Origin of the sequence: Paraburkholderia fungorum (assembly GCF_902833645.1) — a bacterium.
In the GTDB taxonomy this organism is placed as follows: domain Bacteria; phylum Pseudomonadota; class Gammaproteobacteria; order Burkholderiales; family Burkholderiaceae; genus Paraburkholderia; species Paraburkholderia fungorum.
Genome location: NZ_CADFGE010000002.1, coordinates 459536 through 515867, shown reverse-complemented (window position 1 = coordinate 515867; position 56332 = coordinate 459536). Strand labels below are relative to the sequence as shown.

57 protein-coding genes (2 of these 57 cut by a window edge) are annotated in these 56332 nt (G+C 61.6%); 22 read left to right on the top strand and 35 right to left on the bottom strand.

What is annotated here, in order from left to right; translation table 11 throughout:
* Positions 1–1167, top strand: partial view of an acetyl/propionyl/methylcrotonyl-CoA carboxylase subunit alpha gene (locus HWX91_RS09035; RefSeq protein WP_028194800.1) — the 3' portion only. Its footprint begins 867 nt before the window's first position; 1167 of the gene's 2034 nt are visible here — the last part of the coding sequence; the start codon falls outside the window, past its left edge; it ends in the stop codon at positions 1165–1167.
* 26 nt (positions 1168–1193) lie between these two features.
* On the opposite strand, the gene HWX91_RS09030 is transcribed toward HWX91_RS09035, so the two are convergent.
* Both HWX91_RS09030 and HWX91_RS09025 read right to left on the bottom strand, forming a co-directional pair.
* Positions 1194–1985 (bottom strand): phosphate/phosphite/phosphonate ABC transporter substrate-binding protein, encoded by a 792-nt coding sequence (locus HWX91_RS09030; RefSeq protein WP_028194799.1) that lies wholly within the window; start codon positions 1983–1985, stop codon positions 1194–1196.
* Positions 1986–2003: 18 nt separating this feature from the next.
* The gene (locus HWX91_RS09025; RefSeq protein ID WP_028194798.1) at positions 2004–2282 is read right to left on the bottom strand and encodes a DUF1488 family protein; all 279 of its coding nucleotides are present in this window, start codon (positions 2280–2282) and stop codon (positions 2004–2006) included.
* Between the two features lie 583 nt (positions 2283–2865).
* Here HWX91_RS09025 and HWX91_RS09020 point away from each other — a divergent pair.
* Together HWX91_RS09020 and HWX91_RS09015 are read left to right on the top strand one after the other, a co-directional pair.
* Positions 2866–4167, top strand: a complete 1302-nt coding sequence (locus HWX91_RS09020; protein WP_028194797.1) for an NAD(P)/FAD-dependent oxidoreductase — start codon at positions 2866–2868, stop codon at positions 4165–4167.
* Positions 4168–4209: 42 nt separating this feature from the next.
* Positions 4210–4578 (top strand): cupin domain-containing protein, encoded by a 369-nt coding sequence (locus HWX91_RS09015; protein WP_028194796.1) that lies wholly within the window; start codon positions 4210–4212, stop codon positions 4576–4578.
* 244 nt (positions 4579–4822) lie between these two features.
* Here HWX91_RS09015 and HWX91_RS09010 read toward each other — a convergent pair whose 3' ends face one another.
* Positions 4823–5701 carry a LysR family transcriptional regulator gene (locus HWX91_RS09010; RefSeq protein ID WP_028194795.1) on the bottom strand — a complete coding sequence of 293 codons (879 nt, stop codon included), beginning with the start codon at positions 5699–5701 and terminating at the stop codon, positions 4823–4825.
* A 116-nt stretch (positions 5702–5817) separates the two neighbouring features.
* Here HWX91_RS09010 and HWX91_RS09005 point away from each other — a divergent pair, with 116 nt between their 5' ends.
* Positions 5818–6429, top strand: a complete 612-nt coding sequence (locus HWX91_RS09005; RefSeq protein WP_028194794.1) for an NIPSNAP family protein — start codon at positions 5818–5820, stop codon at positions 6427–6429.
* 42 nt (positions 6430–6471) lie between these two features.
* On the opposite strand, the gene HWX91_RS09000 is transcribed toward HWX91_RS09005, so the two are convergent.
* Genes HWX91_RS09000 through HWX91_RS08990 form a run of 3 tightly spaced genes read right to left on the bottom strand, consistent with a single transcriptional unit; the run spans position 6472 to position 10028 of the window.
* The gene (locus HWX91_RS09000) at positions 6472–7950 is read right to left on the bottom strand and encodes an MFS transporter (protein WP_244144032.1); all 1479 of its coding nucleotides are present in this window, start codon (positions 7948–7950) and stop codon (positions 6472–6474) included.
* A gap of 28 nt (positions 7951–7978) precedes the next feature.
* Complete coding sequence (aroE, locus tag HWX91_RS08995; RefSeq protein WP_244144031.1) at positions 7979–8803, bottom strand: shikimate dehydrogenase; 825 nt, start codon at positions 8801–8803, stop codon at positions 7979–7981.
* Positions 8804–8837: 34 nt separating this feature from the next.
* The gene (locus HWX91_RS08990) at positions 8838–10028 is read right to left on the bottom strand and encodes a YncE family protein (protein WP_028194792.1); all 1191 of its coding nucleotides are present in this window, start codon (positions 10026–10028) and stop codon (positions 8838–8840) included.
* Positions 10029–10227: 199 nt separating this feature from the next.
* On the opposite strand from HWX91_RS08990, the gene HWX91_RS08985 reads away from it, so the two are divergent.
* A complete protein-coding gene (locus HWX91_RS08985) occupies positions 10228–11121 on the top strand; it encodes a LysR family transcriptional regulator (protein ID WP_028194791.1) in 894 nt (297 codons plus the stop codon).
* A gap of 99 nt (positions 11122–11220) precedes the next feature.
* Here HWX91_RS08985 and HWX91_RS08980 read toward each other — a convergent pair whose 3' ends face one another.
* From HWX91_RS08980 to HWX91_RS08960, 5 genes are all read right to left on the bottom strand, one after another.
* Complete coding sequence (locus tag HWX91_RS08980; RefSeq protein ID WP_042274028.1) at positions 11221–12411, bottom strand: mannitol dehydrogenase family protein; 1191 nt, start codon at positions 12409–12411, stop codon at positions 11221–11223.
* A gap of 2 nt (positions 12412–12413) precedes the next feature.
* Positions 12414–13424, bottom strand: a complete 1011-nt coding sequence (locus HWX91_RS08975; protein WP_028194790.1) for a zinc-binding alcohol dehydrogenase family protein — start codon at positions 13422–13424, stop codon at positions 12414–12416.
* Between the two features lie 110 nt (positions 13425–13534).
* Positions 13535–14479 carry an ABC transporter substrate-binding protein gene (locus tag HWX91_RS08970; protein WP_028194789.1) on the bottom strand — a complete coding sequence of 315 codons (945 nt, stop codon included), beginning with the start codon at positions 14477–14479 and terminating at the stop codon, positions 13535–13537.
* An 81-nt stretch (positions 14480–14560) separates the two neighbouring features.
* Positions 14561–15577: an ABC transporter permease gene (locus HWX91_RS08965; RefSeq protein WP_028194788.1), complete on the bottom strand. Its 1017-nt coding sequence runs from the start codon at positions 15575–15577 to the stop codon at positions 14561–14563.
* Positions 15574–17082 carry a sugar ABC transporter ATP-binding protein gene (locus HWX91_RS08960; RefSeq protein ID WP_235430053.1) on the bottom strand — a complete coding sequence of 503 codons (1509 nt, stop codon included), beginning with the start codon at positions 17080–17082 and terminating at the stop codon, positions 15574–15576. Before HWX91_RS08960 ends, HWX91_RS08965 begins: the two co-directional genes overlap by 4 nt.
* 558 nt (positions 17083–17640) lie before the next feature.
* On the opposite strand from HWX91_RS08960, the gene HWX91_RS08955 reads away from it, so the two are divergent.
* Positions 17641–18339 (top strand): FadR/GntR family transcriptional regulator, encoded by a 699-nt coding sequence (locus HWX91_RS08955; RefSeq protein ID WP_028194786.1) that lies wholly within the window; start codon positions 17641–17643, stop codon positions 18337–18339.
* An 82-nt stretch (positions 18340–18421) separates the two neighbouring features.
* Here the strand turns inward: HWX91_RS08955 and HWX91_RS08950 are convergent, their stop codons facing one another.
* From HWX91_RS08950 to HWX91_RS08915, 8 genes are all read right to left on the bottom strand, one after another.
* Positions 18422–19063, bottom strand: a complete 642-nt coding sequence (locus HWX91_RS08950; protein ID WP_028194785.1) for a DUF1109 domain-containing protein — start codon at positions 19061–19063, stop codon at positions 18422–18424.
* 91 nt (positions 19064–19154) lie between these two features.
* Positions 19155–19934, bottom strand: coding sequence for an HvfC/BufC N-terminal domain-containing protein (locus tag HWX91_RS08945; protein ID WP_028194784.1), 780 nt, complete (start codon positions 19932–19934; stop codon positions 19155–19157).
* On the bottom strand, positions 19924–20847 hold the full coding sequence (bufB, locus tag HWX91_RS08940; RefSeq protein WP_042274024.1) for an MNIO family bufferin maturase: 924 nt from the start codon (positions 20845–20847) through the stop codon (positions 19924–19926). The genes HWX91_RS08945 and bufB overlap by 11 nt, the downstream gene beginning before the upstream one ends.
* A 32-nt stretch (positions 20848–20879) precedes the next feature.
* Positions 20880–21191, bottom strand: a complete 312-nt coding sequence (locus HWX91_RS08935) for a BufA1 family periplasmic bufferin-type metallophore (protein WP_028194783.1) — start codon at positions 21189–21191, stop codon at positions 20880–20882.
* Between the two features lie 159 nt (positions 21192–21350).
* Positions 21351–21992 (bottom strand): DUF1109 domain-containing protein, encoded by a 642-nt coding sequence (locus HWX91_RS08930; RefSeq protein WP_028194782.1) that lies wholly within the window; start codon positions 21990–21992, stop codon positions 21351–21353.
* Positions 21989–22534 carry a sigma-70 family RNA polymerase sigma factor gene (locus tag HWX91_RS08925; RefSeq protein ID WP_035519577.1) on the bottom strand — a complete coding sequence of 182 codons (546 nt, stop codon included), beginning with the start codon at positions 22532–22534 and terminating at the stop codon, positions 21989–21991. The genes HWX91_RS08930 and HWX91_RS08925 overlap by 4 nt, the downstream gene beginning before the upstream one ends.
* A gap of 16 nt (positions 22535–22550) precedes the next feature.
* Positions 22551–22709, bottom strand: a complete 159-nt coding sequence (locus HWX91_RS08920) for a hypothetical protein (RefSeq protein ID WP_176035675.1) — start codon at positions 22707–22709, stop codon at positions 22551–22553.
* An 82-nt stretch (positions 22710–22791) separates the two neighbouring features.
* On the bottom strand, positions 22792–23493 hold the full coding sequence (locus HWX91_RS08915) for a glutathione S-transferase family protein (protein WP_028194780.1): 702 nt from the start codon (positions 23491–23493) through the stop codon (positions 22792–22794).
* A 172-nt stretch (positions 23494–23665) separates the two neighbouring features.
* Here HWX91_RS08915 and HWX91_RS08910 point away from each other — a divergent pair, with 172 nt between their 5' ends.
* Positions 23666–24259 (top strand): TetR/AcrR family transcriptional regulator, encoded by a 594-nt coding sequence (locus tag HWX91_RS08910; RefSeq protein ID WP_028194779.1) that lies wholly within the window; start codon positions 23666–23668, stop codon positions 24257–24259.
* Between the two features lie 85 nt (positions 24260–24344).
* Here the strand turns inward: HWX91_RS08910 and HWX91_RS08905 are convergent, their stop codons facing one another.
* Entirely contained in the window at positions 24345–25118 is a 774-nt protein-coding gene (locus HWX91_RS08905) for a YkgJ family cysteine cluster protein (protein WP_028194778.1), read from the bottom strand.
* A gap of 288 nt (positions 25119–25406) precedes the next feature.
* Between HWX91_RS08905 and HWX91_RS08900 the strand changes: the two genes are divergently transcribed.
* Both HWX91_RS08900 and HWX91_RS08895 read left to right on the top strand, forming a co-directional pair.
* Complete coding sequence (locus HWX91_RS08900) at positions 25407–25796, top strand: thioredoxin family protein (protein WP_028194777.1); 390 nt, start codon at positions 25407–25409, stop codon at positions 25794–25796.
* Positions 25796–26524, top strand: coding sequence for a cytochrome c biogenesis CcdA family protein (locus tag HWX91_RS08895; RefSeq protein WP_028194776.1), 729 nt, complete (start codon positions 25796–25798; stop codon positions 26522–26524). Before HWX91_RS08900 ends, HWX91_RS08895 begins: the two co-directional genes overlap by 1 nt.
* Positions 26525–26646: 122 nt before the next feature.
* On the opposite strand, the gene HWX91_RS08890 is transcribed toward HWX91_RS08895, so the two are convergent.
* Entirely contained in the window at positions 26647–28845 is a 2199-nt protein-coding gene (locus HWX91_RS08890; protein WP_052660632.1) for a protein-disulfide reductase DsbD family protein, read from the bottom strand.
* 77 nt (positions 28846–28922) lie between these two features.
* Entirely contained in the window at positions 28923–29543 is a 621-nt protein-coding gene (locus tag HWX91_RS08885; protein WP_244144030.1) for a DUF1223 domain-containing protein, read from the bottom strand.
* Positions 29544–29896: 353 nt separating this feature from the next.
* Between HWX91_RS08885 and HWX91_RS08880 the strand changes: the two genes are divergently transcribed.
* The 5 genes from HWX91_RS08880 to HWX91_RS08860 all read left to right on the top strand — a co-directional run bounded on the left by HWX91_RS08880 (position 29897) and on the right by HWX91_RS08860 (position 33454).
* Positions 29897–30577 carry a peroxiredoxin-like family protein gene (locus HWX91_RS08880; protein ID WP_028194774.1) on the top strand — a complete coding sequence of 227 codons (681 nt, stop codon included), beginning with the start codon at positions 29897–29899 and terminating at the stop codon, positions 30575–30577.
* Positions 30578–30677: 100 nt separating this feature from the next.
* Positions 30678–31250, top strand: coding sequence for a sigma-70 family RNA polymerase sigma factor (locus HWX91_RS08875; RefSeq protein WP_028194773.1), 573 nt, complete (start codon positions 30678–30680; stop codon positions 31248–31250).
* Positions 31247–31888: a DUF1109 domain-containing protein gene (locus HWX91_RS08870; RefSeq protein ID WP_028194772.1), complete on the top strand. Its 642-nt coding sequence runs from the start codon at positions 31247–31249 to the stop codon at positions 31886–31888. The genes HWX91_RS08875 and HWX91_RS08870 overlap by 4 nt, the downstream gene beginning before the upstream one ends.
* Before the next feature lie 270 nt (positions 31889–32158).
* Entirely contained in the window at positions 32159–32407 is a 249-nt protein-coding gene (locus HWX91_RS08865; protein ID WP_081832943.1) for a DUF4148 domain-containing protein, read from the top strand.
* A gap of 162 nt (positions 32408–32569) precedes the next feature.
* Positions 32570–33454 (top strand): patatin-like phospholipase family protein, encoded by an 885-nt coding sequence (locus tag HWX91_RS08860; protein WP_042274023.1) that lies wholly within the window; start codon positions 32570–32572, stop codon positions 33452–33454.
* 93 nt (positions 33455–33547) lie between these two features.
* On the opposite strand, the gene HWX91_RS08855 is transcribed toward HWX91_RS08860, so the two are convergent.
* Both HWX91_RS08855 and HWX91_RS08850 read right to left on the bottom strand, forming a co-directional pair.
* Positions 33548–34051, bottom strand: a complete 504-nt coding sequence (locus HWX91_RS08855) for a DoxX family protein (RefSeq protein WP_102857546.1) — start codon at positions 34049–34051, stop codon at positions 33548–33550.
* Between the two features lie 227 nt (positions 34052–34278).
* Positions 34279–34590, bottom strand: coding sequence for a BufA1 family periplasmic bufferin-type metallophore (locus HWX91_RS08850; protein WP_028194768.1), 312 nt, complete (start codon positions 34588–34590; stop codon positions 34279–34281).
* A 678-nt stretch (positions 34591–35268) separates the two neighbouring features.
* On the opposite strand from HWX91_RS08850, the gene HWX91_RS08845 reads away from it, so the two are divergent.
* Positions 35269–37299: an FAD-dependent oxidoreductase gene (locus tag HWX91_RS08845; protein WP_244144029.1), complete on the top strand. Its 2031-nt coding sequence runs from the start codon at positions 35269–35271 to the stop codon at positions 37297–37299.
* 405 nt (positions 37300–37704) lie between these two features.
* Here HWX91_RS08845 and HWX91_RS08840 read toward each other — a convergent pair whose 3' ends face one another.
* Complete coding sequence (locus HWX91_RS08840) at positions 37705–39015, bottom strand: MFS transporter (RefSeq protein WP_028194766.1); 1311 nt, start codon at positions 39013–39015, stop codon at positions 37705–37707.
* 381 nt (positions 39016–39396) lie between these two features.
* On the opposite strand from HWX91_RS08840, the gene HWX91_RS08835 reads away from it, so the two are divergent.
* Positions 39397–39846, top strand: a complete 450-nt coding sequence (locus HWX91_RS08835; protein ID WP_028194765.1) for a MarR family winged helix-turn-helix transcriptional regulator — start codon at positions 39397–39399, stop codon at positions 39844–39846.
* Between the two features lie 32 nt (positions 39847–39878).
* Here HWX91_RS08835 and HWX91_RS08830 read toward each other — a convergent pair whose 3' ends face one another.
* Genes HWX91_RS08830 through HWX91_RS08810 form a run of 5 tightly spaced genes read right to left on the bottom strand, consistent with a single transcriptional unit; the run spans position 39879 to position 45513 of the window.
* Entirely contained in the window at positions 39879–42158 is a 2280-nt protein-coding gene (locus HWX91_RS08830; RefSeq protein WP_028194764.1) for a xanthine dehydrogenase family protein molybdopterin-binding subunit, read from the bottom strand.
* A 35-nt stretch (positions 42159–42193) separates the two neighbouring features.
* Positions 42194–42838: an isochorismatase family protein gene (locus tag HWX91_RS08825; RefSeq protein ID WP_028194763.1), complete on the bottom strand. Its 645-nt coding sequence runs from the start codon at positions 42836–42838 to the stop codon at positions 42194–42196.
* An 11-nt stretch (positions 42839–42849) separates the two neighbouring features.
* Positions 42850–43890, bottom strand: coding sequence for a 2,5-dihydroxypyridine 5,6-dioxygenase NicX family protein (locus HWX91_RS08820; protein ID WP_028194762.1), 1041 nt, complete (start codon positions 43888–43890; stop codon positions 42850–42852).
* A 19-nt stretch (positions 43891–43909) separates the two neighbouring features.
* A complete protein-coding gene (locus HWX91_RS08815; RefSeq protein ID WP_028194761.1) occupies positions 43910–44737 on the bottom strand; it encodes an alpha/beta fold hydrolase in 828 nt (275 codons plus the stop codon).
* Positions 44738–44760: 23 nt separating this feature from the next.
* Positions 44761–45513: a maleate cis-trans isomerase family protein gene (locus HWX91_RS08810; protein WP_028194760.1), complete on the bottom strand. Its 753-nt coding sequence runs from the start codon at positions 45511–45513 to the stop codon at positions 44761–44763.
* A gap of 297 nt (positions 45514–45810) precedes the next feature.
* On the opposite strand from HWX91_RS08810, the gene HWX91_RS08805 reads away from it, so the two are divergent.
* The 5 genes from HWX91_RS08805 to HWX91_RS08785 all read left to right on the top strand — a co-directional run bounded on the left by HWX91_RS08805 (position 45811) and on the right by HWX91_RS08785 (position 51181).
* Positions 45811–46962, top strand: a complete 1152-nt coding sequence (locus HWX91_RS08805) for an FAD-dependent monooxygenase (protein ID WP_028194759.1) — start codon at positions 45811–45813, stop codon at positions 46960–46962.
* A gap of 109 nt (positions 46963–47071) precedes the next feature.
* Positions 47072–47587 carry a (2Fe-2S)-binding protein gene (locus HWX91_RS08800; RefSeq protein ID WP_028194758.1) on the top strand — a complete coding sequence of 172 codons (516 nt, stop codon included), beginning with the start codon at positions 47072–47074 and terminating at the stop codon, positions 47585–47587.
* A gap of 133 nt (positions 47588–47720) precedes the next feature.
* Positions 47721–50030 carry a c-type cytochrome gene (locus HWX91_RS08795; protein ID WP_375792411.1) on the top strand — a complete coding sequence of 770 codons (2310 nt, stop codon included), beginning with the start codon at positions 47721–47723 and terminating at the stop codon, positions 50028–50030.
* Positions 50031–50430: 400 nt separating this feature from the next.
* Complete coding sequence (locus tag HWX91_RS08790; RefSeq protein ID WP_127837997.1) at positions 50431–50634, top strand: helix-turn-helix domain-containing protein; 204 nt, start codon at positions 50431–50433, stop codon at positions 50632–50634.
* A 46-nt stretch (positions 50635–50680) separates the two neighbouring features.
* Positions 50681–51181 (top strand): terminase gpP N-terminus-related DNA-binding protein, encoded by a 501-nt coding sequence (locus HWX91_RS08785; RefSeq protein WP_127837998.1) that lies wholly within the window; start codon positions 50681–50683, stop codon positions 51179–51181.
* 728 nt (positions 51182–51909) lie between these two features.
* Here HWX91_RS08785 and HWX91_RS08780 read toward each other — a convergent pair.
* Complete coding sequence (locus HWX91_RS08780) at positions 51910–52464, bottom strand: low affinity iron permease family protein (RefSeq protein ID WP_030100372.1); 555 nt, start codon at positions 52462–52464, stop codon at positions 51910–51912.
* 189 nt (positions 52465–52653) lie between these two features.
* On the opposite strand from HWX91_RS08780, the gene HWX91_RS08775 reads away from it, so the two are divergent.
* Positions 52654–53553, top strand: a complete 900-nt coding sequence (locus HWX91_RS08775) for a YihY/virulence factor BrkB family protein (RefSeq protein ID WP_028194757.1) — start codon at positions 52654–52656, stop codon at positions 53551–53553.
* Between the two features lie 52 nt (positions 53554–53605).
* On the opposite strand, the gene HWX91_RS41280 is transcribed toward HWX91_RS08775, so the two are convergent.
* From HWX91_RS41280 to HWX91_RS08760, 4 genes are all read right to left on the bottom strand, one after another.
* Positions 53606–53794, bottom strand: coding sequence for a hypothetical protein (locus tag HWX91_RS41280; protein WP_375792412.1), 189 nt, complete (start codon positions 53792–53794; stop codon positions 53606–53608).
* Positions 53740–54252 (bottom strand): integrase arm-type DNA-binding domain-containing protein, encoded by a 513-nt coding sequence (locus tag HWX91_RS08770; protein WP_028194756.1) that lies wholly within the window; start codon positions 54250–54252, stop codon positions 53740–53742. The genes HWX91_RS41280 and HWX91_RS08770 overlap by 55 nt, the downstream gene beginning before the upstream one ends.
* A 19-nt stretch (positions 54253–54271) precedes the next feature.
* Positions 54272–55360, bottom strand: coding sequence for a fatty acid desaturase (locus HWX91_RS08765; protein WP_028194755.1), 1089 nt, complete (start codon positions 55358–55360; stop codon positions 54272–54274).
* A 189-nt stretch (positions 55361–55549) separates the two neighbouring features.
* On the bottom strand, positions 55550–56332 hold the 3' portion of the coding sequence (locus HWX91_RS08760; protein ID WP_042274017.1) for a CDP-diacylglycerol diphosphatase. 54 nt of this gene lie beyond the right edge of the window; the window shows 783 of its 837 coding nt (coding positions 55–837); its start codon lies off the right edge, out of view; its stop codon occupies positions 55550–55552.

Here is a 56332-nt window from a genome sequence, read left to right as displayed (position 1 = left end):
AACACGCGTCTGCAGGTCGAGCATCCGGTCACGGAAATGGTGACGGGGCAGGACCTGGTGGAATGGCAACTGCGCGTTGCCGCCGACGAACCGCTGCCGCTCTCGCAGGAACAACTGAAAGTCGACGGGCACGCGATCGAAGCGCGTATTTACGCCGAGCACCCGGCACGCGGTTTCCTGCCGTCGACGGGTACGCTCAAGCATCTGCGCATGCCGGAAGGGGTCGAATTTTCGATCGGCGAGCCGGGCCGCAAAGCCTCGGTTCGCATCGACAGCGGCGTGCGTGAAGGCGACACCATCACGCCGTTCTACGATCCGATGATCGCCAAGCTGATCGTTCACGGCGCGACGCGTGAAGAAGCGCTCGCGCGGCTGAATCGCGCGCTCCGGGCCTGCGAAGTGGTGGGGCCGCATACCAACGTCGAATTCCTGCAACGTATCGTCACGAGCGAACCGTTTGCAACGGGCGATCTCGATACGGGTTTGATCGAACGTCATCACGATGCCTTGTTCGCGCCGGCCAGGAAGCCTTTCAAGGAGGCGCTGGCGCTCGCCTGCGCCGCGTTGCTGACGCGCGAAGGCGGCAGCGCGCATGGCGCGTCGCCGTGGGATGCGCTATCGCACTGGCGCCTGAACAGCGGCTACACGCAGACGCTAGGCTGGCGCGACATTGACAGCAACCGCAGCGCAAACGAAAGCGACAGCGTCTTCACGGTCACGTTTGCCCGCGACGGCGCCACGCAAACGCTCGAACACGATGGTGTGCGCGAGAACTTCACGTGGTCGGGCGGCACAGGCGAGCACGAATACCGTGCGACGATTGGCGATGCGCGGGTGACAGGGCGCGTTTTCATCGACGCCGACACGTTCCACGTGTTCTGCCTCGGCGAGGCGCTGGCCTTCGAGTGGCAGAACCTGCTCGCGCATGCCGCGGATGCCGAAGGCGGCGAAGGCCGTTTGACCGCGCCGATGCCGGGCAAGGTGATCGCGGTGCTGGTCGAACCAGGCACGGTGGTGGAGAAGGGCACGCCGCTGATCGTGATGGAAGCGATGAAGATGGAGCACACCATCGGTGCGCCGGCGGCAGGCACGGTGTCGGAAGTGCTGTATGCGGTCGGCGATCAGGTCGCCGATGGGGCGCAGCTTCTGGTGCTGGACGTAAGCTAGTAATCCAGCCCGGAGGCGCAGAAGGCTTAAACGAGGCGCACGTAACCGTTAGCGCGCGCTTCGTTTTCGAGTTGCTCGATCCGTTCGTAATCCGTCAGCGGCAACGTGGAAAAGCCCTTCAAACGCAAGCGTTTGGCGCGCTCGGGCTGAGTGCGGTGTGCTTCGCTCAGGGCTTCGCGCAGCGTCTCGATCGTTGCGGATGGCACGTTGCCGGAAGCGATCAAAGGCAAGCCCGGCGACGCCGCCGTCATGCCGATTTGCCGAACCCGTTGCGCCAGTTCCGGCAGCTCATCGCAGACAAACGCGAATGTCACGCAGTCGATCGCGGCGATGTCCGCGCGATTTTCCACGACCGCGCGCAATGATCCGAGATGCGAACCGGTGCGCAGGACAGCGCTGAAAAATGCGCCGTTGCGGGCAAGCGGCGCCACCGCGTGGCGAAATACGTTCATGCCGCTATTCGAATCGTCCTGATTGTAGGCCGCCCGTGCGCCGCGGCACGCCGCGAGCGAATCGAACGGCGCATCGACCCGCGTGACCAGTACGCTCGAATAATCCGCGCCTTCGCAGCCCGGCGCATCGAATTGCGGCGTGGCCACTAGTTGAACCTGCTCGTTCAATCCATGCATCAGGGGATAGCCGCAGGTTTGCGAGAGCAATACGTTAGGGCGCCGCCAGAAGCCGTGCAGTTCCTCGTCGGGCTCGACGATGCGGCAGGCCGGCTTCACCCTGCTTAAGACGTCGCCCAGCCAATCGCGCCACGCAGTCGCGAGCGCGGGCGTCACGTTGTACATCGGCAGGGCGGCGATCCAGGTCATGACGCAATTCTGGCATACCTAATGTCTGACCATTCGGAATTCGTCGAGCCCCAGGCGCACGGGCTCGCTCTGTTTGAATGGCCATTTACACTCCACCACTTTCAGTATCTCGAGTTGCGCGGCCTCGAACGCAACAAGCAAATCGCGGCGCCGCTTGCTTGCTGCGCCACAATAGGTCATCAGTGCCTCGGCGCTGACCTCGAAGATCCGCACCCGATCGTCAAAACAGACCCGGAACGCGACGGTCGCGCATTCTGTGACACAGGGCCTGAATCCTTCATCGACATATACCGACATCGCCATCTCCTGCCACCTGCCCGAGTCATCACGGTGACAGGGCGTGAGCTTCCGGTCTGTGGGAAAACCGGCATTTGAGGGCAAAAGGGCGCGGCGAGTACCAGGTCGCGAGACACCTTGAGCCGAATGGGGTTTCCTGGCTCGTGCACGTATATACACCAGAACTCAGCGGGCTTTCGCATCACCGCGACCTCTCCGCACAAACCCTGGTTTAACCCGCGTTCCGCGCGGATTGCCGCTTTGTGCCACAGCTCTTCATTTTTTGCTTCCCACATTGTGTCTCGACGGCATGTTGCTGCGCGGGCCCTGCGCTGGGCCGGTCGTGCGCACGGTGGCGCGTCATGCGTTGCCGATATGCGCTAACGGTCGCCTTTCTGGGCGCTTAAAGTAAATCGCATCGTGCAGACCGCCTCGCAATGCAGGCCGGGCAACCGCAGGTACCGGCGGCGCAGCTCGATGTACAGCATTAAACCGGCATTAGGCACGGCGAGTCCGCTCCCGGCCAGACGAGGGCACGCGACCTGGTGCTCCGATCGATTAATTTTGCGCGCTTTGATGATGCAACGCGCCAGCAGGAAATACGATGCACATTGACGAAACCGCTACGTACTACACGGCCACGAAAAAATACGAGCTGAGCTTCCCGTCGCTGGAGGAGGATATCCAGGCCGATGTGGTCATCATTGGAGGGGGCTTTTCGGGCATTCATACCGCGCTCGAACTGGCTGAGAACGGCGTGACAAACACCGTCGTACTCGAGGCCCGCTACCTGGGTTTCGGTGGAAGCGGTCGCAACGGCGGCCAGGTAATGGCGGGAATCGGCCATGACCTCGATGCGATCAAGAAGGATGTCGGTGAAGAGGGACTGCGTACCATTTTCGCACTCAGCGATCTCGGCCCGCAGATCATGCGCGAACGCATCGAGCGATACAACATCGACGCCGATTTTTGCAGTGGTTACGGGTATCTGGCCTACAACGCCCGCCAGGCGAAAACGCTGCGCAGTTGGGAAAAGGACTTCAAGTCGCTCGGCAGCCAGCACGAAATCCGCTACGTGGAAGGTGCCGACGTCAAACAGATCATCGGATCGGATGTCTATCACGCAGGCCTGCTGCATATGGGCGGCGGGCACGTGCATTCGTTGAACCTGCTGCTCGGCGAAACGAAGGCGGTAGCGGAAATTTACGGCGTGCGTATCTTCGAGTACAGCCCGGCACTCCAGATCACCTACGGCGACATGGTTCATGTGCGCACGGCGAAGGGCAGCGTCAGGGCCAGCAAGATCGTCTGGGCATGCGATGGCTTCATCAACGGACTCGAACCGGAACTGCATAGAAGCACGATCAATGTCTACGCGTTCAACTCCATGACGGAGCCGTTGAGCGACGAGTTGATCGAACGCATCAGTCCGATTCGCGGTGCATATAGCGATATCCGGCCGGTCATTAATTACTATCGCGTGACGAACGAGAATCGTTTGTTGTTCGGCTCGTCCACGGCGCTCATCGAGCATATGCCGAGTGACCTGAAAGAGTGGAACCGGCGGCTGATGCTCGAAGTCTTTCCCTATCTTAAGGACGTCAAGATCGACCTGGCCTGGGGCGGCCCGATGGCCACCACGCTCAATCTTTTTCCGCAGATTGGCACGCTGCCGGACCGGCCCAACGCGTTCTTTGTGCAAGGCTATTGTGGATTCGGCGTCACGCCCAGCCAGATCATCTGCAAGATTCTGGCAGAGGGCATTCTGGGCGGCTCGGATCGCTACCGTCTGTTGAGTTCGATTCCGCGGGGGAGCATCCGGGGCAAGGATCAATATCGAGCGTTCCTGGTCTCGCTCGGTAAAGTGATGCACCAGACGTCGGGCTACTGGCATGGCCGGCGTTGATTTCTTCTAATTCGCTAACTGATTGATAAGGAGTACCAATACGTGAGTCTTACCGCGATTCAACACGGCATCAAGATTTCCGAACTCGACGCCTGGGGAAAACTGAGCGACCTCGGCGGCCAAATCCTCGAAGGGGGCGATGTCGCGGCGTTCGGCAGAATGACGCACGGGGCGCCGACTGATCCTGTTTCGGCGGCGTATTTCGGAACCACCAAGGGCAAGTTCCGGCTCGTTTACCCGTTCTCGGAGCAGGCGACGGTGGTCGAGGGCGAGGTCCGCATTACAGACGAGTCGACGGGCGAAACCCGTAGCTTCAAGGCTGGCGATTCGTGGTTCGTTGCGAAGGGGACGTCGACGGTCTGGGAAGTGGTCTCGGACGGCTTCGTGAAGCATTACCTCGCATTCGTCTGAACGCCGCGCGCCATACCGGCGCCATGATGCCGAGCCGCGCGTGTCGGGCGCCGGTTCGGTCGAACGATGCCAGTTACTTTGCCCGTGAATACCGGCGACTCTTCGGCGAATTGCCTTTGCAGACATCGCGCAAGGGCTGAATCCGCTCACGTGCCACTGTTGCCGATGCTAGCGCGAACATCTTTTGCGATAGACGCATGACATTTTCGCGCTGGGGCGCATTTCTGCCCCAGTTGACGGCGATCTATTTGCGGGCGTCCTTATCGGCGTAATGGGTTTCTCGACCGATGTGGTGGACCAGGAATTCCATAACAGCCTTGATCGCAGGCGTACGGCGCAGGTCGGGGTAGGTCACCAGCCAGAGCCCGGTTTCGGGCGGCTCGGATCCAATGTCCAGTCTGACCAGTTCAGCGTCGTTGTCGCCGATCATCGTGGGCAGAAGTGCAACACCCACGCCGTTGCGCGCGGCCATCTGTTGCCCAGTCGCATCGCTCGCTTCGAATACGATGGGCCGCTCGTCGATATTTTTACGTAGCCACTTTTGATGTTTCACATGATCCAGCGACGAGTCATAGACGATGAACTCCCATTGCGCGGAAGGGCGCGCCGCATAGGTACGGCTGGCATATAGACCAAACCGGATTATGCCTATGCGCCGTGCAACGAGACTGCCTTCCTCGGGCTTGACCATGCGAACAGCAATATCCGCGACGCCTCGGTCCAGTGGTGCTATGTCGGGCGATCCCTCCATCACGATCTTCAAGGCCGGATGCGATTCACGGAACGTGCGTATGTGCGGTGCGATGCAATAGTTACCCACTGTAGGCGGCACGCTGATACGGACCGTGCCGGATAGCGTGGACGACGCCCGCAGCGCGTATGTTTCAATTGTCCCGGCGCCTTGGGCCATGGATCGGGCGAGCATGGCGATGGCCTTTCCGTCCTCGGTCAAACGGATGCTGCGGGGGAGCCGGTGAATCAGTTTCAGCCTGAGCGCCGACTCCAGAGACGTTACACGCCGCCCCACGGTGGCGTGTTCGACTGACAGTTTGCTTGCCGCGCCCGAGAGCGTCCCGGTGTCCGCAAGTACCAGAAAGTACTGCAAATCTTGCCAGTCGAACATAGCGATTTTTTAACAGAGTTTGTGAACCGATGAGGAATTCCCAGGCGACCACGGTAAGTCTAGTCTCGTTTGTGGCGGTCGACTGAAGACCGTTCACGGACTTAGGAGAATCTGACATGCTCTACGAACTGGTTACCTTGTCGTCGCATATTCTGAAGCTGCCGGAGGTGATCGCGAACGCGGAAGCCTACCTCAATCATCCCGAAACCACAGGTTGCCGGCTCGGCGCATGGACCTCGGAAAACGGGCGGCTAGGGAGCGTGCGCATTCTGCGAGGGTTCGCCGATGCCGAGGAATTGTCTCAGGAAAGAACGCGTGCGTTACATCACGCGAACCCTTTCGGAGCGGCAGGCAGCACCTGTACGATCGAGATGGAGAGCTACGCCGGCTTTCCTTTCCTTCCTCCCGTCGAACCGGGTTCGTTCGGCAGGTACTACGAGTTCCGCACCTACTGGCTAAGACCAGGCGGACTCGTGCCTACTATTGCGGCGTGGCAGGCCGCGATGCCTGAGCGGTCAAAACGCTCCCCTCTGACCGTCAATATGTACGCGCTTGACGGCGTGCCGCGCATCACGCACATATGGCCCTGGGAAAGCCTGGATGAACGCATCGCGATACGTGCAAAGTCTTTCGCCGATGGGATCTGGCCACCCGTAGGCGGCCCTGAGAATTTCTATGAGGCGACGTCCACGATCTGGATACCGACGATCAATTCGCCACTGCGGTGACATGGATTCTGTTGCGATCCCGCGCCGTAGCGCTCGTATCGATCAATTTTCTTCGGCGAGCTTTGCTGCGGCAAAACCGTTCACCGGTGCGTCAGCAGCGTCGCGTAGATCATCGAGATCACGCCCGCGTGTTTCCGGTGTGAAATAGGTCGTTACCACGCCGATCAAACTAAGAATCGCGACGTAGCTGGCAAGCGGAATCCACGCCAGAAGCGTCCCTTCGTGTCCACCCCAATGCACCGTCGCCCAGGCGATGATGGATGCGCCGACGAGCGGCGCCACGCCGCCTGCGATGACGGCCGACACTTCGCGTCCCACCGCCACGCCGGCATAGCGATGCTGCGCGCCAAAGAGCTCCGGCAGCAACGCACCCTGCGTCGCGAACATGCCCCAGACGCCGGCCAGCGCGACGCATAACATCGCAATGCTTGCCGTGGCGTTGCCGAGGCTCAGCACCCACCAGGTCGGATAGGCCAGCAGCAATTGATAAAAAGCGAAGGCGCGATAGACGGGGATGCGTCCGAACCGGTCGCTCGCCATGCCGGCCAGCGGAATGATGATCGCCCCCGAGGCGCCGGCGAGCAGCAGGGCGATCGGGCCGATCTGGCCTTTGAGGCCGGTCGCGGTTGCGATGTAGCTAATAGCGAGTGATTGATAGATCGACGAACCGCCGTTCTCGGCCATGCGCATGCCGATGACTTTGAGGAGCGTCGGTTTCGAATGCTGCATGAGGTGCTTCAACGGATTCTCGTTGACTTCGCTTCGCGCTTCGAGTTTGGCAAACGACGGCGACTCCTTGAGCTTCAGCCGGATCCAGATCGCCACCGCAATGATCACAGCGCTCAGCAGGAACGGTACACGCCATAGCCAGCTTTGCGAAAGGTCTTCGACGCGGACCAGCGCGAAGTAGATCGCAGCCGCCATCACGGTGCCGAGCAACACGCCCATGAACGGCAACGCGGCGAAATAGCCGCGCCGTTTGGCCGGCGCGTACTCGGCCATCAACACGGCAGCGCCTGCCTGTTCGGCGCCGGCGCCCAGTCCCTGCAATAAGCGGCACCCCACGAGCAGGATCGGCGCCCAGATGCCAGCGGACGCATAGGTGGGCAAAACGCCGATGAGCGTGCTGGCGATGCCCATCAAAAGGATCGTCGCCATCAGAACGAACCGGCGTCCGTAACGGTCGCCGAGCGTGCCGAAGATGATGCCGCCCACCGGCCGGATGGCGAAGCCGAGAAAGTACGCGCCGAAGCTCGCGATCAGTCCGATGGCCGGCGTGCTGGACGGAAAGAAGAGCGGCCCGAAGATCAGCGCCGACGCGAGGTTGTACAGCGCGAAATCATAATATTCCAGAGCGCTGCCGAGCGACGCAGCCCATGCGGCGCGATACAGGTCGGCGTTTGTGACTTCGTGGTTGCCGCCATTGGCGCGCGCGCCGATGGTATGACCTGGACTGCGTGGGTCCATTGCAACGGTTTGCTGGTTTTTCATCTTGTCGTCTCCTCCAATCGGGAATGCCATTCCGGTCACTCATGACCCGAATGCTCCTCTAGCCGACGCGTGCAATCTCGTCGAGCAAGGCCGTGCTCATCGTATCGAGCGGCGCGGGCTTGCCCGTGTAAAGCTCGATCTGACCGCAGAATTGATGCAGCAGCATCCGCGTGCCATCGACGACGCGGCATCCAAGCTCAGCGGCGTCGCGAATCAGCTTGGTGCGCACGGGGATAAACGCCGCATCCATGATGAACAGATGCGCCGCAAGTTGTTCGGGCTTCAGCGGATTGACGTCGGGCGCGCGGAAGCCGGCGGCCGTTGCATTGACCACGCCGTCGAACCCGGCCGCATCGAAATCGTTCAGATCGCCGCCGAAAGCAAGGCCGAAGTGGTGGGCGAGTTCTTCTCCGCGCGAGGCGGTGCGGTTGAATACCGTGATCTCCGCACCGGCGCGCCGTACGCCCCAGGCGATCGCACGCGCCGCGCCGCCCGCGCCGAGCAGCGCGATGCGGCGGCCCGGTAGCAAGGTTACTTCTTCGAGCGCGCGCACCGCGCCTCTGCAGTCGGTGTTGTAGCCGGTCAAGTGGCCGTCGCGGTTGTCGATCGTATTCACGGCGCCGATTTCGCGCGCCGTTTCGTCGAGCGCGTCGAGGTAGGGAATGACGGCCTGTTTGTGCGGCATCGTCACATTCAGGCCGCGAATGCCGAGCGTGCGCATCGCGTTGATCGCACCGGCGACATCCTCTATACCGAAGCTCACAAATGTATAGTCGACGCCGAGCGCCTGATAAGCCGCGTTGTGCACCTTGACGTTGAACGTGAATGGCTGGCCGGCGAGCGAGCCGCATAGCGTCGGAATCGAGTGAGGCATGAAGCGCATGGGCTATTTCCCTGTTGTGTTCAGTTGACGATGGTCAGCGCGGGGTCGTACGAAGCGACGAAGGGCCGCCCGTCAGCGCAATGCGCTGCCCGGTGTCCTGCAGATGGCCGCCGTTCACCGCAAACATGGCGAGCTGCTTCTCGACGTTGAACTGCACGATCAGATGCTTGCTGTCGGCGGTAAACACGATGCCCTGCGCAGCTTCGCCACCCGGCGCCTCGGACATCTTTACGGCCTGGCCGTTGCGGATCGCGAACAGAAGCACCTTGCCGCGCGCATGGCGTCCGGGGTTGTCCGGCGTCAGGTTCGAGCCGTCCATGGCCTGTACGCCGATCCACTTGCCGTCGGGCGAGATCGCCACGCCCTCGGGCAGCGACGGCACCGCGAAGTGCTGCACCGCGCGGAACGGTTCGTGCGACACGTCGATGAGCGTGATCGCGTCGGCGTCGCCGGCGAGCGTGCCCGCGTAGCCGGGCAGGCCGGCGAGACCGACGTCGCTCACGACGGCCCATTTACCGTCGCTCGATACGTCGACGGTGTAGGGCGCCACGCCACTCGACAGACGTACGCCGCTGTCGGTGACATGGCCGTCCGCAACATTCAGCACGGCGACGCCTTGCTCGTCGCGCAGTGCAACCAGCGCATGCCTCGCGTCGTGTGTGAAGCTCACGCCGGCCAGACGCTTCTGGCCGATCTTCAGCGTATCCGTCAGCGTCACGCGGTTTCCGTCTATGCCGAGCACCACCACGCTACCGTCGACGCACGCGACGAGCGCAAGTTTTCCGCTGCGGTCGATGGCGATGCCCTGCGGATGGCTGCCGATCTCGAGCCGGCTGACAGCGGGCGGCGACGCGTGCAGATCGACGACCTGGACAAAGGAATCCATCAGCAGTTTATTGGCGGCGTGGTCATAGCGGGTAGGCGCGCCGACCAGCGCCACGGTGGCGTCTGGTGTGACCGCGACCGCCTGCGGCGGTCCCTGAATACCGTTCTCCACCTCTACCTGAAGCTTGACCTGCGGGGGAAAGCGGCTGGCGTCGAGAAGCGTGAGCGTGTCGGGTTGAGCATTGGCCGGGTAGGTATCGCGCCCTTCGACACGCTGATACTTGCCGTCATTGCCCGAGACGATCCAGTCCGCGGCATGTGCGGCGCATGCCGCGAATGCGATTGTCAAACCGGCGAGCGTTTGCGCGCCGCGCGTCCGGCTCGCGATGAATGAGTGCATGTCGATGTCTCCGATCTTTTGTTTGTGGCGTATTGCCGTGCTGGCCGGCGTTTACCGGACTGCACTGCGTGCCCAGTGAGGCAGCCCGTAACCTTGAATGCCCACAAGTTCAACGCAAGTGCAGCAAACGCGCCAATAGTCTTTCGTGACGTTGTTATCATGATTCGTGATAACAAGCGACCGCTTGCGGAGAGACACCATGGAATTGAAGCACCTGCGCGCGTTCGTGGCACTGGCTGAAGAGCTGCATTTCGGCCGCGCGGCGCAGCGTCTATGTATCGTGCAGCCCGCGCTGAGCATGCAGATCAAGGCACTGGAAGAGGAACTGGAGGTGCGGCTCTTCGAGCGCGACCGGCATAACGTTGCGTTGAGCGACACCGGGCGGCTCTTTCTGCCCGAAGCGCGCGCCACGCTTCATCAGGCGATGCGCGCGGAGCAGACCGCGAGGCTTTCCGCGCGTGGGGAGATTGGCGTGCTGCGCATTGCGTTCGTGTCGTCGGTCCTGCCGAAACTGCTGCCTGATCTGATCCGCAGCATGCACGCACGCTATCCGCTCATTACGCTGGAGTTGAAGGACATGACGACGCCGGAGCAGATCGCCGCCTTGCACGGCAACAAGCTCGACTTCGGTCTGATACGCATGCCCGTGAGCGGCGCAGGACTCGAAACGCGCATTGTGCTCGAGGAATCGTTCGTGGTGGCGGTGCCTGAAGATCATGCGCTAGCCGCGAAGCCCTTGATTCATCCGACCGATCTAAGCGGTTCGCCCGCTTTCGTGCTCTCGCGGCGATACGCGCCCGGCTTTTACGACGAGATGCTGGTCGCGCTGACACAGCAGGGCGCGGTGCTCGACATCGCTCAGGAGTTGGGCGAATTCCCGACCATGCTGGCGCTGGTGGCGGCGGGACTCGGCATTGGCGTTATTCCGGCTGCTGCGGCGCTGGCTCTGCCGCCCAAGGTCGTGGCGCGTCCGCTTGATCTTCCTGGTCACCGTACCGGTATCGGTCTTGCGTATACGCGACTCGATAGCGCGGCAAAACGTGTGCTCTTCGATGTGATGATGCAAAGCGTCGGAGATGCATCGGATAACTGATGATCGTCGCCGAAAAACGACGACCTTGGCAAAGCGAGTTCGCTTTCTTCATCACCCGATGTTGCCCGGCCGTCGCTGCAACGTGACAGTGCCATCGGGTCAGATGTCGCCAGCCATCATTTCCGTAAGAAGTGGTTGATCGATTATCGTGCCATTGGCTCGCGTCAGTGAGGCCGCCAACGCCAGCAAGGGGGCAATCCGGCGCTGCTTCTTCTGCGCATGGTTCTGTGCAATATCGGCAAGGCGGTGCGCCAGAAAGGGATTGAGCAAGCGTTCGCGGACCTGTGCGACGTAGGCCAGCGCGTCATCCCCTTCACCGAGGAGATCGAATACCGGCAAGACCTCCTGTTGCCAGACCTTCTCCAGTTCCGCGCGCAGGGCAGGGTCGTTCATCGCACCGCAGACTGTCTCCTCAGCCGCCCGAGCGTCGCGTAACCAGCGCTCGGCGAGAAACGTATGCCCGAGATTCAGCAGGAACAGCTTGCGTCGCTCGAAATGGTGAAGATTGTCAGTGAGGACGATCGAAGGATGGACGCAGGGCATCTGCAGTCGCGGCTGCTTTTCTATCGCCCACAATGCATATGGTTCGGCTATCGCGCCCACGGGCCGGATCGGCTCCGACACGATCCGGTCGACCAGCGAATTGGCCCATACGCAATGCTCCGTCAGATAGCGGATAAAGTCGTCGGGCATGTGCCATTGCAACGCCAATTCCACGGCAATGCCTCTTAACACTTCACCGTTTTTCTCGATCAGCTCGCAAGGAAACAGCGATAGCGGTGCGTCGGGCCGGTTTTGCCAACGCGTGTGCAAGAGGGACAGCAGTCTGGCGGGGAAGCTGTGCGGTACGCTGCTCGGCTCGGCGAAAGCGCGAGCGTTGTCGCGTTCGTCGAGCCGATAGCCCTGGTCTCCCGTGTTCGAAACAATGATCTGCACAGGACCGGAGATCGCCTCGCGCAGCAGAGCCCAATCCTTGCGGACGTGCACGGCCTGGCGTATCGCGCGCCCGGTCAGCGTCGCGTCAATCAGTCGACCCGCGTGCAGTCCGCGTACGTGGACCGGATAGCCGCTGCCGTTCGCGAGCGCGGCGATGCGCGCGGCGCTGTCGGCGTTTTCTGTGGTCTGAACCACGGTAATGCCGCCTGGCGCCGCGCCTGGTTGGCCGGACTCGAGCGCCTCCGAGACGAACAGATCGACATGCGCCTGCAGGAAACGGCTCGTGCCAAATTGCAGAATGGGTTGCGTGAGCGGTGCGTCCGGTGCCTGGTCTTCCTCATGCGAAGGGCGCATCGCTAACATTCCACGATAGCCTTCACGACACCGCCGGCAGGATCGAGCAGTGATGCAAAGCGAGCTGGGACATCGGCTAGCGCGAGTCTGTGCGTGTTCAGCGCACGGTCCGGGATATGGCCGGCGCGCATCGCCTCAATGACCGTTTCGAAGTCCTCGAGCGTCGCATTGCGGCTGCCGAGCAGGGTGGCTTCGCGCTTATGGAATTCCGGGTCGGAAAAACTGATCGTGTCGGCCACGATGGAAACGAGTACATACCGGCCGCCATGAGCGATGAACTGGAAGCCGCGCTCCATTGCCTTGGGGTTGCCGGTCGCGTCGAACACCACGTCGAAGAAGTCGCCCTCCGTCAGTGCCGACAATCGCGCGTGATCGCCGTCGCCGATCTGCACGGCTGCCGCGGCACCCAGATGTTGCACGCAGAAATCGAGCCGGTCCGCACGCGTGTCGAGGGCGGTCACCGTCGCGCCGCGCAGTCTGCAGAAGGTCAGGACCGCCATGCCGATCGGCCCCGCACCGACGACGAGCACGCGTTCACCCTCCTTCACGTCGCCGCGCCTGACCGCATGCGCGCCAATTGCAAGGAACTCGACCATGGCCGCCTGATCGAGCGTGATGCCTTCGGCCTTGTGGACGAACTGCGCGGGTACGCTCAGGTACTCGGTGAACGCGCCGTCTCGATGCACGCCCAACACCTGGATATTCACGCAGCAATTGGTTTTGCCGCGACGGCACGCAATGCATTGACCGCACGACAGATACGGCATCACGAAGACCTGGTCGCCGGCTGCCAGTCCGCTGTGCGGCGGCGCCTGTTCGACGATGCCGGACAACTCGTGGCCCATCACGCGCGGATAGGCCAGATAAGGCTGGTTTCCCGTGAAAATATGCAAGTCCGTCCCGCATACGCCAACACGCTTGACGCGCAACAGCACGTCGTTTTCTCCCGTTTCGGGTTTGGGTCTTTCCTGTGCGCTCAGCGTTCCTGGCGTCTCGCATATCACGGTTAGCATAGCAATCCTTATTTCGTCGCCGGTTCGAGCGGCGCAGCGTTAGTTCGGGTACATCTTGCCGCGGCAGCCGGGCGCGCATTCGATCGAGCCGCCCGGTTCCGCCTGGACGATCAATACAGCACGTTCTTCGCTTCGGGTTTGTCGATGTTGTCTTTGGTCACCATCACGACGCCGGTGTCGAGGTTCTTCGACACGGGCTTCTTCTCGATCAGATTGACCACCGTTTTCACGCCCAGCTCGCCCATCTGGTATGAACCCTGCACGGCGGTGGCGGCAAGCGTGCCGTCCTTGACGAACCCCTGCAGGTCCTGATTGCCGTCGAAGCCGATCGCGACCACTTTGCCGGCTTTGCCAGACTGCTCGAGCGCGCGGCCCATGCCGACCGCGGTGGGCTCATTCGCGCCGAAGATGCCTTTCAGATCGGGGTTGGCGGTCAATGTGTCGGTAGTCTGATTGAGCGCCGTCGCCATCTGCGAATTCGAATAGAAAGGTCCCACCACCTGCAGTTGCGAATGCGCCTTCAGATAATCGCGGAACCCGCCGACCCGGCCGATTTCCGAGCCCGCGCCGGCCACGTAGGACATGATCGCGACCTTGCCGGTCTGGCCGACACGATCGATCAACGCCTTCGCGCAGAGTTCGCCGGCCTTCTTGTTGTCGGTCGAAAGGAACGACTGGTAATACTGCTTGCCGGAATCGGAGAGCGCCGAGTCGATGATGACGACCGGAATATGGGCTTCCCACGCCTTCTTGACGGCCGGCACGAGTGCGTCGGGGTCGGACGGAGCTAGCACGATGCCGGCCACTTTGCGATTCACTGCGTTCTCGACCATGTTGACTTCGTCGGCAATGGCGGTTTCCGCCGCCGGGCCCTGGAAGGTCATCGTGTAGCCCTTGAGCTGACCCATCGCGGCATTCGCGCCCTTCTGCACGTTCTGCCAGTAGTTCGAACTCGACGTCTTCACGATAACCGCGATCTCGCCGCCGGCGGCGCGGGCAAGGCCGGTCGCCAGCATCAGCGTGGCGGCCAGCAGGCTTAGTTGAAATGTGCGCATGTCTCTACTCCTGTGAGGATTTGTTGTCGTACATGGACTTCTCGGCGCTGCGGACCAGCCGGTCTGAAGCGCCGATGGATTTCACCGGCGATTGCGGAGCTGGTCGATCCAGACAGTGCCCAGAATCACCAGGCCGATGATGATTTGCTGAATGAAGCTGGATACTCCATTCATGTTCAAGCCGTTGCGCAGAATGCCGATCACGAAAGCGCCGATCGCGGTGCCGGAAATCGTGCCGACGCCGCCCATCAGCGAGGTGCCGCCGATCACCGCGCTGGCGATCGCGTCGAGTTCGTACATCACGCCTTCGTTCGGCTGCGCGGTGAGCAGCCGTGACATCAGCACGCAGCCAGTCACGCCGGCAAGCGCACCGGAGAGCACATAGGTGAACATCGTCACGCGCGCCACATTGACGCCGGACAGCCGGGCCGCTTCGGCGTTCGAGCCCACCGCATAAATATGCCGGCCGAGCGTGGTGCGGCTCAGCATGATCGACACGGCGATGGCGATCACGATCATCAGCAGCACGGGGTAGGGGATGCCTGGAAACTTCACGTCCGGAAAGCCGTCCGCCCCAATCGTCTCGATCCTGAACAGCGTGCCGTTGCCAAGCACGCCGAAGGCTTCACCCAGCCCCGACACCGGGCGTGCGCCGGTGATTTGCAGTGCGAGGCCACGCGCCACGAGCATCATGCCGAGGGTGGCGATAAACGGCGGCAGGCGCATGCGCGTCACGCACAGACCGTTCACCGCGCCGCACAGGGCGCCGACCACGATGCCAAGCAGCATCCCTACGGTGACCGGCATGCCGGCCTTCACCGCGAGGGCCGCCACCACGCCGGCAAGCGCGAGCACGGAACCGACCGAGAGGTCGATGCCGCCGGTGATGATCACGCAGGTCGCGGCGACGCCAAGATAGGCAATCGAGGTCACCTGCAACGCGACGGTCATCGCGTTGTCGACGGTATGGAAGGCTTCGCTGGTGGAGGAGAACACCAGGATCATCACAATCAGACTGGCGAAGGCGGCAAACTTCTGGATCAGATCCTTGCGCCGTTCGCTGGCGAGCGAAGGGCTGGGACGTGTAAGCGTGCTCATTGCGAAGCTCCCGAGGTGTCCGAAGCGCCGCTGCGTCCGGAGGCGTAATGCATGATTTCTTCCTGTGTCGTCTGGCGGGTCTCGAGGATCGTCACGAGCTCGCCCTCGTGGAAAACGGCCACGCGATCCGTCATGCCGAGAATCTCGGGCAGTTCCGAACTGATCATGACCACGCCGATCCCTTGCGCCGCGAGCTTGTCGAGCAGTTCGTAGATTGCGAATTTGGCGCCGACGTCGATGCCGCGGGTGGGCTCGTCGAAGAACAGCACGCGCGAGTCGCGAAACAGCCATTTGCTGATGACGACCTTCTGCTGGTTGCCGCCCGACAGGTTGCGCGCGATCTGCCTGACGCTCGGAGTGCGTATGGCGAGGGCGTCCACGTAGCGCTTCGCAACGGCGGCCTCGGTTGCGAAGCGGATAAAGCCCAGCCGGTTCGACACCGCAGCCATGTTTGCCAGCGTGATGTTGCTGGCGACGGGCATGTTGAGCGACAGGCCGTTGGCTTTGCGGTCTTCCGACAGGTATGCAATGCCGCGCCGGATCGCGTCGATCGGCGAGCGGATCGCGAGGGTCTCGTTACCTAGTTTGACCGTGCCGCTGTCGGGCAGGTCGGCACCGAAGATCGCGCGCGCCACTTCGGTACGGCCCGCCCCCATCAAGCCGGCGAAACCGAGAATTTCGCCGCGCCGCAATTCGAAGCTGACGGGTCCGAAGACATTCGCGCGTGCCAGTTGGTCGACCGACAGCAAGACCTCCCCGGTCGGCACGGACGTGCGCGGCGGAAACTTGTCTTCGAGCGAGCGACCGACCATGCGGGCGACGACCTTGTCGATGGTGGTCTCGCGAAACACGTCTGTCGACACATAGCGTCCGTCGCGCATGACGGTGACGCGGTCGACGATCTCGGTCATTTCATCGAGCCGGTGCGAGATATAAATGATTCCGACACCGGCGCGTTTCAGCTCGTGAATGATCCTGAAGAGCTGGCTGGTTTCCGTTTCCGTGAGCGACGATGTCGGCTCGTCCATGATCAGCACTTCGGCGTCCAGCGACAGTGCCTTGGCAATTTCCACCATTTGCCGTTGTGCGACCGGGAGCGTGCGCACGAGCGTTCCCGGCGCGATGTCGACGCCGAGCCGGTCGAGGCAGCGCTGCGCATCGGCGCGCAGACGCGCCCGGTCGACGAACACCCCACGGCGCGGTTCACGGGCAAGAAAGATGTTCTCCGCCACTGACAGGTGCGGCACCAGGTTCAACTCCTGGTGAATGATGGCGATGCCCGCGGCCTGGGCTTCGAGCGAGGAAGCGAAGCGGCATTCGCTGCCCTTATAGACGATGGAACCCTCGTCCGGCGCGTACTGGCCGCTGATGATTTTCATCAGCGTCGATTTGCCCGCGCCGTTTTCGCCGCATACGGCGTGCACCTCGGCACGCCGCAAGTCGAAGCTGACGCTGTCGAGTGCGACTACGCCCGGGAAGCGCTTGGTCACGCCCGTGAGTCGCAATAACTCGCCGTTCTCGTCAGGCCGCGACGAGCGAACGGGCGCATCGGCAGCCGGGGCGTTTGCCGGTTCGGACGTCGATACACGCGCGGACAGGGCAGACGTCCGATGTTTGCCCGGAGCGACTGCGAGGCGGGCATGACCAGAATGCGGGCGTGCCGAAAGAGCGCGGCGCGGCGCGGGCCGTGTTGAGAATTCCAGCAAGGCTGTCTCCAATTCGTGACGCCGCCGGCGGGCGGGTACGTGGTTTTGTTCTTCGCGAATCGAACCCGCAACCGCTGCGGCAGCGAACGGTGGGGGCAAATTGATCATAGATACATCGTGAAAATTGGTCAAGCCACTTTTTGGATCGGCGGATGGGATCGACCGTCTTGGTGGCGACGCCGGTGTCGGGCAAAGCCAAGATCTGGACCGTAAACCGTGCAGAATCAGGGCTAATTGGCGGCCGTACGGACGGGAGCCTATAATCTCTAGCGAGTTCTTGTTGCGGTAAATTGGCCTGACCAAAATGCAGGCCGATCACGCGCGCAGCGGGTAACATACGGTTCACAGGGAGGACATTTGACAAGCACCCAACTCAAACAGGTCGAGACGAAACGTCTCTATCAACACATCGCTGACCAGATACGGGCGCTCATTCAGTCGGGTGGTTTCGCCCAGGGCTCGCGTTTGCCCCCCGAGCGCGATCTCGCCCAGCAATTGGGTGTTTCGCGGCCCTCATTGCGAGAAGCGTTGATCGCACTGGAGATTGCTGGCTCCGTCGAGATTCGGCAGGGTTCCGGTGTCTACGTGTGCCGCACACCTGAGCGTTCGCCGAATGCGACCGCCGCCCTGGGCGAAAGTCCTTCGGAGCTGATGCAGGCACGGGCGGTATTGGAGGGCTCGCTGATCGTGCTGGCCGCCGCGCTGATTACGCCCGAGCGATTGGTCCGCCTGCGCGAGACGCTCGACGGGATGCGCGCGCAGATCAACGCAGGGCGTTCCCCGCTGGATCACGATCGAGCGTTCCATGTGGGTATCGCGGAGATGACCGGCAATCTCGTGCTGGTCCGGATGGTGAGCGAGTTGTTCGACGAGCGTCATAGTCCGATTTCAGCGCGTCTGAGCGGCCGCGCGGAAACGGGGCAAACCTGGGCGGCGGCGCTCGCGGAACATGAAGCGATTTATCGCGCGCTTGAGGAGCGCGACCCGCTCGCGGCTCAATCGGCAATGCGCAGTCATCTCAGGGCATCGGAGATGCGATGGACCGAGGCGGGGTGATGCGCGCGGTGCGTCACATCTCGTGCTTGAAGAGCCTTATACGGGTAACCCGTGGGGGCATTGTGCTCGTGCTCTTCCCGGACTACCACCTCAAATAGAGCGGACCGAGCAGGGCACCGATACCGGCGGTGATGCTGATGCCCAGTACGTACCAGACACCCCAGAACGGTACCGACATCTCCGAACAGTAAAGCGAATAGAGCAGCAGACCCTGCGCGCCAGCGAGCAGTCCGGCGCCTGTGCCTGACAACATCGGGTGGATGGGCGCGAGTCCCTTCAAGGCGTGCATCACTGCGGCAAGCGATGGTAGAGAGAGTAGAACGATATTCGCTGTGGTGACACGCCATGTTGTCCCTAACATCAGTTGCAGACGATAGCCTGGCGGGGTCGCGAATACCACGAACGTGGCAGCGAACAACATGACAATGAATGGTAGTGTGACCGCTAACCATGCCAGCCTGACGGGTGCGCCGGGCCGCCCAAGCCGTCCGGCGAGGTTCATCGCGGCGATGAATGTCGTTACCGGAAACGCGAGGCGTACCCAGAACATCGTCGTCAGTATCAATTCCGGCATGTCGCTGCGGATGCCATAAAGCACTACCAGCAAAGCCGCGCTGCTGGCCATGCCGACGCTAAGCGCGCGATTGAGCCGCTTCGAAGCAAAATTCGACTCAATCGGTGTCAGATTGTTAGTTAGCCTTAGTATAAGATCTGAAGTTCTCATGTGGCCCAACGGAAAACGTCGCAACGTTTTGAAAGCGGATACGTGATGCGATACGGGCGCCGGCTGTCGGGCAAGCGGTCCGACAGCCGGGTCAATCTCCGTGCCGAATGCCGGTAAATACGCCGGCTGAAAGCATCCCTGCCAGGTTGCCCTGGATGTCGAAGGAGGGCGCCTCCTCAAACGCCGCCGCGACCGCTTCGCCCAGCGATGCCCCTTCGAGAAGATGGGTCAGGAAGGCCGCACCGCCAGCCGGCAGGCGCGATACCAGCACCTCATCTTCGGGGCGCGTCACGAGTGCATCCTCCGCCTCGCTTGAGCGCAGCGGCGTAACGGGGCCGTCGTTCCGGTTCATCGCAAAGATGGCCACGGCTGGATAGCGTGAGCGCACCACTCTTGCGGCCGCATGTGGCGTGAAACGGACTTCAGCGAGGAGCGCCGGTTCGATCCCGGCTAACGCTTCGGCGGCGAGCACAGGCAGGTCGGCTGCGTGATAGGCATCAAGCCATGCCCGCTCGATGCGCGCGATATCCGCAAGCCAGGGCATCTCGCGCGCATATTCGTAAGATTCGATGAACGCAGGGAAGTCCCGTCCGTACTCGAACAGCAGTGGCGAAGTGGGAGGCGTCGCGCGCAGATGGAAACGGGCCATCGCCCTGAAGAAGTCGGCGCCGGTGATGCGCTGGATAGCAGGATAGACCGCTGCCAGCGCATCGATGAGGCTGACCGTGACGTTGTTGCGATAAACGTTGTAGCGCTTGACCACACCCTTGCCCGGCGCGGCGATGACGTCTTCAGGCGTGGCGATCGACGGGTCCGTCAAACCCGGTGCAAACGCGGCGGCGTGGCCGCCCGAAGGATGTTCAGCCCGCATGGCTGACCTCCTCGGCGAGTGATACGTCTTCTTCAGCCATGATGTGCCGCGCGGATAGTGCCTGAGCCCGCAGCACCGGCCATGCGGGAAGCTTGCTGTCCCATTCGATCAGCGTGGGCCTTGGGCCGATTCGCGCAACGAGATCCCGATAGAGACGCCAGACGGGATCGGAACTAGCGCAGTCGTGGCTATCGATGAGCAGCCGTTCGTTCTCGTCGTCGCGCTGCTCGCTATGTCCGGCCAGGTGTATTTCGCCCACCTGTTCGAGCGGTAATCCCTCAAGATACGCTGCGGCGGAAAAGCCGTGATTCGTCGCGGAAACGAACACGTTATTAAGGTCCAGCAACAGGCCACAGCCGGTGCGTTGAACGACTGCGCGGATGAATTCGGTTTCGCTCAATGTCGAGGACGCGAACGCGACATAGGTCGACGGGTTCTCAAGAAGGAGGGGGCGTTTGATCGCGTCCTGGACCTGGCCGATGTGTTCGCACACGTGATCGAGCGTTGCTTTCGTGTACGGCAAGGGCAGGAGATCATTGAAGAATGTGCCGCCGTGCGACGACCACGCGAGGTGCTCAGACACCAGCAAGGGTTCGTAGCGCGTCACCAGGTCGCGAAAGCGCGCGAGATGCGCGAGGTCCAGTGCTTCAGGTCCGCCGATCGACATGCATACGCCGTGAACGGAGAGCGGATAGGCCTCGCGGATCGCCGCAAGTGCCCGGTGGGGCGGACCACCGGCGCCCATATAGTTCTCGGCATGAACTTCGAAGAAGCCATCCTGCAGGCCATCCGCGAGGATCGCGCTCAGGTGCTCATGCTTGAAACTGGTTCCGACAGGCGCCTGAGCGCGACGCGTCACGTCGCTCGAACAGCCTGGCTCGCAAACCGCGGTTGTTCCTGAGGTATCGTTCATGGCCGCTCCCGTTCGTCGAGCCGTTGGCCGGTTCAGGACTTCAGCGGCGTGAGCGAGCCATGGCCGCCGCCCGGCACTTCGATACTCGTGCAGGTGCCGCCTTGAACGAACTTCCACGAGTTACCCTGGAAGTCCATTGCCGACGTCCCCTGGCAAGTCGTGCCGGGACCGGCGGCGCAATCGTTCTGCCCCTTCAGTGCGACGCCGTAGCACTTTTCCTTGTGGGCCGCAATGGCTGCGCCTTCTTCCGCTTTTGTGAGCGGTGCTGCATGGACGACTGATGCAAGCAGGCTCGCAACAACGCCGGCGAGCAGGGTGGAACTAACAGTGGCTTTTGTGGACATCGCATTTCTCCAGAGATTAGAAGGTATCCGTGATGGATACGTCATCTAATTCGTGGGTCACAGACGTCTGGTTACAGAGGCGTTTTGTTTTTTTGCCTGTGGCGGTCGACATCAGTTATTTGATCAGGGGGACTGCCGCGCGTATTGTCGGAGCGTGGCTCACCAGCGAAGGAGTTTGGGACCAAGCACCGCACCGAGCGCGGCTGGGAGCAACATGCCAGCCGTATACCAGACGCTCCAGAACGCCGGACTCATCTCAGGACAATGAAAGCAGTACGCGACCGTCGCGATCGAACTCGCAAGCAGTCCGCAGGCGGCACCCGCAAGCCGCAGACTCGTGGGCGCCAGACCTTTGACGGCCCAGAGTATGGTGATGAAGCCTGGAACGGCGAGCAGAAGAATATTGAACGGACATGACCGCCACGAGTGCCCGAGTAGCGCAGGCAGCCGGTCTTCCGGCGCCGCGGTGACGACAATCACGATTGCAGCGATCCAGACGGCTAGCACCGGAGTCGTCATGACGGGCCATCCGGCTCCGACCCTGGCGCCGGGGCGCGCCAGCCGAACGGTCGCAATCAGGGCACCGATTGCCAGGCTCAGTGGGAACGCGAGCTTTTCCCAGAAGATCGGGGTCTTGGCGACTGCAGCCAGATCGGGGCGAACGCCAAACACGATAGCCATCAACGCCGTTGCACCAAGCGTGGCGATAGGCAGTGAGATGCCGAAGCGACGGGCTGCGGTGCCTCTTCGCACGGGTGTTATGCCGGTCGAGAGCAATCCGACAAGATCATCTGTTCTCATGCGATTCTCCGGACGTGTGCGGCCAGAGCCTTAAGTCCCCTGTGAATACTGACCTTGACGGCCGACTCCGATAGCCCTGTCAACTGGGCGGCTTCTGCAACCGACAGTCCCTGCAACTTGACGTGCAGGATCGAGAGCCTCTGTTTGTCCGGCAGATGACCAAGCAGTTTACCGACATCGCGACGGGCATCCGCCGGCTCGTCGTCGCACTCGGCGAAAATGTCGTCGTGCTCGTCAAGCGGTTCGTGCAACGACTCGCGTCGAGCACGGGTCCGGAAGAAATCCATCAGCTTATAACGCGCGATCGCGTGGACCCACGCGGTGAGAGGTTCGTCCGGGCGGTAGGTATGACGTGCATTATGTACGGCAAGCAGGATTTCCTGAACGAGATCCTCGACGTCGTCGTGGAGGTGTGGAATCCGCTTGCGAAGGTAACCCCGCAGGTGACGCGTCAGTTCGGACAGGAACAGGCGATATTCGGATGCGTTGCCCGCGAGGCCCGCAACAAGCAATGTTTTCAGACGCTGCTCTGCGGAATACACGGTTCTGACTCCCGGATCAAAGAGCAGAGTGATCCCGAACACCTTCCTCGAGCACGGCTTTCATGCCGGCAAAGCGTCGGTGGAGTGCAGCAGGGTCGCCCAGCACCTGGGCGAGTGCCAGGCCAATGCCGCTAGAGCCGCCCGTAATCAACCCCTGCCTGTTCCTGATTTCCATTCCTCGTGTTCGTGTTTGATCTGATTCTTCGGAGCTAGGGATCGCCTGTCGCAGGGGATGAATTCCCCTGCGCCTCTGTACGTCATGCGGCTGGGTAGTTGGACGGGAAGAGGGCGTGCCGCGCTTCCTCATCCATCTCCTGCTTGAACGCGAAGCCAGTGCCGACCGCTCTCGCGCGAATCGCAGCCGGACGGGCGTCGATTTCAGTGAACCAGCGCTTGAGATTGGCGAATGGCGCCAACGGATCATCAGTGCCGGGACGGACGAAAGCCGCGCGTGCTAACCAACCCCACGCGGACATGTCGGCGATCGTATAGGTTTCTCCGACGAGATACTCGCGGCCTGCGAGCTGGTCGTCGAGTACGCGATAGTGCCGCTCTGCTTCACGGCGGAACCGGTTGATCGCGTACGGCAGCTTCTCCGGTGCCGCGTGCTGGAAATGTACCGACTGACCCGAGAACGGTCCGAGACCTGAACTGACGAAGAACAGCCAGGAGAGCAGTTCGGGGCGATCGGTTGCGGCGCCGAGATACTGTCCGGTCTTCTCGGCCAGATAAAGCAGAATGGCACTGGAATCGAACACCCTTGTTGCCCTCCCGCCTGGCCCGTCCCTGTCGACGATTGCGGGAACTTTGCCGTTCGGGTTGACTTTGAGGAAAGCGTCGAGGTGCTGTTCGCCCTTCTTGGTGTCGACGGGCCGAAGTTCATACTCGAGGCCCGTTTCTTCAAGCATCAGGGCAACCTTTGCAGGGTTGGGCGTAGGGTGAAAATAAAAGTCGATCATGAGGTTACCGTGCGTTGCGTTCAGACCGCCTGATGCGTGCGTGATGGCTTTCGTGGAACCCCAGCAGGCGCCATTGCCTCAGGTCATTTTAGATCAGTTGATTTAGAATATCGTAACGTGTGTGACGTTGCAATGCCGACCGGGAAAACGTCACGCGATGTGAGGAGTTGACATGGCCCGACCACGGGAATTTGACGAAAATGCAGTCCTCGATGCCGCCGCCCACCAGTTCTGGGTCTATGGCTATACCGCTACTTCCGTCCGGGATCTCGCGCAGGGGATGGGAATTACGGGGGCGAGCCTGTTCAACGCGTTCGGGGATAAACGGTCGCTGTTTGAACGAGCACTGGCACATTACATTGAAAGTAGCTTCGGTGACCGGGTATCGAGATTTGAGCGAAACCTGCCGCCGTTGGAAGCCATCAAGGCCTTCTTCCGGGAGATCGTCGAGCGGTCGGTCCGCGATAGGGACCGTAAGGGATGCCTGCTGGTCAATTCGGCGCTCGAGGTTGCACCACACGACGCCGATTTTCAGGCGATGATCGCCAACGTACTGGTGGAGGTCGAAGCGTTTTTCCGGCGCTGTGTGAATGCGGGCCAGCAGACCGGCGAGATTTCCAGCGCGCAGCCTGCCGATGATCTTGCCCGGTTACTGCTTGGGGTGCATCTCGGCATACGGGTGCTTGCCCGAACAAGACCGGAGCGTACTCTGCTGGAGGGCGTTGTACGGCCAGCGCTGGCGCTTCTCGAGCCCCGCATCAACTGAGCGGCCGGCGCGGGCGGACATGGCATCGCACATTCGCGCATAAAAGGGCTAGCCTGCTGCGCTTCGGAATCCAAAGGAACGGACGCTAGTTCGCTTCAAAGAGCGGGATGTAGCCCTCGGTCGGCAATAAAGCCGCGTGCATTTCGGCGTGAGCGCCCACCGAATTGAGGGTGTCTACGGTCGTGCGTCGATTCGACAGGATGCGCCACTGCACTGCTTGCGCAGCAGGCGCGGCAGGATCCAGCGCTCTGTGTAACTCGTCAAGCATTGCATGAGGAGGTAGCGTGTACGTCACAAACCCCTCATTGGCCAGCGATGCGGTACGAAAACCAGCATTTCCACACAGACGCTCCTTCACAGGAACATCACGAACGGCTGCCTCACGGGAGTTCTGGATCAGATCCGCCGTGATGGAGTCCACGATTCGACCGCCTTTGATGAATGAGGGCCTGTCGGCGGCCCACGCCTCAGGCGGGCAAGCCTTGTGCGCAGGCATAAGTTCGATGAAAGGATTGACTTCGGCCGGATAGATTCTGCAGACGTTGGGCCTTGCCTCGTATGCGCCACATCGCATATCGGGTCGCAGGTGCGGGCAGGCGCCCTCGAAGGCGGCCGCAACTGTCACCATCACGCGGATCGGAAGCTCACCGCTGTCGGCGGCAAACGACCGCATTCGCCTGTGTTGCACCTGTCCATCGTCCGTTGATGGTTCGACGGGCCACGGCATTGCTTCACAAAAGACCTGAATGTCACCGCCACGTTCCAACCAGCGTATGGCTTCGTTGACGCTCAGGGGCAGACGAAGATTGTGACAACAATCGCCGCACATCGTGCATGCGAAGCTTAAATCCATGGCCATGTCGATCTCGGGGTCCAGAAGCAAACATAGAAACAAAAAGGGAAATGAAAGGCGGCCCAACGTCGGCCGCCATCGCTAATTCCCTAGTTCGATCTGAAGCCCGCTTCGGTTACATCGGGAATGCGAAATAGACCGCCGCTTCGCCGGACGCACACGCGACCCGTCGGGAACGGCGAACAGGCGCGCAGCAGATTTGAGCGGCGCTGTAACCGATATTGCCGAATATCCGAACTAGGATTGGAGCATCGACAATTCCCTCTCTTTCGCAACCGCCAAAAGGGTCTAATCATGAACCGGATACGATTCGTCAAACACATCGTAGGCGCGGCGTTGCTGGCGGCGTCAGCCGCCACGTTCGCGGGTGAAATGCCATTTACTCAGGCAAGCTTCGATCAGACCGTGTCATCGGGCCGGCCGGCGGTGGTCTATCTGCACGCAAGTTGGTGTCCAACATGTCGGGTTCAAAAGCCGATTGTCGACCGTCTGTCTGCGGACCCCAAGTTGAAGCAGGTGACGATTTTCATCGCGGACTATGATGCGGAAACGAAACTGAAAAGAGAACTCAAGGTAACCCAGCAGTCGACCTTCGTTGTCTTCAAGGACGGCCACGAAGTGGCGCGTTCCACGGGACAGACTCAGGAGGCCACCATCCGGGCCGTGTTTGAACAGGCGTTGTAATGCAATTCACCGCTGCAACGTATGGATTAGGTCTCGTCGCCGGGTCGGCATCGGTGTTGTCCCCGTGTGTTCTGCCGCTACTCCCGATCCTCGCGACATCAGCGTTGGCTAAACATCGATTCGGCATCATCGCGCTGGCAGCCGGCCTCGCCATTTCGTTTGCGGGCGTCGGCATATTTCTCGCCACCCTCGGAGCGTCGGCTGGACTGGACCCTGAGATTCTTCGACGCTGGGCCGCGGGCCTGATGGTGTTTTTCGGTCTTGTCATGTTATCGGGCACCCTTCAAGGGTTTTTCTCCCGGCTTAGTTCGGTCGTCGGTGCGAAGGGCCAGCAGGCGCTCGACGATGTGAAAGGCAACGGATTGCTCGGGCAGACAATGATCGGGCTCTTGCTGGGGTTCGTCTGGACCCCCTGTGTCGGGCCAACGCTGGGTGCGGCGACGTCGCTGGCGGCACAAGGTCAGGACCTCGGCCAAATCGCTATCCTGATGGCGCTGTTCGGTTTGGGCGCGGCACTGCCGCTCGTTTTGCTCGGTACGATCTCGAGAGTTTCGCTGATGAAGGTGCGAGGCACGCTTGCCGCATGGGGCAAGACGGCCCGCTGGACGCTCGGCGCCCTTTTCGTTGTCATGGGGACGATCGTCATCACCGGCGTCGACCGCCAGTTGGAAACCCTTCTCCTGTCTGTCAGTCCAGCGTGGCTCACCAGTCTGACAACATCCCTATGAGAACGGGTCTGCCGCACCGCAGCGCAAGGAATGGCTGCCGGGAGTCCGCAGCGCTGCATTCGCATGGCTCGCATAACGGGAGACTCGCCGAAAATTGCCGCCGGTCTATGGGTCGCGGACCTCTACCACCCGTGCGAGGGCCAGCAGACTATCAAGAAGCGGTCGATCCGCGCTATGTGCCGGTTGCGTCTGCGCTCATCTGAAGAAATCGTGTCATGTCGGCCGGCCGATGAATTGCTCTTCGCTGTTTTGGCGGGCGTGGCGTTGTCGAGAGCATGGAAGAGCGTCGAAGTTTGCAAGATCTCAGGCAGCAATTGCCCTTGTGGCATGCGAGGCCCATATACGACATCGAGCGGAATGCCGAAACGACCGAAACCCTGAATGTAGGCAAGCACTCCGGGGTTATACCGGCTCCAGTCGGCTCGCATGCGAACGATATTGTCCTGTTTGAGCCGGGTGCGCACGGCAGCCGTGTCCAGAACGGATAGCTCATTGACCTTGCAGGTGAGACACCAGCTTGCCGTTACGTCGACGAGCACAGTCTTGCCGCTGGCGACCAGCGTGCTGATTGCATTCGGATCGAACGCTTGCCATTCGGTCGGTGGAGCGCTTCGGGCTCCTGCGCCGGGCGAGGTAAGCGAGGAAATTGCAACGGCGCAGCACGCAAGGAGCGCAGTCGCCGCGCCTGACCATCGCGCGGTCCGCAAGCTTGCCCATCGGGTCACGGCGGCCCGCACCGCGAGCATGGCAATCAGCACGATACTGACGAGTGACGCGACGGCCATACCCGCAATATTCCATAACGACGCGATCAGCCAGATCGACGTTGTCAGCAGCAGTAGACCCATGATTCTGCGCAACTGGATCATCCACTGGCCGGGGCGCGGAAGCCTCGTCGCAAGCGACGGCGCGAGCGCCAATGTCAGGAATGGGAGCGCCATTCCTACCCCAAGTGCGAGAAGCACCGCCGTGATCTCGAACGGACTGCGTGCCAACGCAAAGCCGACCACAGTGCCGACGAGCGGAGCCGAGCACGGTGTGGCAAGAAGCGTAGAAAGCATGCCGCCGACGAATGCCTCGACAAGCGGCCCCCGATTGCTTGCACCGCTCGCACCTCCGGAAAGGATTGGCGGAAGATTGATCGGGAGCCAGTCAAAGAAGCTAGCCGCAAACAACGTTGTGACGACGGCCATGCCTGCGAGGAACCACGGTTGCTGGAACTGTATGCCCCATCCGAGCGACGCGCCCGCGAGTTTGAGGATGGACAACACGGTGGCAAGCAATCCGAACGAAGTGATGATTCCTAAGGCCGTCGCGAGCGCCACCCGCCTTGCCGTTTTGCGTTCGGTGCCTGCCGCTTTCGCTACCGAGAAAACCTTGATTGAAAGAACGGGCAACACGCATGGCATGAAGTTCAGAATCAGGCCGCCAAGCAGCGCCAAGCCCAGAATGACGACGATGCCGTGATCGTCGTCTCCCGTGGAGACGACTGATGCGACCGTGAATTCGGCCGCTCTGGGTCCGTCCACCACGGTCAGGCGCAGCGGCTCTTTCGCTGCAGCGGCGGGTGGCAGATCGACTTCCAGCGCAGCCTGGTGGCCGTGGTTTGAAAGGTGTACCTGTGGCGCTGCGGGCAGACCGGCTTCGGCTCCTTCGACGAACAGATCCGGCGACCGAAACGGGGTGCCCTCGCTACGCAGATCGACCTTCAGGCGCCGGCCGGCGGAGGTTTGCTCCAGCATGCTATGCATCACGTCGATTCCGGCCTGCGCGGGCGTCTGCGGCACCCTTTGCGCCGCTGCGGCGATCGCTGCGGCTTCGCTTGATGGTCCGTCCATGCCCGGCGGCAAGGTGAGCGCCACCTCCGCATGTTCGGGCACGCAGACATTCGCGCAACTCGCATAGTCGAGCGTCAGCGCAAGGCGGGTCGCCTCGTGCGGATGGTCCAGCTTAAGGCTCACCGGCAGAATGAAATCGCCCGTATAGACACTGTTTTGCAGACCCGAGATAACGAGGCGGGACGGCGCGGGCCAGGACACGGATGCCGATGCGACATTACGGGACCGCGACCAGTCGAAAATCGGCGCGATGCCGGCATCGCCAGGGGTGCGCCAGTAACCATGCCAGCCGTTCGGATAGCGGAACTCGACGCCTATCCGCAGCGTGTTGCCTGCAACGGCGTCGGTTGCCGTGATGATGCGCACACTGGCGCGCTGATCGCCGGCCCAGTTCGAGGACGCCGCACGAGCCTCCAACGATGGAGCAAGAAGAAGCGTTGCGACGAGGGCAAAGAAGGCGCCAACGCGAGTGAATCGGGGCATCGCTTGCTCCTCATCGAAAAGATCGTAAGAACATCGGGCTTTCATAAGGCGTCCCCCCGGGGCGGAGGGCGCGCACGCTAAGGCTCATCGGTCACGCGGGCAGCGCCGACAATGTGTCCGTCCGGTGCCTCGAGCAATACTGCGGTCTTCTCACCCGCAGGGACCTGAGGGGTGAACATGGCCGGTTTGCCGGTCCATTGACCAATCGGCTCGAACGAGCGAACGATGTTGGACTCCTTCAGCGTTCGCCCGCCGTTTTCGCCACGCCCGACGGCGGTCGTGTGCTGCGCGTCGTAACCCACCAGAATCACCCGCGCGCTTCCGGGGCCGGCACCGACCGAGACAGTAATGGCGTTGCCCTTGCGCACCGCGGACAACGGCGCGGACGTTGAATCCGCGGCCTTCGCTTTCTGAATCGCGGCCTCGGCGGATGAGCGGTCCGAACCCACGAAGGCAGTTGTTCCGTCGACGACCATCTCTGGCGTGTAGGAGCCGTCGCCGAAGCGTTGCCCGTATTCAGCCTGGCGTTGAGTGGCGACATCGAGGGAAAAAGGGTCCTTCCATCCGAGGCTGTTCCAGTAGGTGACGTGAAAAGCCAAAGGGAGAATGTCGCTTCGCTGCTGACTTAACTCCGACAGATAGGCGTCAGCCGGCGGACACGATGAACAGCCTTCGGACGTGAAAAGTTCGACGACCACCGGTCGGGGCATTGCCGCGGCGACGGGCAGCGCCACAAGCAGTGAAGCGGAAGCAAGCAGACGGGATAGCATGAGTTGACTCCTGGTGAGGATCGTTCATGCATTGGTCGAGGTGGGGGAGGCGATATGACAGTCCGGCGAGAAAAAGCCAAGGAATTTCTCGCGCGGCATCGGTTGTTACTGGACGCCCGGAAACCCGGAAAGGCGGAACGATTCCGCTTATATCGTGTGTCATCTTTGGTGCCGAGCCACGACCAAAGGACGGAAGGTAAGTGTCCGTCGTAGTCAGGTGAAGCGTTGCCTTTCCGCTATTTGTCGAGCGGTGAGCAGACGTCGAACCGGAGAACCCTGTCATGTCATTGCAGAAACGTCTCGATGCCTTCAAGGCGACATTCGAGTCCGGGCTGCCTCCTTACAATGTGCATCGTTCTGTCGTCGATACGCTCCAGCGGGCGACCGACGAACTGATCGAATCCGGTCTTGCTGAGCGAGCAAAAAAGGTCGGCGACGTTGCGCCGCGTTTTGTCCTGAAGGATCCAGACCACTGGCCGATCGGTTCGCGCAAGCTGATTGCCGACGGCCCGCTGGTATTGACGTTCTATCGCGGTGTATGGAGCCCATACTGCAATCTGGAGCTTCGGGCGCTGCAGGCGGCGCTGCCCGATATCGTCGCCCGTGGCGCGAGCCTGATGGCAATTTCGCCGCAGAATGGGGTCAATAGCCGCAGGACGATCCACGAGAACCGCCTCAGTTTCCCGATACTCGGAGACCCGCGCGGTGAACTGTCGGCAGCCTATGGACTGCGTGTCGCGTTGCCGGACTATCTTGTCGAGCTGTACCTGAGCACATTCGAGACCGACCTGTCGTCATTCAACGATGACCCCTCGTGGACGCTGCCGATGCCCGCGAGGTTCGTCATCGACCAGGAAGGCATCATCGCTTACGCCGAGGTGAGTCCGGACTTCACGAAACGTCCCGACCCCGCCGAGCTGCTTCCGGTTCTTGACGGACTTGCCGCCGGAGGCCGGACATGAGATTTCCGCCCCACGCCTCCAGGAGGGAAGCATTTCTCCGCTATCCGCGTAAATGTTTTTCACGCAGTTTATTTCGCGCCAACTGTAACCAGAACCCGCAATGAACCGAACTACCGAAAATGGACCGGCGAGTCCCGTCGAAGAGCGACTGAAGGGTCTATTCCTGCGGGGGCTGGATGGGAACGCAGCGGCTTATCAGGCCTTTCTCTGCGACCTGACCGGGCATCTGCGCGGATTCCTGAGAAAGCGTCTCTTCTACCTGCAGGACGATGTCGAGGACCTGGTCCAGGAGATTTTGCTGGCAGTGCATAATGGACGCCATACCTACCATCCGGACCAGCCGTTGACGGCTTGGGTGCATGCGATCGCCCGCTACAAACTGGCGGATTTTTTTCGCGCACGATCGCGCCGGGAAGCCTTGCACATGCCGCTGGACGACGAGCTCGAGATCTTCGCTACCTGCGATGTCGAACCGGCAGAGGCCCGGCGTGACCTAGGCAAGCTGCTCGAACAGTTGCCCGACCGCCAGCGCCTGCCGATTCTGCACGTCAAGCTGGAAGGGTTGTCGGTGACTGAAACCGCAAAGCTAACCGGCCTGTCGGAGTCGGCGGTCAAGGTTGGCGTGCACCGCGGTTTGAAAGCATTGGCACTAAAGTTTCAAGGCGCATCATGAAGACAGAGGATCTGGTTTCACTGCTGGCCGCGGGGGTGCCCGCTATCGATCACAACGTGTCGGCAAAGCGATTCGGCTGGGCGATGTTATGCGGCGGTGTCGGTTCCACGGTGCTCATGACAATCGTTTATGGCGTTCGCCCCGATATCGGCGCGGCGATGAAGCTGCCGCTCTTCTGGATCAAGCTGGCTCTGCCTGTGTGCCTCACGCTCGCTGCGTTGCTGGCGACGGCGCGACTGTCCCGGCCAGGATTTGCGGTAGGCCGCGCATGGGCCGCGCTTGCCGCACCTGTGCTCGCCGTGTGGATTGCGACGCTCGTCCTGTTGTGGTTGGCCCCTCCCGGTGCGCGCTTGCCCCTCGTCATGGGCAATACGTGGCGCGTGTGTCCACGTAATATCGCGTTGCTTTCAGTGCCGATGTTCATCACGGTGTTCTGGGCGATGCGCGGTCTGGCACCCACGCGACTCAGGCTGGCCGGCGCCGCAGGCGGCCTGCTGGCGGGAGCGACTGCCGCGATTGCTTACTGTTTCCACTGCCCCGAGATGGGTGTGCCATTCTGGGCCGTCTGGTATCTCCTCGGCATGCTGATTCCCACGCTTGCCGGCGTGGTGCTGGGGCCCCGGCTGTTGAACTGGTGAGTTGGACCGCTGGAAGGTCGCACTGTGTTCAGCCAGCGTTATGCAGAGATGCGTGCCGAAAGCCTGGTGCCGCGTAACTGAAACCCAACCTTACTTTTTGCGTGTTCTGTAACCAATCCGGGCAAACGGGCGAAATACCTTACGAAACGCAGGCATAAGCCTGTGCTTGAGCGATCGACGCCGGGAACTCCGGAGGACCTGGAGGGCCGGGATTAGTTGGCATTCGGGCCGGTCGATCGATACCCCCATCAATACCCCTTTGGGAGAGTAATGATGAAAGTGAACAAGTTGGCGATGATCATGGCCGTGGCAACGCTCGGCATGTCGGCGCTGGCGAGCGCTCAATCTGTACAGCCCGCTGACGCAAACTCAATGGCGGCAGGATCGAATCAAGGTCCGAAGACTCGCGAGCAGGTGCGTGAAGAATTGGCTCATGCTCGCATGAACGGTACCATCCCGCGTTTCGGTAATCCCGATCCTTATGGGCCTGGCGGCACGCCGAATTTCATCCGGCGCTGAATGGAGGGCAGGGAATAGCCAGGCAAACTGATCGTCGAGGTTCATTCCGTTCGCGGTAGTAATACGGGTACGGAAGATCATGGCGTGAAGCACGTCTCGTGGCATGCGCAAACCTGGTTCCGGTGGGAAGGGATCCGGTATTACACGGCAGCAGAGGCAGACATGTCCACTTATCCGAATTTGTCCGCGCCACCCGGCTTGACCGCTTTCGTATTCGCAGGCGGCGGCAGCCTCGGCGCGATCGAAGTTGGCATGCTGCGCGAGTTGCTTGATCATGGTGTGCATCCGGGTTGCGTGATTGGCGCATCCGCCGGTGCGATCAATGCGGCGTATTTTGCTGGCCGGCCCGACGGCGATTGCGTAGCCAAGCTCGAATCGCTGTGGTGTCGGATCAGGCGGCGGGACATCATGCCGCTCACCATGTTTGGGTTGCTCGAGATGGTGCTGAGTCGCCGCTCCCACCTTGTCGAAGCCACAGCGCTGCGCATGCTGCTGGAAAAGAATTTGTCGTTTTCCCGGGTCGAGCATGCGGCCATACCACTTCACATCGTGGCGACGGACATGCAAAGCGGCAAAGAAATTATCCTGTCGTCTGGCCCGCTGGTGGACGCCGTCCTCGCGAGCGCTGCGATTCCCGGTGTGTTCCCGCCGGTGCGCATCGACGGCGTGGATCTGGTCGATGGCGGCGTGGCCAACAATACGCCGATCTCCGTGGCCATTTCACTGGGTGCGACACGCGTCATTGTGCTTCCGGCCGGGTTTGCCTGCGCAATCCGCAAGCCGCCCGGTAACCCAATCGCGCAGGCCATGCATGCGCTGACACTTCTCATTGCGCGTCAGCTTGTGCGCGATCTGGAATCCTACTCATCCCGCGCAGAGATCTTTGTTGTGCCGCCACTGTGTCCGCTCGATGTATCGCCTTACGACTACACACAGTGCGACCGCCTGATTGAGCGTGCGGCCGCGAAGACGCGTGCATGGTTGCACGAAGGCGGTCTTGAGCGCGGACTTATCCCGGGTGAACTACGCGAACACACGCATGCATGACTGGAGCGAGCAGAAGCGCTAAACGACAGTGGCATCGTTGCCGCGATTCAGTCGCTCTCTTACGCAGTTGCGCATCGCCATGACAGCACCCGGTCACGACCTGGGCAATCTGTCGCCAAGCAGATAGTCAATCGATATCAGGCCAGGCCCCCAGGCTGCAATTCCCAGTGCCATCGCCAACCAGGTCAGATGGATGGGCCAGCCGTCCGGTACGGTCAGCTCGACAATGCACGTCATCAATATCAGGCCGGCCGCGGCGAACCGGGTTCCGAGGCCGAGCACGAGCAGCACCGGGAATGTCACCTCGCCGAGGCCCGACAGAAACGCAAAAACAGCCGGGGCGGGAAACGGATACGGGCCGCCTGGGAGGTGCAACTTGAACTCGTCCGTGAACAGGTCGATCGCCGTATCGTTCAGTTGAAGGAAGCCGTGCCATTTGAGAATGCCCGACTTCCAGAACGGCACAGCCAGAGCAAGCCGCAGGACGAGTTGAACGAGCCACGGTTGTGCGAGTTGCTGGATCAGCCGCCTCGCCGTGCCAATCGCGGATACGACTACGTCCGGAATCGGCAGTTTTACGTTCTGTAGGTTCGACATCTCTATGAATCTCCAAGTTGGACGGCGACAAACACGCCGGCTGGGATCATCCGTGTCAGGTCGGCCAGTCCGTCCGCGACGATCGCAGGCACTTGCTGATGGCTGAAACGGGTGCAACCCATCCCGTGTGCGGCAGGCATCGCGTGGAGGGGCGGTCTGTCTGGCTGACTGCCGTTGTCACCGTGGAATTGCCCATTGCCGCCCCGTTCCTCGTGTCGTTCGCCGAATCAGGACTTCAACGGAGTGAGCGAGCCGTGGCCGCCACCCGGCACTTCGATACTCGTGCAGGTGCCGCCCTGAACGAACTTCCACGAGTTACCCTGGAAATCCATCGCGGACGTGCCCTGACACGTGGTGCCGGGACCGGCGGCGCAGTCGTTTTGCCCCTTCAGGGCAACGCCGTAGCACTTCTCCTTGTGTGCGGCGACAGCAGCGGCTCCTTCGGCGGGCGTAAGTGGTGCTGCATGGGCGACTGATGCAAGCAGGCTCGCGACAACGCCGGCGAGGAGGGTGGAGCTGACCGTGATCTTTGTGGACATTGAATTTCTCCAGTGGTTGGGATGGAAGGTACCCGTGATGGATACGTGATCTAGTTCGCGGGCTGGAGATGTCCGGTTACAGGGGAATCGCTATTTTTTTGCTTTCGACCTTTGGAGCGTCGACATCTGCCAGAACCGCCGCGGCCAAACCGCTTGCAGTAGTTCGTTGCCGGTTGGCAGACGGTTACAGCACACCGCTGTTTTTTGTCGAGGGCGACAAGATGAAGCGGCTCCGGTCGTCGGAGACGAACGAGCCGCATGCGTGCCGGCTGGGTTCGGCACAGAGTTGACGGCTCGCGTTCAGCATAATTATTTTGTATCGCTAAACGAAAATGCCGATTACGTACATTCGCTATTCCTCGCGGGTTGGCATCCGAGTGGCGAAGCAAAATTCGTCGTTCGCCGTAACCGTGCGGCCGCCGGGGACGAACTATCAGTCGGATGTGGATGGTAGGGTCCTTCAGAGCCGTCGACTTCTGGTGGAGAGCCAGAGACGGGCAGGCGCTACTGACTTGCCGCCCAGGCCCTTCAGGTTACCCCGTGCATCCGACCGCCGGTTTGTTCTCTGTCCGCAGTGGAGCGCCGGGCCGTTCATGGATATTTTGGCGTTCTATCCCTATGTTACGAAAGACCCTTAGACGTGCCTGCGGTTTCGGCCTCGCGCTACGCGTGCTATGTATGCCCTGGGTGCTGTTGTGTGCTCGGATATGGTTTGGACAGGTCGTCTTCGTGCATCAGATCATGACGATGGCAGAAGGCCCCCACGATGGGCTGTTCTCCGGCGGCCTGCATGTCCCGTCCGGGCTCGATGCAGCGCTGCACAGTGTGGTGCCGTTGCTGCTTACCATGGGGCTGCTGACTCGTCCTGTCGCACTGGTGCTGCTCGTCGAAACAATCGTCGACAGTCACGGTGCGCTGGCGGTTGGCGCACAAGGAGCCAAACTTGCGCTCCTTTCGTGGCTCATCGTAAGTGGGGCGGGGGCGATATCGCTGGACAGTCTTTTGGGGCGCGGATTGTCATGGATTCCATTTCGCCCAATAAGGCTCGCGCGTGGGCTTTATGTCTGGTTCGAACGCTATCTGAGTCCGCTTCTTCACTTCGTCATTCGTGTCGGGCTTGCCGCTTCACTCGTTAACTTCGTATTGCCAACGGGTTCGTGGTTGCAGAAATCGATGTTGGGCGCCGCGGCGACCGCTCTTGTTCACCCGGCATGGTGTGCGGTGGCGCTCGCGTTAGCGCTCGCGCTTGGCTGTGCGACGCGCTTGGCCGCCCTCGTCATCGCGGTGATGGTGCCAGTGGCCGGTATCGCCATGTCGACCGACGATCGGCTGGCAGTCCTGCTTCTTCTTTTGGTGCTTGTGGTCGCAGGCGGCGGCGCATTTTCCGTCGATTGGCTGCTTGACCGGTGGACGGGCACCAGTTCGCAGGAAGACGATTCCTCCCCGGAGGATTTGCCCCATGTCGTCGTAGTCGGGGGAGGCTTTGGCGGCGTCGCAGCCGCGCAGGGACTGCGCAATGCGCGCTGTCGGATCACGCTGATCGACCAGCGCAACCATCATCTGTTTCAGCCGCTGCTCTACCAGGTGGCGACGGCCGCGCTGTCGCCCGCGGAGATCGCCACGCCGATTCGCAGCCTGTTCCGGCGGCAGCGCAACGTTCAGGTCAGGTTAGGGCAGGTGACGGGGGTGGATGCGGTCGCGCGCGAGGTACACGTGGGCACGCTATCCGTGAAATTCGACTACCTGGTACTGGCGACAGGCGCTCGCCACAGCTATTTTGGCAAGGACAGTTGGGCGCCTTTTGCACCGGGCCTGAAGAGTATCGAAGATGCGACCGACGTGCGCAGCCGCCTGTTGCGGGCATTCGAGGAAGCCGAAAGCGCGGCGGGCGAGACCGAGCGCGCCGCGTGGCTGACTTTCGTGATCGTCGGCGGCGGCCCCACCGGCATCGAACTGGCGGGTGCCATCGCCGAACTGGCCAGGCATGGGATGGCCGAGGAATACCGCAAGATCGATCCGGCTCGCGCTCGCGTGATCCTGTTGCAGTCGGGCCCGCGCATCCTGCCCACTTTCGCCGCCACGTTATCGGGCGCAGCAGAACGCTCACTGCAAGCGCTCGGGGTCGAGGTCCGGCTCGACACCCGGGTGCTGGGCGTGGACAGCAAGGGTGTCGACATTGGGGGGCAGCGCATCGCCGCGCGTACCGTTCTGTGGGCGGCGGGCGTGGCAGCGTCGCCTGCGGCTCAATGGTTGAACCGGACCGCTGATCCGTCGGGACGGCTTGCCGTGGGCGCCGACCTGTCGGTGCCGGACCTGCAAAGGATCTATGCGATAGGCGATACGGCATCCTGTCTGGGATGGCGCGGCGCAGTGGTTCCTGGTCTCGCGCCGGCGGCCAAACAGCAGGGCCTGTATGTGGCCGGCGTGATCGCGGCCAGTCTTGAGGGGCGGCCGCCGCCGCCGCCGTTTCGCTACCGGCATTTCGGCAGCCTTGCCACAATCGGACGTCAGGCGGCGGTTGCCGAGATCGGCAAACTTCGCGTATGGGGGGAGCCCGCGTGGTGGTTTTGGGGCGCAATTCATATCGCCTTCCTGGTCGGCGGACGGAACCGCGCCATCGTTATTCTCGATTGGCTCTGGGCGTATCTCACCTACCGGCGCAGCACCCGGCTCATTACAGGCGATGTACGGGACAAGACGATGGATTGATAGGGCGTGACGTTTCGAATAGACGTATCGGAACCTTGAGTGCTGCTGGTGCGCGCTCGACAAAAGCTATCCAGTCCAGGCTGTAGTCGAAGCCCGAGCAATCCGGTGTTTCTAACGTCCGGCGACTTTTTTCATCAGAAGACAAGAGGCTGCGGGTCCGCGGCCCACGTCAATGCCATGGGCATTTCCCCCCGCAAAATCGTCGCAAGCACTTGGATTGGGCTATCCAGCCGGCGCTGGGCGCCCGCCCCAAGCGACCAATTAGCGCAACGGCACAAGCGGCAAGACCGTGCGCACCGACGACGGCCCGCTCGTCCGATCTTTGCCCGAGCCAGGAGGAGAGCGGGATGGTGTCTAGGCGCGGCGGTCGCCATTACAGGGCAGCGCTGTTGTGCAGAGAACCGATCAGCGGTTCACGAGCTTGGCGGAATACGTCAACGCAAGCGTGCAGCCGACGATCATGCATGCGGCAAAGCCGAACAGGCCAGCGCTCTGCGAGTGGAACGTATCGCGCAACCAGCCGATGAAATATGTGCTGCCGAAGCCGCCGAGGTTCGCGATCGAACAGGCGAAGGCGATGCCCGCCGCCGCCGCGGGGCCTTTGAGGAAGGTCGAAGGCAGCGACCACACCACGGGCATCGCAGCGGCCGCGCCCGCATTGATCAGGGAGAACAGAATGACCGTGGCGACCGTGCCGTGGTGGCCCGAACCGGCGATAACCAGTGCAACCGCCGCCACGAGGAACGGGACCACGATATGCCAGCGGCGTTCGCGCATCCGATCGGAGCTGGCGCCGCAGTAAAGCGTGCTCAGCACGGCTAACGCATTCGGAATCGCCATCAGCCACCCAATGTGATACGGATCGGCGACGCCGGTATCGCGCAAGATCGACGGCAGCCAGAAGCTCGTCGCGTACAGCCCGAGCAGCACGCACAGATCGATGAGGCCGAGTGCCCACACCTTGAAGTCGACGAAGGCGCCGCTCAGCGAATGACTCTTGTTGCCGGACGGCTCCGCGTCGAGATTCGCGCGCAGCGTTTTCTTCTCCGCGGCGCTGAGCCAGCGGGCGGATTCGATGTTATTCGGCAGCCACGCGAGGATCGCAATGCCGAGCGCGATCGACGGCAGCGCTTCGAGCAGGAACAGCCATTGCCAGCCGCCCAGGCCGTGTGCGCCATTGAAGAACGCCATGATCCAGCCGGAAATCGGGCTGCCGATCATGCTCGACAGCGGCAAGCCGACCATGAACAGCGCCACGATGCGAGCACGGCGTGCATCGGGATACCACTGCGTCAGATAGAGCAGTACGCCCGGCAGAAATCCGGCTTCGGCGACGCCGAGCAGGAAGCGCACGATATAGAACTGCATCGGCGTGGTGACGAACAGCGTTGCGCCCGACAGCAGACCCCAGGTAATCATGATGCGCGCGATCCATAAGCGCGCACCAACCCGCTGCAGAATCAGATTGCTCGGTACTTCGAAGAGGATATAGCCGGCGAAGAACAGACCCGCGCCCAGGCCGTAGACGGTATCGCTGAACTTGAGAGCATCGAGCATCTGCAGCTTCGCGAGACCGATGTTGATCCGGTCGAGATACGCCGCGAAATAACACAAACAGAAGAACGTGATGAGACGGATCGTAACCTTGCGATAGAGATCGCTGTTGTCGGTGCTGCTCGTGTCGAGCACGGCACTGCCCTGATAAACATTCGCCATGACTGCCACTCCCGGAAGGTGGTGCGAAAAAAAGGTGGATGTCGTGCGACAGAGATCACTCGCACTTCGCTTGAAGATATCTGTGTATCACGCTAAAAACGTAGCGTATACACTCCAAAATACGGTGCGGGAAAACACCGGTCCAAGCCCATAAAATTTCCTCGTCGATTCGCTCAATCAAGCGAAAAATGCCCGTAATTCGTGCTTTTTCACGGGCATGTTCGTGCTTCCTGCACAGCGGAAGTGCATGAAAAATGTAAAGCGTGTTAGCTACAAATAAGCTGCACGACGCGGCAGCTTGATCAAGGTCGTATTGAGGGTCCGGTTAGGGGGTGTACACTCTTTCTCTTTCGTCTTCAGGCCGCCCGGCCTTGTACCCCTATGGCGCCGCGCAAGGATTCCTACGACTTTCACGATCAGATCGGCCACTTGTTGCGTCGTGCGTATCAACGGCACGTCGCGATTTTTCAGGAAGAGATTCCTGATTCCGATCTGACCGCCGCACAGTTCGTCGCACTGTGTGCGGTCAAAGAGCAGCAACCGTGCTCACTGAACGACATCGTCAAAGCAACCGCGATCGATCAGGCGACGATCCGCGGCGTCGTCGAGCGCCTGAAGGCGCGCGCGCTGATCGAGGTGGGCGCCGACCCGAACGACGGACGCAAGCTTGTTGTGCGTCCCACCGCTGCGGGCCTCGCACTGATCGAGCGCACCGTGCCGTTCGCCCAGGAGGTCACGGAGCGCACCTACGGCGCGCTGAATGCGGGCGAGCGCGTCGCCATACTGTTTCTGCTGCGCAAAATGATGGAGTCGGATGCAGACGGCGAGTAGGTGAGTCACACCGTAATTGTCTTGCCTGGCTCCTAAATATTCGTCGCCTGCGCCGGTTCAGCCGCCAGCAGCTTGCCGGCGGCGCGCAAACCTTCGCGCACAGTCTCTGGCGTGAACGGCGGCGCGAGCAGGCGCACGCCAGTCGCGTCGTAGATCGCATTCGCGAGCGCGGCGGGTCCAGGCACGGAGGCCGATTCGCCGGCGCCCAGCGGCGGTTCGCCTTGACGCGGCATCAGCACGATGTCGACGGCCGGCAATTCCGGAAAAGTCAGGATCGGATAACTGCCCCATTCGCGGCTCGCCACCTTGCCGTCGACGAATCGCACGCGCTCCTTGAGCGAGCGGCTCAGTACCTGGATCACGTTGCCGTGAATCTGATGACGCACGCCGTCGGGGTTGATCATCGTGCCGGTGTCCTGGCCGATCGTGATGCGCTCGACCCGCACCTGCCCGGTCATCCGATCCACCACGAGTTCCACCGCCCACGCCGACCATGCCGCGCCAAAGCCTGGAAAGCGGCTGTGCACGTAGCGTGCGTATGCAATGCCATGTCCGCGCGCATAGCGCCCGTCAGCCGCTTCACTGCCGCGCTTGCGATGCTTCCATCCGGCGCGCGCGGCAAGCGCTTCAAGCAGTTCGGCGGCGCGTGTGTCGTTCAGATGGCGCAACCGAAAATCCAGTGGGTCACAGCCGGTTAGCGCGGCCATTTCATCGGCGAACGAATCGTGCGCGAACGAGTTGGGCAGCGCCGACACACCGCGAAACCATGATGAACGCACGAGCGGGGCGAGATCGTCGCATGCAAAACGGCGGTGTGGGCTTTCGTACGGCGAGACAGCGGTGCGGTCACCCATTTCGAAGACGCGCGCTTGTGAGGCGACGGCGCCTGTCAGCAGCGACGCGAGCAACGGTGCATCGTTCGACGGATAGCGCGTCACGAAGTCGTAGCCGAGCAGACGGCCGTCGTCGCTGACCGTGCCGGTGACGTCCACCACCTGGCCACAGCCTTTCGGCTCCCACGTGTGTTCGTCGGCACGCGAAAGCTGCACGCGCACCGGCGCCCCGACCGCGCGCGAGAGCAGCAGCGCGTCGCCGCAGACGTCGTCCGCACAATTGCGACCGTAGCAACCTGCCGCTTCCATGCGGACGACGTCGATATCGGCTTCGTCGCGTTGCAGGAGGGTCGCGAGATCGAAGCGTAGCGAGACCGGATTCTGCGTGCCCGACCAGACGGTGATGCGTCCCTTGCCGGGTTCGCGAAAGTCGGCCACCGAGCACGATGGACCGATCGAGCCATGCATCTGATAAGGCCATACGTAGGTGCGTGACAGCGTGATCGTGCCGGGCAGGCCGCGCACGGATTCGACGTCGCCTTCTTCCAGCAGAGGCCGTCGTTTTGCCGGCGCAGCGGAGATCGCAGCGCCTGGATCATCCAGAGATTCGAGCGGCGGTAGCGGCTTCCATTTGACGCGCAACTCGCGTGCGGCACGAATCGCCTGTTCTTCGCGCTCGGCCACGACGCCGATGAAATCGCCGATCACCACCACGTCTCGTACACCGGCAATATGGGCGACGGATTCGCGTTCAACCTGCTCGAAAGATGTGCCGACGAAAGCGCCGCTATCGATGCCGCTATAAGGCGGACGCACCACCCGCCCGTGCAGCATGCCGGGCACGCGCATGTCATGCACAAAGGTCAATGCGCCGGTCGCCTTCGCCGGCAGATCGACGCGCGGCGATGAACGCCCGACGAGCCGGTACGTCGATGGATCCTTGACGGGTGTGGCGATGTCGAGTTCAAGCGTCATGCTGCGGCCAGCGAGCAGTTCGGCAAAAGTCACATGTGCGCGGTTCGGGTTGGCCGCGCAGAAAATCCGGGCGTCGTCAGTGGCAAGCTGTTCTATGGCGACGCCGAGGCGCTGCGCCGCGAGTTCGAAGAGCGCGCCGCGCGCCTGCGCCGCCGCACAACGCAGCGGTACCGCCGAAATCTGGATCGTCGCGCTGGCGATCGTGGGACCCTGATTCGGCGTGGCGGCGGTGTCGCCGAGCAGCACCGTGACGCGCCTGGCCGGCACGTCGAGTTCTTCCGCGACGATCTGACCGAGTGATGTGCGTATGCCCGTGCCGAGATCGACGTGACCGTTGAACGCGAGGATCCGTCCGTCATCGAGTATCGCGACGAAGACTTCGGGTATGTCCGGCACGTAGGTCGAGAGGCTGCCGGGCTGTCCCGCAGCGGGCCTGACGGGCGCAGCCGGCCGGCGGATCACGGCCAGGCGGCCGATGCGTGCCAGAAGTTCGGAGCGGTTCACGGGCAGAGTCCCAGGATGTGCACCATGCTCATGCGTCAACGCACGCGCTGCTCGATCGCGACCAGCGCGTCCGTGAGCGGCATGACCGCGGCATACTTCTGCTGCATATCGAACAGGTTCGCGTCGTGCGGGCCGACGGCTCGATCGCCGACACAGTCGGACAACACCAGCGGCCGGAACCCATACGACATCGCATCGACAACGCTGGCCCGTACGCAGCCACTCGTCACGGCACCTGCCACGAGCAGCGTTTGCACGGCGCGCTGCGTAAGCCACGGCGCGAGTTGCGTGCCAAAGAACGCGGACGGCACGGTCTTGCGCACCACCAGTTCGCCTTTCGCGGGTGTCAGTTCCGGCACGATCGCGCTATTGGGATGGTCTTCGGTGAGCGTCGCCATGCCCGGCACCTTCAGCGAGAACACGTTGTCGTCGCTGCCGTCCTCCGCGTAGACGATGCGGCTGTGTGCGACCGGCCAACCCGCGGCGCGGGCGTGGGCAAGCGCCGTCTCGGTACGTGCGATCGCCGGTGCGATATTGCCGCCGCCGAATGTAGACGGATCAGCAAAGCCGACCACGAAGTCGACGATCAAGAGGCCAATATTGCCGTGCACGGGCAGCGGTGTGCCGAACCCTTGCTGCTGATACACATGGGCTTCGGCGTGCGTTTGGGGAGCATTCATCGCATCAGGTCTCAGAGGGTCGATTCGATTACGCGGCCGTCGCGCACGACGACATCATCGTCGAGCAGCACGGTGCAGTGGCGCAGCGGAATATCGATGTGGCAGGTCGTGGTGCGGCTGCCGCCGCCTTCGTTGTTCGGGCCGAGCGAGAAGAGGAAATTGCCCTCGAACGCGCGCGCATCCATGCCGATGGTCGCTTCGCGATCGTAGAGCCCGAGCGTCGACCAGCGCGCACGCGGCTGCAGCCCCCAGCCGATATGCGAGATCGCATAGCCTTCAGGGTCATTGAAGGTTTTCATATAGTCGCGCAGCAACGCGGCATCGACCCCCCCTTCGATCTTTGTCGCATAGCCGCCTTCAACAGTCAGCACGATCGGCTCGCTCACATAGCGTTTCTGCGGCAGCAGGATGTCGCCGCGATCGATCACGATCGTGCCGTGCGCGGTGCGATCGTTCGGATAGGTCAGCGCGAAGCCGCTCGGCCAATGGTCCCAGCGGCCGGGTTCGTCGACGAAACCGTATTCGGCGGTGGGTCCGAACTCGCCAAGCGGACACACGAGCGACGTGCCGGCCGGGGACGTCACGCGCATTTCCCGCGCGGCGGAGATGCGCTTCGCGGCGCCCAGCACCCGCGTGCGGTCGGCCTGGGTCGGCACCATGCGCACGAGCACCTCGGGAGGTTCGACGGCCAGCAGGATTTTCGTGCCGGACTTCAGAATGTCGTGCTGCTCGGGGGAGAACAGCAGGGTCATCAGATCGAGCACGAGATCGCTCGCTTTCAGCGCGGCGATCGCGGGGCCGTTGCCGGTGAGTGGCGTGGTGCCCAGATAGGCGAGCGAATCGCGGCTGAATGCCTTCTCGCCGTTCACCGGCGGCAGATCGAGCCGATTGACGATCGCGCCCATCGATTGCGTCGCGATGAGTGCGCACGACAAGGTCTGCGGATGCGTGGCCGGGCTCGTCAGGATCGTGACGCTCTGGCCGGGTTCGAGGCGAGAGAGCGTGAGCACTTCCTTCCACGCTTCGATCAATTGGTAGTCGCTGACTGGCATCGACGGTTCCTTTTTACGGTCAGTAGACGAGCGGCGCGCCGAGGAAGTCGCTGAAGGCGGCGTAAAAGCCGGCAGCGTTGTCCCACGGAATCATGTGGCCGGCGTTGGGCACGCGTACGTGCAGCATCGCCGGTGTGGCGCGCTGCAGTTCGGCGACGTCCTCGTCGCGCACCACGTCGCCGTTCTGCGCGGTCATCAGCAGCGAGGGCACCGTAAGACGGGCGGCGTCCGCGTGGAAATCGTCGGTGTGGAAGCCTTCATAAGAGGCGAGTACCGCGCGCTCGTCGCAGGTATGCAGCCATTCGGCGCGCAACTGGCGTTCGGCTTCCGTCCAGGTCGGGCAGAACGCGCGCATGCCTTCGGCGTCGGTGCCGCTTCGCGCGAGCGCCATCGAATCGACGTACCAGGGCAGCTTGCCTGGATAGTCGCGGCGGCCGGGTCCGGAAACCGGCGGATCGATCAACGCCACCGATACGAGTCCGCGCGGCGCATGCAGCGCGGCGCGCGCCGCGATGCGCGCGCCCATGGAATGGCCGACCAGGCTGAATTCACGCAGACCGAGCGCCGCGACGAACGCGGCCACGTCGGCGGCTTGCGCGTCGAGGCTGTAGTCGAGGGTCGGCGATGCCGACGACAGGCCACGGCCGCGTACGTCGAGTACATAGGTGTCGTGCGTGCGGCCCAGCACTTCGCCGACGAAGCCCCACGTGATCGCCGGGCTGGTAATGCCCGGAATCAGCACAATGGCGGGGCGATTCGCGCGTGAACCGTCGGCGCCGCCGTAGCGCAGATAGTGCTGGCGGATGCCGTTGGCCGCGACGTTCGCGCCGTACAGGAAGGTAGTCATGGTGCGTCCTCCTGCGGTGGCGGTCAGTAAGCGCCCGACAGCAGGGCGCCTGCGCCCGGCACGATCGGTTCGAGATCGAGTTCGCGCAGCATCGCGTAGGTGGTGGCGATCGCGGCCGTAATCACCGGCTTGCCCGTCATGGCCTCGACCTTGGCGACCGCCGGCAGTGACGGCATCTGTACGCAGGCGGACAGCACGATTGCGTCGGCCTGTTCGAAAGGCATGCTTTTGACGATGTCGGGCAAGCGCGCGGGATCGTGGCGGCCCACATCCAGGTTGTCGGGGATTTCGAGCGCACGATAGTCGATGACTTCATACCCTTCGTGGCGGATGTAGTCGACCACGAGCTCGGTCAAGGGCTTCATATACGGCGCCACGACGATGACGCGTTTGGCGCCGATCACACGCAGTGCATCGACCAGTGCCCCCGCGCTCGTCAGGACAGGCGCCTGGCCGCCGTTTTCCGCCGTGCGCTGCGTCAGGCGTGCCTGCGACACGCGGTGATAACCGTGACCCATAGCCATGATCGCGACGAGGCAGGCGTAGCCGAGCACGTCGACGCGCGCGTCGGACAACTCGAGTGCGCAGCGGTCCGACTCGGCATCCATTGCCGCCAGTTCTTCCTTGACGACCTTCTTCATGCGCATTCGGCTCGAATGGAAGGTGAAACGCTGCGGGCGGATCGTCTCGCGCAGTCGCAGCATGGCCGGGATCTCGGTTTCCATCGTGGTGTTTGAGCTCGGCACGATCTGGCCGATCCGGTATGTCCTGGTCATTGTGATGCTCTCCGGTCAATGTGAGTGATGCCCGGCGCCTTGCGACGGCGAGGGGCGTCGTACGTTGAAGCAAAGTCTAGTGTGTGCATTATAAAAATTCAACAGAATAAAAATGTTCATGGCGAGCGACAGCAAGAATAAACGCGTGAATGCACGTATATAGGCGATAACGTTGGCGTTGGAGTGTACAAAAATTTTTGTTGTCGAAAGAATTTCGAATGTGTACGCTACATTTAATCGAACTCAACCGGGCCGTCGAAGCATGTCGCTGGGCGGGCGCACGAACAGGAGAACATCATGAGAAAAACCCGTATCGCCGTTATCGGCGCAGGCCTCGGCGGCACGGCGGCTGCCGCGTTGTTGCAACGCAGCGGTTATGACGTCAGGCTCTACGAGCAGGCTCAGGCGTTTTCACGCCTGGGTGCGGGTATTCACCTGGGGCCGAATGTGATGAAGATCATGCGGCGCATCGGCTGCGAGGACGCTCTGAACCTGATGGGTTCGCATCCCGACTTCTGGTACAGCCGCGACTGGAAAACGGCCGAAGCGATCTCGCAGATCCCGCTCGGCGATCACGCGCTCAAGGCCTATGGCGCGAGCTATCTGACGGTCCATCGTGGCGACTTTCATGCACTGATGACCGAGGCGGTTGCGCCCGGCACGATCGTCTTCGGCAAATGCCTGAGGTCTGTCGAGGACACCGGCAGCGACGTGCGTATGACTTTCGCGGACGGCTCGGTCGAGACGGCCGACATCGTGATTGGTGCGGACGGCGTCAACTCGAAGATTCGCGATCACCTGCTGGGCTCGGAGCCGCCGCGTTATACGGGCTATGTTGCGCATCGCGCGGTCTTTCCCGCGTCGCTGCTCGGCCACAAACCGTATGACATGTGCGTGAAGTGGTGGTCGGAAGATCGTCACATGATGGTCTACTACGTGACCGAGGCGCGCGACGAGTACTACTACGTCACGGGCGTGCCGCAGGCCGAGTGGCCCACGGGGGTATCGATGATGGAAAGCAGCCGCGAAGAAATGCGTGAGGCGTTCGCGGGTTTTCATCCGGACGTGCAGAATCTGATCGACGTATCGCCGTCCATTACGAAATGGCCTTTGCTCGAACGCGATCCGCTGCCGTTGTGGAGCCGTGGCCGCCTGGTGCTACTCGGCGACGCATGTCATCCGATGAAGCCGCACATGGCGCAGGGCGCGGCGATGGCGATCGAAGACGCAGCCATGTTGACGCGTTGTCTCGACGAAGTGGGCGTAAGCGACTACGCGGGTGCCTTCGCACTGTACGAAGCGAACCGCGCGGCGCGCGCCTCCAAGGTCCAACTGGTCTCGCACAACAACACGTGGCTGCGCACGAATGAAGACCCGTCGTGGGTCTTTGGCTACGACGTGTTCAACGTACCGCTCGTGTCGCCGGCCGCCGAGGTCGCTTCGGCCTGAGTGTGTGAGCGGCAAGCACGCGATACGGAAGCGCGTGGCGCCGGCGCTATAGCGCGCTGCGTGCTTCCGCTGTAACGTCGTCCCTTTTCATTTATGAACAGGCCCAGATATGGCGCATTCGAGTCCGCCCGCCGGTCCGCTGACGCTCACCGTCAACGGCGTTCGTCGCACCGTTCAGGGCGCCACGACGGACACGCCGCTGCTGTATATCCTGCGCAACGACTTCGAACTGAATGGGCCGAAGTACGGTTGCGGCCTCGGGCAGTGTGGCGCGTGCACGGTGATCGTCGACGAGCAGCCGACGCGTTCGTGCGTCGTGCCGGCGAGCATTGCGATCGGGCGCGAAGTCACGACGCTCGAAGGACTGGGGACGGCGGATGCGCTGCACCCGGTGCAGCGCGCGTTCATCGACGAACAGGCGGCGCAGTGCGGTTACTGCCTGAACGGCATGATCATGAGCACGAAGGCGTTGCTCGACCGTAACCCGGAGCCTGACGACGACGCGATCCGCGACGCGCTGCGCTTCAATCTGTGCCGATGCGGCACGCACTTCGAGATCGTCAACGCGGTGCGTCGCGCCGCGCAATATCTGCGACATGAAGGTGTGCATGAATCAGAACGGTGACGACGTCGTAGCGGTGCGTGATGATGAACGTACGCTTGAGTCTTTGCGCGGGAACGAAAAAACCGGTGCGGCACTGTACCGGTCGGAAAGGTATCAATGGCCCGTACGAACGCAAACGGGCGATGCAGCTGCTATGACCTATGCGGACCTGATGGTCGAGACCGGCCACGAGCGCGACGGCACGATGACAACGTGGCAATACCGTGCGCGGCTGGAGCACAACGAGGTTCCAGCGTGCGATGACGGCGTCGAGCCTGGCGCGCCTTTGCTGGTATACCGGCACGCTCAGACGTCCGTGGCAGTCGAAGCTTCTGCGGCCCGGGCAATTCCTGTTCAGGCGCACGCATTTGCCCGCGAATCGTTCATCGACGAACTCGCTCATGCGCTGCACCGCGACCCTGTCGCGTTGCGCCTGCAGCACCTCGACACGCAGCGTGACTGCGGCGCGCGCGAAACGATCCGCATGGTGACCGAGCGTGCCGCGTGGGGCGGGGCGCTCGCGACTCAGGTTGAGCCGGCGTCGCCCTGGGTTCGCGGCCGCGGCTTCGCGTTCGACGGCGAAGCGCTCGAACCCGGCGCGCCGCTATCGTCGGATGAGAAAGGCAGTTTGCCTGTGCGCGTCACAACGGGAACCCCGAATCCGGGTGCTGATAGTTGGACTGCGTGGGTCGTGGACGTCGACGTGAATCGTGAAACTGGCGATGTCGCGATCAGACGCGTGGTCGCGGGCCGTGGTTCCGGCGAGCCGGGTGCCGCGCGCGTCTCGGGCTTGCCGTCGTGGCAGGTGGCCGATGCGGTCGAGCGCTCCACCGGCGTGCGCTTTCTTGCCCGGTCAGCCCACGATGAAACCGGCGTTGCGAACGGCGATGCCGCGGTGTCGCATGAACTGAGTGTGGCGGGGAGAGCGCTGAACGAATCGACTGCCGGGACGGCGCGTACCTTGACGAGCGTGGAGGCCGACACGATAGAGCGTGCTGCGGCGCCCGCCGCCGCCGCGATTGCGAACGCCTTGTTCGACGCAACCGGCGTGCGTTTCCGTGCACCCCCGTTCGACGCGGAGCGCATCCGCCGCGCGTTGGCTGACGCACCTTCCGCTACGTTGGCTGAGGCGCCGGCGCAGATGCGTCGTCCGTCGCGTTGGCGGCGTTGGTTGGCCGGGGGCGGTATCGGGGGCGTGATGGGCGGATTGATCGGCCTTGCCTGCTCGATCCTGCCAGGGCCGGCGCCGATCGCACCTATTTCCACCATCGATACTTCGCTGTGGTCGCCGGCTACGCTCGAACGCGGTCGTCAGATCGCCGCCGCAGGCGACTGCGCGGTCTGCCACACCGCGCCGGGCGGCAAGACCAATGCCGGCGGCTTCGCGCTCGACACGCCGTTCGGCACCGTCTATTCGACCAATCTCACGCCCGATGCGCAGACCGGCATCGGCACCTGGTCATACGAAGCGTTTGCGCGAGCGATGCGCGAAGGTATTTCGCGCGACGGCTCGCATCTCTATCCGGCGTTTCCGTACACCGCGTTCGCGAGGATGAGCGAGTCCGACATGATGGCGCTCTACGCGTATCTGATGTCGCAAGCGCCGGTCAGAAACGCGCCACCGAAAACGAATTTGCCGTTCCCGCTCAATCAAAGACGACTGGTGGCCGGATGGAATTGGCTGTTTCATGACACACGTCCGTTCGTCCCCGACGAGACGCGCTCGGCGCAGTGGAATCGCGGCAAGTATCTGGTCGACGGCGCGGGGCATTGCGGCGCGTGCCATACACCGCGCAATGCGATCGGCGCGGAGAAGGGCGGTTTTGCGTATCTGTCGGGCGGGAGCGCGGAAGGCTGGGACGCGCCGTCGCTGGTGGCTTCGCGAGCGTCGCCGGTGCCGTGGTCCGAGGCCGCGCTATTCGACTATTTGCGCACGGGCTTTTCTGCGGAACACGGTGTGGCGGCGGGACCGATGGCGCCCGTCGTCGCCGGGCTCGCTACACTTCCGGAATCCGATGTACGCGCGATGGCTCACTACGTCGCCTCGTTGTCGCCACCCGTTGACGCGGAGGTGTCTGCCCGTGCTGCGGCCACGCGTTCAATTGCCACAGACGCGGGCTCGACGACGCTTGGCTTCGAAAACGGCCGCCGCATTTTCGAAGCATCGTGCGCGGTGTGCCATGCGGAATCGGGCGGCGTCGGCCATTTCGGCGTGCGTCCGTTGATGGGGCTGAACACCAGCGTTGCACAGGCCTCACCGGACAATCTTCTGCATGTGTTGCAACATGGGATCGATCAGCCCGCAACGGAATCGCTCGGTTACATGCCCGGATTCGGTGACGTATTCGACGACAAGCAGATGGCTGAGCTCGCGTCGTATATCCGCGCTCGTTATGCACCGGGGCAGCCAGGCTGGCGTGATCTTGAATCGGCGTCCGCAGGCCTGCGCTCGCGGGCGCACTGACGCCGGCTGAAAATATTGCCCGATTTGGTGCAATTCCCTGTGGGTTGGTCACAAAAGACGTGGTCTATTAATGACCTGATGTATCGGCGTTCCGGATAAACAGCGTGATCGCGGAGCCTTGATGGGCACAGATCAACATTCGGTCTCCGCCATATTTCAGACGAAAAATGTTGCCGCAGGTCGGGAGGCGTCACGCTAGGTAGCGGGTCGAATTGGGGATATTTGAAAGAAGATCTGAGACAGTCGGCAACTTGCGCGTGACAGGTCGCGTTCCGGTGCCGTAACTCGAAGCCGTGCAACGGTTGGGGGACGCGTCAACCTGGTCACAGTTCGTCAAGTAAGCTGATTCGATGCAGTCAGCGCTGCAGCCCGACGCGATAGCGACAAGAAGCCTTCCGGGATGAATGACGAAACGCTGGCATGGATTGCCGCGACGGTTAAGGAGTCGCGGAGAGTGCATGGAATAGAGTCTGATCACTGGACCAACGCACGTTTGTGCATCGTGCTTCATCGTCGGCTGGGCGTTGAGTATTCTCGACGTTATGTCTGGGAAATTGCCACGCGGGCCGGCGTGGCAGACCTGCTGACAAAGCTTCGTAGCTGATCGGCAGTCTATGCAAAAATATGTCGTCAACACTTCCGCAGACCACATGAGTTCGAACTCCGGGCTGAAGCCAATCGCCGCAAAGCGCCTTCAGGCAGCAAAACTACTCGAGAGAGGCTGGCCTGTTGATAGCGTCGCCGAGACCGCGGGAATGAACGTTCGAACGGTCAAGGAATACAAAGCCATGCTGGACGCAGGAGGCATCGAAAAAATCGAACGAATCAGCGTGGGCGGACGAAAATCGGTGCTGGACGACAAAGCCCGAGCCTGGATTGTCAAGACGGTAAAGGGGTCGCCCCGGTTGCACGGTTTTGAAACGGATCGCTGGTCAAATCCGAAATTGCCGACTGTTATCGAGCGCGAGTTCGGCCTGCGGTTTTCCGACGTGTACATCCGGAAACTCACCATTGATCTCGGGTTACTTGACCGGATGCAGCCGCACAAGGCGCCGAGCCGACGAGCACCCGGAACTATCGACGCTGCGGCGCTTGCCTGGATCGCGTCAGCTTTACGGCAGTCTCCCCCGGGAACAGGGCATCGATGCTGACCATTGGTCGAATGGGCGCCTTAGAACGGCCATCGAGACGAAGTTCGGCGTGCGCTACTCGCGTTTCTATATCTGGCATCTCGCAACAGGATTGGGCCTGTCGCATGTGCTGATCAATATGCGAAAGTAATCGTTGGTCAACACGTGTAGGAGTGCCGGCGCGTCAGACGTTCGAGTGTGTGCAACTCCGGCACCGCCCTTAGGGCGCCTGTCCACACCCGTGTGATGTGGGCAGCGGAATAGTGCACACGGGGAACAGGCACGGCGGTTGTGAATCGCTAGGGGGAGGGGTCCGGGGAGGGATTGAACTCTACGCTCAATGAATATCTAAAAGCTTGCGCTACGCAGCGCATGCCACCGACCGACCTGCTCCCCAATCCGAGAATACGTCGCGACGCTGAAGTAGCACCGGACGATGTCTGATTTTGAATGGCCTCAGCACTGAGTTCAGTAACTGATTCGCAGACACCCCACACTCGGTCTCAGGCCGCCGGGTTGTACTGACCGGCCCGCGTGCAAAGCTTGCGCGGATGCGGAGAGTCAGCTTGAGCGCTTACAGCTACGACGCGTTGGAACCGCTTGTCGACACTCGCATGCGCGTGCATGTAAAAGTTATGGACATTCCGTAATAGCGACCTTTCTGAACCGCTTTGCTCAGGATGCTCACCAAATAGTCGGTATCCATCGTCGGCTTTGCCGGCATTCTTTTCAGGGGAGGCAGCGAGCGATTAGCTGGCTATCTCGTGCTGATTGCGGTCCGCAGGTTCTTTCTCCGGGGTTGCATTTCTACGCGCTTCCTCGACACAGCTGTCGACGTTATCCTGCCGACCATTGCGCTCGCCAGCCTTTTTAGCGAGGTTGAAATAGGCGTTCGCTATGCGGCGCAGGTCTTCCTCCGACGCATCTTCGATACCAATTAAGCGATTGCTGGCCGCGTGGTTTGCTGCAAGCAGTTCGTTCAGCTTCAAATGAACGGCAACACTGTCCTTGTTCTGACTTTGCTGAATCAGAAACACCATGAGGAACGTGATGATGGTGGTGCCGGTGTTAATCACCAACTGCCAGCCGTCCGAATAGTGGAACAGCGGGCCGGTTACTACCCACGCTACAACAACAGCGACAGCCAGGCAGAATGCGAGGGGCGAGCCCGCCCATCGAGTTACCAGGCTGGCGAACGCGTCGAAAACTTTTGTGACGGGGTGTCCGCTTGCATACGCCGGGCTGGACGTGTCCGGCATAGAAGCAATTTCATCGGTTGGACCGCTGGCGGCATCGTTCGTCATATCGTTCTCCCCGAAGGATAAGGTTCATCGTTCACAGCAAGTTTTGTACCGGCCGCACGCGTGCGGTTAGTGGCGACTGAACCAGGCATCTCGGCTGCGAGAATACGCGCGTCGACCCGTCGGGTGGTACGAGGGTTGCTCCTTCGTCAAGGCCGCAGTGTTGCCCTGCCCTGCTTCCCGGGAGAGTTTATGTCACTCGCTGGTCATCCTCGCGAGACGGTCCGCAAGCCAAGGAAAAAAGGTAAATTTGATGAAGCGCAGGAGATAGTTCTGCGCTTCTCGTCGGACCGCTGCATGACCTTAGGCGCGAGCATCGCGTTTTACTCGGCATTTTCCTTAGCCCCGACATTATTAATCGTGCTTGGGGTCGCAGGCTGGTTTTTTGGGGCGGATGCGGCACGCGGGGAGTTGTTTGCACATATGAAAGGCATACTCGGCTCCGACGCAGCTGCAGCCATGCAGGATATCGTCGGCCATGCCCGTTACGCCGAGGGAAAAGGGGTGGCTGCAGTCATCTCAGTCTTGTTGCTTGTGGTCGGCGCTTCTGCGACATTCACTTCGCTCAACACCGCTCTTGATGTCGTGTTTGACGCCGAGCGAAAATCTGGCATCGAAGGCTTCGCCCTGTTACTTCGCGCGCGCCTGATGTCCTTTGGGTTGGCAATGGGACTCGGATTTCTGATGGTCGTCTCGCTGGTGCTGGATGCCGCGATTCAATTTGCTGGACACGCCATTTTTGGCGACAAGCCCGTCGTAGTCTTCGCCCTTGTGCTGCAATCAATTCTTGCGTTCGTAGCTCTGACGGCAGGCTTTGCTGCATTGATAAAGTGGCTGCCAGACGTGTCCGTAAGATTTCGGCACGCGCTGGCCGGTGCAGCCCTCGCTGCAGTCCTGTTTACAGCGGGTCGATATCTGTTTGGCTTTTATTTGTCGCATGCTGGAACGGCGAACGCGTTCGGCGCCGCGGGCTCGCTTGCTGTGCTCATGATGTGGTTGTATTTCTGTGCGCTTGTATTTCTGCTGGGCGCCGAAACGACAGCCGCAATTCGGCGGAATAGGATGTCCGCGCTACATCCGAAGGCGATCTGAACGCAAGCGAGCAGAAAACGCGACGCAGCTTGGACCGAAGGACAAAACCCAACTAATCCAATTGTCGGGTGACCGAAAACGCCGCCAGCACGTGCTTGAGCTCATCAGCCTCCAACGCTCGATTGTGTCGGGTAGGCGGAAGCGTTACAACATCCGATGGCTTGAGTGCTGCGACAGGATTCGAGTCTACTCGTCCGCTGATAATCGCTCGTCTGAATACAGCGTCAAGGTGTTGGCGCAAACGTATTGCGATGTGAGGAGCGCCCCGGCCTTGCGTTCATCGCCTGAAAGAGTTTTGCGCTTTGCAATCGATTGGATCAGGTCATACAGGTGCGCCACTGTGATGTCGCGAATTGGCATTGCACCGAGCTGCGAGTCCTTCACGTAGCGTGCAAGGAAGCGCGTGGCTTGACCGTGATAGTACGCGGTCCAGTTCCCTCGGTTGTCGCTCAGCCATTCCTCACACACCGGCCAGAGCGCGTTTTTGTAATGGGCAACGTTCTGCTGTTGAAGATGCTTTTCGTGTGCCTTTGGATGAACCCCGGACGCGACAAGGCTGGCTGCAGCGTTACGAAGTTGACGAGCGTCCGCGATAGAGAGATCGGGAAATCGGCCGAGGGTGTAACTGCAATCCTTGCCATCCAACCGGTAGTCAAATTTCCACACCTTCGAACCTGAGACCGACACCAGCAGATACATGGAGTCGCTGTCACGAATCTTATAGGGCTTGTCTTGCGGCTTGGCGTTCAGCAGTAGCGGGTAGGTTAGCTTCAGGGAGTTCTCCTCGACGGAAAACTACCATGAATTTGACCCACGATTGACCTGCAAAATCGTCGGAAGCCCTTGGATTACTCTGGATCAAACCGGATAGCTCACCATGGACCGGAGGCGCAACCGAAGCGAACGTATAAAGTTTCAGCCATTCGCTGTAACCCTTTACCAGAAAGCCTCCTGAGCGTTCTATGTATTGCTGGCGGGACGTTTCATAGACTTTCCGGAGTGCGAACCACGGCACGTGCGGCAAGTCGTGATGCACCAGATGGTAGTTGTTGTTCAGAAACAGCAACCGCCAGAACCACGCAGCCTCGTTGATAACGGTGCGATGCTCGTAAGCATGTGCCGCACGGTGCTCCTGAAACGAGCGGATCGAACCCAGCGACAACGATCCATAACCCGCACCGACGATAAAGACCCACGCCGGGATCGAGCAGACGCGCTGCAGCCACACCGTCAGTGCGGCTAGCGCGGCCAGATGGGCAAGCCACATCGGCACGTCACGCCAATCGCCACGTTTGATTTTGCCGAGCGCATCCGCGCCAGTTGCCGCGATTGCGAAAGCCGGGCCGACCAGCAAGCGGCCGCCAAAGGTATTGCGCAGGGTCAGCAGCGCACGAATCGCAAAACCGGCGCGTTGCCACACAGGCTGACTCACGAAATAGCTTTCGGGATCGTGCTCCGGGCGCGTCAGATGCGGATCGTCGTGATGCTGAAGATGCGCATCGCGGTAGACGCTGTACGGAAACCACACTGCGAGCGGCGCGAAGCCCAGCAGTGCGTTCAGGCGCGGCGAGCGCGTCGGGTGACCGTGCAGCAGTTCGTGCTGCAGGGACATGTACCAGGCGCCCAACAGCGCCAGCAGCGCGGTCGTCAGCGGCAGGCCGAGCGCGTGCGCGTGCATCGCTACGCCGAACCAGCCTCCATAAATCGTGACGATCAGCAGCCACGTCGGCCATTGTGTGCGCCATGTCCAGCTTGCGGCCTGGTGGGCGAGTGCCTTGCGTTGCGTGTCGTCGAGATATGTCGCCATCGGCTGGATCGGTCGGAATGCAGGTTTAGACCGATCCTACGGACCAATTGGCAGCACTAGAACCATTTTGTTCAGCAATGCATCTGCATATAGATGCAAAAGCCGGGGGACACATCGCGGGCCCTTACGCAATGCGGCCCGACGCTGCCTGCCGCCCAGAACGCTTTGTGAACCTCGGGCAAGCGGCGCTCAACCACCGTCCGCCACGCGGCACGCATGATCGAGCAAACCTTCTGCCGTGCCGCTGCCATTGTCGATATCCAGACCGCTATTCACGATGAGCCAGCCGTCCTGTGCCGCCGATGGCCCCGCGCCGGTCACGAGGACGGTTTGCATCGCCATTGCCTGGCTGTTCGGGTTGTCACGCGCAACGATGCGAAACGGATTGTCGGCCTGAGTGAGGGACGTGACGCGCATGATCCGGTAGCGCTGGCCGTCGAGCGTATCCCAGTGCCACTCGCCGGGAGTGTCCTTCGCGTGACGCGCCAGCGCGTCGCTGATCTTGCCCTGCATGCAATCGATATGAATATGCAACTGGTTCTGCGAGCGGCGAAATTGCGAATTGATCTCGAGGCCGAGTTGATTGTCGGGAAGGGTCCGCTTGACGGACTTCTCGACGTAAAGCCGCGAAGTCCATGCGTCGTCCCAGTAGTCGGGCGCGTTCGGCGCCAGAATGAACGGGCTTTCGATGCCGGTGACGCGATCGGTCGGAATCAGCAGATGCTGCGAGCGGCCGACGATATCCTTCAGGATCGCGTAGCGTTTGTCGAGATTGACGACGGTACATTGGCCCGGTGTGCCGGTGGCTTGTTGCGACGGCACGCAACGCACGTCGACGATTTTCCAGAGCGCATTCGAATCGATTGCGGCAAGGCGCGCGCAGGCCGCGGCGGTGCAGGCGAGCGCCAATGCCGCGACGGTTCGCAGAATCGTTTGCCGAAGACGCGCGTGCTTTAACCTGCTGGTCGTCAG

Bases quoted from the DNA above. Each gene is read 5' to 3' on its own strand.
- HWX91_RS09030 (WP_028194799.1), bottom strand. From the start codon at position 1,985: ATGACCTGGATCGCCGCCCTGCCGATGTACAACGTGACGCCCGCGCTC.
- HWX91_RS09025 (WP_028194798.1), bottom strand. From the start codon at position 2,282: ATGTCGGTATATGTCGATGAAGGATTCAGGCCCTGTGTCACAGAATGC.
- HWX91_RS09020 (WP_028194797.1), top strand. From the start codon at position 2,866: ATGCACATTGACGAAACCGCTACGTACTACACGGCCACGAAAAAATAC.
- HWX91_RS09010 (WP_028194795.1), bottom strand. From the start codon at position 5,701: ATGTTCGACTGGCAAGATTTGCAGTACTTTCTGGTACTTGCGGACACC.
- HWX91_RS09005 (WP_028194794.1), top strand. From the start codon at position 5,818: ATGCTCTACGAACTGGTTACCTTGTCGTCGCATATTCTGAAGCTGCCG.
- HWX91_RS09000 (WP_244144032.1), bottom strand. From the start codon at position 7,950: ATGGCATTCCCGATTGGAGGAGACGACAAGATGAAAAACCAGCAAACC.
- aroE (WP_244144031.1), bottom strand. From the start codon at position 8,803: ATGCGCTTCATGCCTCACTCGATTCCGACGCTATGCGGCTCGCTCGCC.
- HWX91_RS08990 (WP_028194792.1), bottom strand. From the start codon at position 10,028: ATGCACTCATTCATCGCGAGCCGGACGCGCGGCGCGCAAACGCTCGCC.
- HWX91_RS08985 (WP_028194791.1), top strand. From the start codon at position 10,228: ATGGAATTGAAGCACCTGCGCGCGTTCGTGGCACTGGCTGAAGAGCTG.
- HWX91_RS08980 (WP_042274028.1), bottom strand. From the start codon at position 12,411: ATGCGCCCTTCGCATGAGGAAGACCAGGCACCGGACGCACCGCTCACG.
- HWX91_RS08975 (WP_028194790.1), bottom strand. From the start codon at position 13,424: ATGCTAACCGTGATATGCGAGACGCCAGGAACGCTGAGCGCACAGGAA.
- HWX91_RS08970 (WP_028194789.1), bottom strand. From the start codon at position 14,479: ATGCGCACATTTCAACTAAGCCTGCTGGCCGCCACGCTGATGCTGGCG.
- HWX91_RS08965 (WP_028194788.1), bottom strand. From the start codon at position 15,577: ATGAGCACGCTTACACGTCCCAGCCCTTCGCTCGCCAGCGAACGGCGC.
- HWX91_RS08950 (WP_028194785.1), bottom strand. From the start codon at position 19,063: ATGAGAACTTCAGATCTTATACTAAGGCTAACTAACAATCTGACACCG.
- HWX91_RS08945 (WP_028194784.1), bottom strand. From the start codon at position 19,934: ATGCGGGCTGAACATCCTTCGGGCGGCCACGCCGCCGCGTTTGCACCG.
- bufB (WP_042274024.1), bottom strand. From the start codon at position 20,847: ATGAACGATACCTCAGGAACAACCGCGGTTTGCGAGCCAGGCTGTTCG.
- HWX91_RS08935 (WP_028194783.1), bottom strand. From the start codon at position 21,191: ATGTCCACAAAAGCCACTGTTAGTTCCACCCTGCTCGCCGGCGTTGTT.
- HWX91_RS08930 (WP_028194782.1), bottom strand. From the start codon at position 21,992: ATGAGAACAGATGATCTTGTCGGATTGCTCTCGACCGGCATAACACCC.
- HWX91_RS08920 (WP_176035675.1), bottom strand. From the start codon at position 22,709: ATGGAAATCAGGAACAGGCAGGGGTTGATTACGGGCGGCTCTAGCGGC.
- HWX91_RS08915 (WP_028194780.1), bottom strand. From the start codon at position 23,493: ATGATCGACTTTTATTTTCACCCTACGCCCAACCCTGCAAAGGTTGCC.
- HWX91_RS08910 (WP_028194779.1), top strand. From the start codon at position 23,666: ATGGCCCGACCACGGGAATTTGACGAAAATGCAGTCCTCGATGCCGCC.
- HWX91_RS08905 (WP_028194778.1), bottom strand. From the start codon at position 25,118: ATGGCCATGGATTTAAGCTTCGCATGCACGATGTGCGGCGATTGTTGT.
- HWX91_RS08900 (WP_028194777.1), top strand. From the start codon at position 25,407: ATGAACCGGATACGATTCGTCAAACACATCGTAGGCGCGGCGTTGCTG.
- HWX91_RS08895 (WP_028194776.1), top strand. From the start codon at position 25,796: ATGCAATTCACCGCTGCAACGTATGGATTAGGTCTCGTCGCCGGGTCG.
- HWX91_RS08890 (WP_052660632.1), bottom strand. From the start codon at position 28,845: ATGCCCCGATTCACTCGCGTTGGCGCCTTCTTTGCCCTCGTCGCAACG.
- HWX91_RS08880 (WP_028194774.1), top strand. From the start codon at position 29,897: ATGTCATTGCAGAAACGTCTCGATGCCTTCAAGGCGACATTCGAGTCC.
- HWX91_RS08875 (WP_028194773.1), top strand. From the start codon at position 30,678: ATGAACCGAACTACCGAAAATGGACCGGCGAGTCCCGTCGAAGAGCGA.
- HWX91_RS08870 (WP_028194772.1), top strand. From the start codon at position 31,247: ATGAAGACAGAGGATCTGGTTTCACTGCTGGCCGCGGGGGTGCCCGCT.
- HWX91_RS08865 (WP_081832943.1), top strand. From the start codon at position 32,159: ATGATGAAAGTGAACAAGTTGGCGATGATCATGGCCGTGGCAACGCTC.
- HWX91_RS08860 (WP_042274023.1), top strand. From the start codon at position 32,570: ATGTCCACTTATCCGAATTTGTCCGCGCCACCCGGCTTGACCGCTTTC.
- HWX91_RS08855 (WP_102857546.1), bottom strand. From the start codon at position 34,051: ATGTCGAACCTACAGAACGTAAAACTGCCGATTCCGGACGTAGTCGTA.
- HWX91_RS08850 (WP_028194768.1), bottom strand. From the start codon at position 34,590: ATGTCCACAAAGATCACGGTCAGCTCCACCCTCCTCGCCGGCGTTGTC.
- HWX91_RS08845 (WP_244144029.1), top strand. From the start codon at position 35,269: ATGCCCTGGGTGCTGTTGTGTGCTCGGATATGGTTTGGACAGGTCGTC.
- HWX91_RS08840 (WP_028194766.1), bottom strand. From the start codon at position 39,015: ATGGCGAATGTTTATCAGGGCAGTGCCGTGCTCGACACGAGCAGCACC.
- HWX91_RS08835 (WP_028194765.1), top strand. From the start codon at position 39,397: ATGGCGCCGCGCAAGGATTCCTACGACTTTCACGATCAGATCGGCCAC.
- HWX91_RS08825 (WP_028194763.1), bottom strand. From the start codon at position 42,838: ATGAATGCTCCCCAAACGCACGCCGAAGCCCATGTGTATCAGCAGCAA.
- HWX91_RS08820 (WP_028194762.1), bottom strand. From the start codon at position 43,890: ATGCCAGTCAGCGACTACCAATTGATCGAAGCGTGGAAGGAAGTGCTC.
- HWX91_RS08815 (WP_028194761.1), bottom strand. From the start codon at position 44,737: ATGACTACCTTCCTGTACGGCGCGAACGTCGCGGCCAACGGCATCCGC.
- HWX91_RS08810 (WP_028194760.1), bottom strand. From the start codon at position 45,513: ATGACCAGGACATACCGGATCGGCCAGATCGTGCCGAGCTCAAACACC.
- HWX91_RS08805 (WP_028194759.1), top strand. From the start codon at position 45,811: ATGAGAAAAACCCGTATCGCCGTTATCGGCGCAGGCCTCGGCGGCACG.
- HWX91_RS08800 (WP_028194758.1), top strand. From the start codon at position 47,072: ATGGCGCATTCGAGTCCGCCCGCCGGTCCGCTGACGCTCACCGTCAAC.
- HWX91_RS08795 (WP_375792411.1), top strand. From the start codon at position 47,721: ATGACCTATGCGGACCTGATGGTCGAGACCGGCCACGAGCGCGACGGC.
- HWX91_RS08790 (WP_127837997.1), top strand. From the start codon at position 50,431: ATGAATGACGAAACGCTGGCATGGATTGCCGCGACGGTTAAGGAGTCG.
- HWX91_RS08785 (WP_127837998.1), top strand. From the start codon at position 50,681: ATGAGTTCGAACTCCGGGCTGAAGCCAATCGCCGCAAAGCGCCTTCAG.
- HWX91_RS08780 (WP_030100372.1), bottom strand. From the start codon at position 52,464: ATGACGAACGATGCCGCCAGCGGTCCAACCGATGAAATTGCTTCTATG.
- HWX91_RS08775 (WP_028194757.1), top strand. From the start codon at position 52,654: ATGTCACTCGCTGGTCATCCTCGCGAGACGGTCCGCAAGCCAAGGAAA.
- HWX91_RS08770 (WP_028194756.1), bottom strand. From the start codon at position 54,252: ATGTATCTGCTGGTGTCGGTCTCAGGTTCGAAGGTGTGGAAATTTGAC.
- HWX91_RS08765 (WP_028194755.1), bottom strand. From the start codon at position 55,360: ATGGCGACATATCTCGACGACACGCAACGCAAGGCACTCGCCCACCAG.